Source organism: Sphingobacterium multivorum (assembly GCF_039511225.1).
GTDB lineage: Bacteria > Bacteroidota > Bacteroidia > Sphingobacteriales > Sphingobacteriaceae > Sphingobacterium.
Genome location: NZ_CP154261.1, coordinates 576,716 through 633,738, shown reverse-complemented (window position 1 = coordinate 633,738; position 57,023 = coordinate 576,716). Strand labels below are relative to the sequence as shown.

The following is a 57,023-nucleotide window of genomic DNA, read 5'->3' as shown; positions in this document are numbered from 1 at the left end:
AAAATATAGCAAAGATTGTCGTTACTGTGGGGGCCTTATATTGGGTATTCAGCAAGGTATCGCTAAAGGATCTGAAAGAAGCCATCATCAATTCCAATCCACTTTATCTATTCTTTGCTTTAGTTGCTTATAGCACCTCTATTTTTATTTCCTCCTCGCGTTTATTGACCTTTTTAAAGGCAATTGGTTTGGATGTTACTGAAAAATATAATTTAAAACTGTATCAACTTGGCCTATTTTACAACCTCATTTTACCAGGCGGTGTTGGCGGAGATGGTTATAAAATATTCTTCCTCAGAAAACGATTCAATATTAAAGGACGAAAATTATTTACGGCCTTATTTTTAGATAGATTAAGTGGATTATGGGCACTTTGCCTGATCATTGCAGCGCTAATTACTTATATGCCACAGCTGGGAATCCCAAACTATCTGACCATTATTCTATTTATAATAGGGAGCGTTCTCTACTACTTTATCGTAACCAAGTTCTTTAAAGAATACAAGGCTACATTTCTAAAAGCTCATTTAAAGGCAATCGGTGTGCAATCCATGCAAGTTATTGCAGCAATTCTTATCCTTTATGCGCTAGGATTTAGCGGCAAATTTTCTCCTTACCTATTTTTATTCCTTGCATCTTCTCTTGTTTCGATCATTCCGTTTTCAGTGGGTGGTTTAGGGATGCGTGAGCTTGTGATCATGTGGGGAGCGGGCATATTCCACGTCGACTCACACAATGCGGTTTTAATAACCTTGTTATTTTATATTATTTCCGCTCTCGTCGCGCTTTCAGGAATTTATTTTATCTTTCATCCGCAAGCAATTGGAGAGGACAAATTACCTTCCGCAGAAGAAGTTGAACAAAGTCAAAAACTAGAAGAATAAACATGGCAAATATTATTATTACAGGTGCAAGCAGTGGTGTTGGATTTGAAGCGGTGTTGGATTTGACCTCTAAAAAGGACAACAAAGTCATTGCTTTGGCTAGATCAGCAGACAAACTGAGAAAACTTCATGAAATTGCAGGTCAGCTCAACTATGATGGCGGCACCTTATACCCCGCTCAATTTGATATTGTCTACGATGACTATACTACACTTGTTCCCTTTATCCAATCAAAATTTGATAAGGTTGATATCTTGATAAACAATGCTGGAGCACTCATCAATAAGCCATTTATGGAAACTGATGGAAAGGATTTTGCTGAAATGCTACAAACCAATGTAATGGGACATGTAAATATGATACAAAACGTTGTTCCCATGATGCCATCAGGCTCACATATTGTCAATATTGGCAGTATGGGGGGATTTCAGGGATCATTGAAGTTTCCCGGACTTTCGGCATATTCAACCAGCAAAGCCGCATTAGCAGTGCTTACAGAATGCTTAGCGGAGGAGTTTAAGGAAAAAGGAATCAAAGTGAACTGTCTAGCCTTAGGTTCTGCTCAGACCGAAATGTTCGAGGCTGCTTTTCCGGGTGTTGAAGCGGGTACTTTAGCCTTTGAAATGGGACGCTATATTGCAGAGTTCGCTCAAAATGGACATCACTATTTCAATGGGAAAATACTTCCTGTAGCCAATACAACGCCTTAATTGGAAAGCCCTTCAAAAAAATATCCCTTGATCTAATATAGTCAGGTTGGTGTAATATAGTCAGGGCCATTTAATAGAACATTAAATGGCCCTGATCTTTTACCCCTATTTGATCCGGAAAGAAATACTAAAACTCCAGGCCTTCAGTTCATTAAATCAATTTGTCTTCAATTTAAGCCATTTTGTAAGGTCATCCATCAATTGTTCATTAAAACTCTCTGAGTTTTCAAAATATTCTTCAATTTTTCCAGTTTGCGCATGCTGAAAAAGGTGATTCAAATTGGGATAATCCTTAATGGTGACGTCAGTAGTCTTTAAGTGCAGGTGTTGGAGACAATAAATGTTTTCATTTGCAGGAACTTGGACGTCCTTTCCGCCAAATGAAGCAAAAACCGGTATTTTTAGCTGCTTCAGATAATAAGCCGGATCGATACGAAGAAACGTTCTAAACCAGGGGCTCATCATTGGACTGAGTTTAATTTTCATATCAGCAGTCAGGGGATTACCGTTATTTTGCTGAATAAGTTCTTTTTCCAACGATTCGGCCAATGCCTTTGGTGGCGCATCTTCCAATAGAATAGTATACAATCTTCGATTATTTGCTTTATTGGTCTGTAATGCTGCTTCAGATAATCCGCCCGCTTTTCCTAAAGCATAACTCTGTAAGATCAGTAAAGAATCTCCTTTGATCACAGGGCCAGACAAAAGTGCAGTATACTTTACCTTACTGTTCTCGGATGCCACTATTTCGGCAATTAGGGCTCCCTCACTATGCCCGATCATTCCGATTTTATCCACATCTACTATAGCTTTTTTGCTGAGAAAATCAACTGCAGCATTGGCATCAGAGGCAAAATCAATTGTTGTCGCTAAATTAACTTCTCCTTTAGAGCCGCCTACCCCTCGATCATCGTAACGTAATACAGCAAAACCGTTTTTGGTAAGATGATCTGCAAGCACCTTAAATGGCCTGTGACCAAACACTTCAGAATCCCTATTCTGCTGACCGCTACCGTTGACCAACACCAATGCGGGGAATGGTCCACCATTTTTAGGATAAGTCAGAGAGCCCGTAAGAACTGCATTGCCGGCACTATTTTTAAACGAAACTTCCTCTTCCGTATAGCTATAAGGAGGAAAAACATCCTGCTTACGAGAAAGTCCACTCTGTTCATTCTCGCTTCGTACTAAAATCATAGCAGATTCAAAGGGGCCTTGTTTCATCACCCCTTTCATAACATCTTTATCTCGATCCAAAAAGCCCGCATACAGAAGACCTATATTCTTAACATCCATCCAAATGGAATCGTGTTGAATACGTATTTGATTGATTGGAAATTTCTGCGCTGTTTGCATCGGACTCTCAAAGGTACCATTCCACTTCCCTGCACTATCTTTTTGAATATTGAATACCAGTAGCAGCTTCTGCCCTGAAACCTCAACCTCGCCCTTCCATGAGCCATCAAATGTCTGCGCATGGGTACATGAAAAATGAAAACAAATGATAAATAGGTATAAAATTTTTCTCATTGTCGTTTTTTACTAGAAATTAAACTGTATGCATAAATCCAATATAAAATATAATGCCACAAATACCATACTGATTCCAATCTTCTTATTATTAACGGCTACATTCATACCCTTAACCAATAAATAGAATTGATAGCATAGCAATAACAAACTGACCATTCCAAACATACCGAATAAAAGCAGCTGGTTTCTATCAACTCCAGCCAATGTATGATCACCGTTTTGCACTCCTTTTAATACTTGAGCCGTGAATTTATCCTGGTTTAACAATTTCCCTAAAAATAAGGCAAGATAGAGCGGAAATGGTATAATCAGAACGACATTCATGACATCGATGATTCTGGTCTTTCTGTTCAATAACATCCCAGTACCGTAAAGAAGTGTAAAAGGAGCCAAAACCATACAGGCATGAACGCCCAATACAGCCCATATCGAAATCACCCCATCCGGTTGATAGAAATGCATAAAACCATTGAACTGCTGGCCCGATAAATAAATAACATAGCTTGATAACAAAAATCCGATAACACCAGCAAAGAATAACTTCCACTCTGGGAATTCCGCAAATGGATTCTGAAAAATCTGTTTAACTTTCATTTTTTAAGAATTGAGATAAGTTCAGCTGTTCAATCGCAGCCGGATTTTGGGTTCCAATAACTAATATTTTACCAGTTTCCAATGTAAGTTGTAAACCCATATTACCACGAGCTGAAAAAGCCAGACCTCTCACCCCCCTCCGTAATCCCCATCCACCAAACTCACCGATCGGGTTATATTTTCGTACCTGAATAGCACGGATATCTGCCCAAAGCGTCCTTTTACGATAGAAATTAAATGGGAAAAAATAGACTTCAATTCCATCTTCACGAATAATAGTTTTTAATCGTAGTATGCCAAATAACCCCCACAATACCAAATTGATCCAAAATCCTGGTAATTGAAATAATGGAACAAAATCCAACTGCAAGATATCATGCCAGTGCACAGAAAAACTGGCTACACTGACCGTTAAAAGGATCAAACATAATAACCAGCTAAAAAAAGATTGGCTTTCGGTAAAAAGCGTATTATTTTTCATCATGACATCATTCTTTGTTCATCAATCATTCGATTTCCCTCGCCACTAAATATTTCTATTTCTGCCAACACTATTTTTATTCGTAAGAGCTTTCACTTTTTGAATCAGATCATCCAGGATATTACGAACTGTCGGATAGGATTTTCCCATTTGGTTTGCCATTTCCTTTAAACTTCCTGAGTGTATCAAAAAATTCAGAACAAATTCTTGCTCCTCAACAGTAAGTTGCATTAACACGGGTAATGAAAACTTTCCAACAACTTCGGTTTCACAGGAGTCACACACCAATTTAGCGACTTTTAACTTCGCTTCACAACAAGGGCAATCAACCGGTATTTTTTTCATTAAATAATAAATATATTAATATTATTAAAGATAACATTAATATTATTAAAACAAAACACTATAAAATCAATATTTTTAAAAAACCACTGCTTAATGATATATTTGTATCATTAAATAACATTTATGAAGAAGTTTTTAGGCTATTTCCTATCTATAATATTTTGGTTTTGTTTTGGTTTATCCTTGATTATCTTTCACCCTATACAGTGGTTATGTTTAAAGCTGGGTGGATATAATGCACACAAAAAGAGTGTGGATATATTAAATGCCTGTCTCGTTGCCTGCTATTACACATTATTTAATCGGGTGACGTTTATCGACAATAAAAATATTCCAACAGGGCAACCCATTGTCTTTGTAGCCAATCACCAAAGCACCTTTGATATTCCGCCAATGATCTATTTTTTACGCAGGTTTCATGGAAAATTTATTTCTAAAATTGAACTTGCCAGCGGTATACCTAGCATCTCCTTTAACTTAAAACATGGTGGTGCCGCAAATATAGATCGCAATGACCCCAAACAGTCTATTGCTGAGATATTGAAGCTTGCCAATAATATGAAAACCAAAAACTGGTCGGCGTTTATTTTTCCAGAGGGAACAAGATCGAAAACCGGAAAAATGAAGGCCTTTCATGTTGGCGGAATTGCCACATTACTAAAGAAGAATCCGAACGCACTCGTTGTTCCTATCGCCATCACAGGATCATATGAAATGGTACAATATGGGATGTATCCATTAACCCCATTTCTTCATATGACCTGGGAGGTTCTAAATCCTTTGGATACGGAGGGCAAGAATATTGAAGAGATCGTTAAATTAGCTGAGGAAGCTATAAAACTCAAGGTCGAAAAATTGCAGTAAGCTACTTGACCTGCCTTCCTTTCCAGTCATACTTCCCAACATTACCCAATATGCCGATATAAGCTAGATAAAGGATATGAGCCAGGCTTAATAAAGGAAGATACCATAAGAGTTCATTTCTGCTTGCGAACCTGGTTAAAGGTTGAATAAAAAGAAATTCGACAGTCATCTTCAATAACAACGCGAACAGTACTACCCAAGCAACAAATTTCACACCACAGAACGCAAGGACTGCAGCAACTAATATCAATAAGTTGAAAAACCAAATGGAAATCCCCAATGCGATGACACCTTTATTTTTATATTTGGTACTTTTTGAAGCCCAGCGTCTACGCTGACTAATGAATGATTTCAAATCTGGTTTTGCATCTGTATAAACAACGGCATCTTGTGATTTACAAAAGGTTATACGATCGGGATATTGTTCTGCTACCTTATGTAAAAAAAGTTCATCATCTCCAGATGCAAGCTCATCAATCCCTTTAAATCCACCCATTTGTTTAAAAATGTCCTTTCGATAGGCCAAATTCGCACCATTACAGGTCGTTGGTTTTTTATTACCAATACCTGCAGCACCCAAACCTATCAAATACAAAAATTCCAGGGTCTGCAGTCGTTCAAAAAAACTGTTTTCTTCCGAATACACCACTGGAGAAGATTGTAGATAGGCATCTTCTTTCTCAAATGTACTGATAACCGTCTTTAGCCAGTTCGACCCCATGCGGCAGTCTGCATCAGTGGTAATAATAATTTCGCCACGACAGCAGTCTATTGCCCTTGAAATTGCCAATTTCTTGTAGGAATTCAAACGGCCATTTTCGTTCAATTGAATCAGCTTGACACCTTTTTCTTCATATTCTTTCACAATCAAAGACGTACTATCGTCCGAATGGTCATCGATAATAATTAACTCCAGGAGTTCTCTAGGATAATTTTGCCCTAGTATCGATTCAATGGTGCGCCTAATATTTAACTCCTCATTCCGCGCTGCGATAATGACAGATACGGTCATTGTTGGCCTAACAGTATTGTTAGGCTCCGAAAGCAAGAACCAGCCTCTGCGCATCCATAAAACTAGAATTACGTATACGCAAGCAAAAATGATCAATAAATAGTTAAGAATTTGTATCACCGAAAAAATTTATCTTAAAAACAAAAATAGAACCAAATATAGCTGGAAGAATCAAATTGACGAACCAAATGCAGGAAACAATAGCCATTACAGCAATTTCCTGTGTGGTAATATAACTATATAGATTGCTTGCAACGAAACTTCTAACACTGAAATCAAAAATATCCAATGTAGGTAGCGCTGCCTGCACAAAAAACAGGATAAAAATCATCAGAACCATGGATAAAAGCGGTAACTCAGGTAGCGTTAGCTTCATCAAGATGATATACTGAGAAGTAAAAATGACAAATCGCGCCAAAGAATTTAAAAGAACAATACGGAGCTCGCGCATTGAATAATGTTCCAATACTTCAAAGAAAGGCTTAATCCGTTTCAAAAACTTAATTTTGCCGACCAATAAATCGATCCATTTTACATTGAAATATAAGATGACAAATCCTCCGGCATAAATAATTGCAAGTAGCCATACACCAAATTGTACGGTTAAAGGAGTTGAGAGAAATTTACAGATAAACCAAGCGATACTTAATGATCCCGCAACGCTTGTGAGCACCAATTGTGCAAACAATCCAACGCCCATCGCCACGGCTCCTTTTGCGCGATGTTGAGGCTGTAAAAAAAGAACACGTCCACCATACTCTCCAATCCTATTGGGAGTAAAAATAGCCCAGGTAAGTCCGCAAAAAACGGATTGGAAGGCCCGCCAAAATGAAATACGCTCCAGTTTAGAGGCAAGATACTGCCATTTAACGACTTCAAGCAACCAATTTACAAGCATTAACACCACGATCAGAACCAGGGTCCAAACAACAGAATGTTGTTCTAAACCTGCTACTAGGGTTTTAAACTTCTCAATATTACTTTTATCAGATACTTTCACGGCAATATACCAGGTCGCCAGAGCGAAAACCAATATCTTCAATAAAAGACTGATGTATTTTTTTTGTCTTCCTGTCAACTTTCGATAATTAGAGAGCAATGTTACTAAATTTTAGCCAAATGATTAAGTTTTGTCGAATGCAATCCGCGAATAAAACGCAAAATTTGTAATATTGTATATGCAGAAGGAAAAGGCGAAAGAAAGAATAATTTTAGGGATCGACCCCGGTACCGTTGTGCTCGGATATGGTATCATCAAAGAAGCCGGCAATAACATATCCTTGATCTCAATGGGGGTCATCAAAATGGGACATTTAGACGATCATGCCCTAAAACTACAACGTATTTTCAAAAAAACTTCGGCTTTAATGCAGGAATATAATCCCGACTGCGTAGCCCTTGAATCACCATTTTATGGCAAAAACATACAGGTCATGCTCAAATTAGGACGAGCGCAAGGTGTTGCGATGGCGGCGGCATTAGCACAAGATATTCCAATCTTCGAATATTCTCCAAGAAAGATAAAACAATCCGTTACAGGAAATGGAAATGCGACAAAGGAGCAGGTTTCCGCTATGCTAAAAAATCTATTAAAATTTGAGGAAACACCACAATTTTTAGATGCCACCGACGGATTGGCAATTGCTGTCTGCCACTCGTTTCAGAAAAACGCAGTATCAGGCAACAGTAAATCGTACACGGGATGGTCCGCCTTTATCAAAGACAACAAGGATCGAATCAAGTAATTACATTTGAACCTGACGAATCACATTCTTCACATTCAATTCCACAATATCCGTCATCGTTTTACACTTGAGATAAGAGTTGTTCTGATAAAATTCAGCATAGCCCTCACGTAACTGTTTGATATTCTCTTGGGTCGAGAGCACCTGCGTTTGCGAGGCATCCCTCAGATCAGCGATCCGATGTCTTTCGCTCCGAACTCTATGCACAATAGAGGAACGCTCCTCTTGTTGGTATTGCAGTACTGTTTTTTCATTGAGATGTTCCATCGCTAGTTTGACATAGGGAAGATTCTCCTTAAAAAATTGCGGCATATATACCTTCGGATTTCCCTCATAAAACTGCTGGTCAAAATCTATTGCCCGAATTCGAAACTGGAAATCATCAAAATCTGGTGTAATCTGCATAACGAAATTGTATGCCCGCATATCCCCCAACAACGTAATAATACATCGCTCATTAAACTTGACAAATTCCTTAGAAATCCGGGTCAGATTATAATCAGGCGAGAACATACGTGTTTTCGAAAAAGTGTCTCCCGGAATTCCAACAATATGTTCCTCAACCAAGGTATCATGGTCTACCATATAATTCACCTGGTTGGGCGACAATATTTCTTCCAACTCCAGTCCATATATTCTTGATGCATCGGCCTGCTTGATGTAAAAATAATCATACACATCATTTAAACGGTTCACGATACGAATACGAAAGGGTTTCGTATTGCCAAAGCCGCAGTACTCGACACGATCAATATATTTGTGCTGGACGATTCGCGTATTACCTGATGCTTTCAATTTAGCATAAATCACCTTCAACCCGTCATACAATTGGTCAATAAGATATTGCGGATACAGTGGAGTCTCCCAAAAAGTATCGTTGCCAAATTTATCCATAACAGGCACTGTCTCCGTAAAATTCAATAGATCCTTATATCCTATAGGCAACTTTTCGTCTCGCTGATACAGCTTAAGGTATTTATGAAGTCCTTCCCCTACTTCAAAAATCGGCTTCTTTTTCGAAATCTTTACATCTTGAACTTCTTCCATCGCTATTCCGTATTTGATTTTTCGTTTACTCAAACATCACACGGTTGGCTACATTTTTAACCTATCAACCGCTAAATACGAACTGATTAGATTGTTAATAGGCCAACTGCATTTCCTACTTCTAAAAAAGGCAATACTAAATTAATTTATCATAATCCTGATATCAAACATGAAAACAATCACTTAACCTATAATAAGATCACCATGAAACAATTATAATCACTTTCAATCAAAAACATATAACATTATCAATATGAATAAGTATTTTTTATTAAATTTACATCTATAAACCGAAAATTCTTAGTAATTTTGAAATAAATTTAATTATTTTAGCTATTGGTCCGATTTTGATGCAACGGCCAATTAATGAACACAAAAACCATTGTTAATGGAAAATCAATATGCAAACTATGATCTAGACAATTTGGATATCCAAATCTTGTCTATTCTAATGAACGATGCCTCTATTCCTTATACAGAAATAGCAAAAAAGCTAATTGTATCAGGTGGTACAATTCACGTTAGAATGAAGAAGATGGAAGAATTAGGTATCATTAGAGGGTCAAATCTAATTATCAATCCTCAAAAAGTCGGATTTGATATCACGGCCTTTTTGGGTATCTATCTTGAAAAAGGTTCACAATATGCAGATGCGGTAGATAAATTGAAAGAAATCAAAGAAGTGGTCGAATTACATTATTGTACTGGCCAATACAGTATTTTTGCAAAAATCATCTGTAGAGATACAGTTCACCTCAGAAAAGTATTGAATGAAGACATTCAATCCGTACCTGGGATTCAACGTACCGAGACGATCATCTCTCTCGAGGAGAGTATTAAACGTCAAATCAGCTTAGTCTAGTATAAAAAAGCTTCCATAAAAATGGAAGCTTTTTTTATACTATCTTTTCCAACATGGCGATATAGAGATCAATCCCTGCTCTAATTTCATCAATATAGATAAACTCATCCGCCATATGCGACCGCGCACTATCACCTGGCCCCAACTTCAGGGAAGGGACAGGAATAAGAGCCTGATCACTCATTGTCGGCGATCCATATACCTTACGCCCCAGTGCAACACCTGCTTTGACAATTGGATGCGTTTCAGGAATAGAAGAAGACTTCAGACGCGTCGATCTCGCTGTGACCTCTGATTTTACATGAGACTTGATAATATCCAACGTCTCTTCATTCGAATAAGCATCTGTGGTTCTGACATCGACAACAAAGTTACAAGTAGCCGGCACCACATTATGTTGCGATCCCGCCTGAATTACTGTCACCGACATCTTAATGGGACCTAAGGTTGACGAAGTCCTTTCAAATGTATAATTTTGAAACCATTCAATATCCTTGATCGCTTTGTAGATTGCATTATCGCCCTCATTACGTGCGGCATGTCCAGCCGTCCCTAATGCTGTACAATCCAACACCATCAGTCCCTTTTCTGCAATTGCCAAATCCAATAATGTAGGTTCACCCACAATTGCAAAATCAATTGAACCGATATCATCCAAAACAGATTCTACACCGTTCTTACCTGAGATCTCTTCTTCGGCACTAGCGACAAGACAGAAGTTATACTTCAAGTCCGTCTGCTGGTAAAAATACAAAAACGTGGCGATCAGTGAAACCAAACAGCCTCCAGCATCATTGCTCCCCAATCCGTACAATTTACCTTCCTCTACAGTCGCCGCCAAAGGATCTCTTGTATAACCTGTATTTGGTTTTACTGTATCGTGATGGGAGTTGAGTAATATCGTAGGTTTGGTGCTATCATAATGAGCATTATATACCCAGACATTATTACCTTTTCGATGTGTTTTGATGTCACGCTCCTGAAAGAAGCGATCAATTAAATCCGCTGTGAACTCTTCCTCTTTACTTAAAGACGACAGTCCAATTAATTGTTTTAAAAGGGCCAGAGCATCTTCAAATAAGCCCTGTTTATCCTTCATGGTATAGTCCTCCTGCTTTATCCGCAGACAGTTTAATTCCTTTTATAAAAGCAGAACTAAAACCATTATGTTCCATTTCGTTCAGTCCCGCTATTGTACAGCCCTTTGGTGATGTTACCTTATCAATCTCTCCTTCTGGATGAGCATTGGTATGCAATAACAAATCAGCAGCGCCTTTTGCAGTTTGAACCGCCATCTTTAATGCATCATGCGCATGAAACCCGATTTCAACCCCACCTTGTGAAGCAGCACGGATCGCACGTAGAAAGAATGCGATACCGCAAGCACACAATGCCGTCGCCGATGTCATTAGGTCCTCATTAATAACAACGACTGAACCAACAGTTTCAAACATTTTCTCAACCTCCTTCAAACTGTCGTCTGAAGCATTGTCGCTGGCGATACACGTCATTGATTGCGCTATTGCAATTGCCGTATTGGGCATTGCTCGTATCACTGTGGCATCTGCACCCAACTCTGCTTTTAAATCGGCACAAGAAACTCCCGACACAATAGAGACAAAAATCTGATTGGTCTTTTCAATTACAGGAGCCACTTCCACCAATACCTTTTTTAGTTGTTGAGGTAAGATTGCGAAAACAACAATATCAGCCCCCTTTACAGCGAGCTTATTATCATTACTTATTGAGAAGCCTTGGCGCGCCTCTTCGGCCAGTGCATTCAAATTTCTCCTCGTCAAGGTAATATCGGAAGCATGGGCAAATTCACTTTTTACAAGTCCTTTTGCCAAGGAAAGACCGATATTACCGCTTCCGATAATGGTGACCTTTTTCATAGCGATCGTTGGGTTTAGGTTAGATTTTTATTTTAATGTCAAGCAAGTGCCAAATTGTCCTTGTTGAAACAAATGCAAATTATTAGCATTTCCAATATAGACCTCTTGAACACCTTTATTTATAGCATTGAATGCATTTTGCAACTTAGGGATCATCCCGTCGTTCACTACGCCGGATTCCTTAAGATGTTCAAACTCTTCTGACTTAATCGTTGGGATTACCGAATTCTCATCTGTTACATCGCGTAAAACGCCGTTCTTCTCGAAACAATAAACCAAAGAAGTTTCATATAATGAAGCCAAAGACACCGCCAATGAAGAAGCTATTGTATCCGCGTTGGTATTGAGCAATTGTCCAAGGCCATTATGTGTAATAGCTGAAAACACAGGAACAAAACCCGCTTCCAAAAACTTTTTGATGGCCAAGGTATTTACAGAGTCATGTAACAAATCACCTACAAAACCATAATCGATGTCCTTTACAGGACGCTTTATCGCTTTAATGACATCCCCATCAGCTCCGGTTAATCCGACAGCATCACATTTCAAGTTTTGCAACTTAGCGACGATTGTCTTGTTTGTCAATCCGGCGTATACCATTGTTACAATGCGTAACATTTCCTCATTTGTCACACGGCGCCCTTCAACCATTTGGGCTTCAATGCCCAGTTCACTAGCCAAACGAGTTGCAATTTTACCCCCGCCATGTACAAGAATCTTTTTCCCCGATAATGCGGAGAACTTTTCTAAAAAAGAATCCAATTGGCGTTCATCATCAATAATATTCCCGCCAATTTTAATAATATTTAATACACTATTAGCCATTACGCAACTTTTCCCAATAAAAATAGTTTTTCAAAAATCAATAGGATTGTACTATACCAAATCCTCTAACATACGTTTCAAAACAACCTGAGCAGCCCATACACGGTTGCTGGCTTCTTTAATCACGAGTGAGTTTGGCCCATCCAAAATTTCAGAAGATAGTTCGAGATCTCTTCGTACTGGCAAACAGTGCATGACTTTGGCATCGTTTGTCAGCTTGAGCTTCTTGTTATCCATCATCCAATCTTCATCAACACCATATACTTCGCCATATTCCTGATAAGAAGACCAGTTTTTCACATAGACAAAATCAGCATCTTTTAAACTTTCCTCAAGATTATTGGATATGGTTGCACCAGCGGTAAATTCTTCACTTAATTCATATCCCATAGGCTGAGCTATCGTAAAATCCACCAATCCCTCCTCTTGTGCTTTGCACATCCATTCCGCAAAAGAATTAGGCACTGCCTGAGGTAATGCCTTCACATGCGGAGCCCAAGCCAATACCACCTTCGGCTTTTCAATTTTCTTGTACTCAGTGATGGTAATTATATCTGTCAAACTCTGCAATGGATGGCGTGTTGCACTCTCTAAGGAAACAACGGGAACACCACAGTACTTAATGAATTTGTTGAACAGGTCCTCACTATAATCTTCTTCACGATCCTTCAATTTTGGAAAAGAACGTAGTCCCAAAATATCACAATACTCGCCCATAACAGCAGCGGCTTCACGAATATGTTCAACAGTTGTCCCGTTCATCACAACACCATCCTGTGTTTCAAGAGCCCAACCATCTTTATCCATGTTCATAACCATCACATTCATGCCCAGATTCATCGCCGCTTTTTGTGTGCTCAAACGTGTACGTAAACTGGGATTCAAAAATACAAGTCCCAGCGTTTTGTGTTGACCAAGGTCCTGATTGTCATATGGTGCAGCTTTCAAATTTAACGCTTCTTGAACAACGTCCGCTACACTGGAAACATCCTTAACAGAGAAAAACTTTTTCATCTATATCTATTTATTCGAGTGCATCTTCAACGGCAATAAATAAGCGCGTCACACTCAGTATATATTTTAACTAATACAGCGCAATCAAATTTCCACAAGCTGAAACAGCCATTGGCCAATTTGACAGCCTTTAGGGGTTTACGCAACCGTTACGGCCTTTACATGCTCCTTTAATGCAGATAAAAACTGATCCGCATGCTCTTTCGTCATATTCAGGGCAGGTAATAAGCGAATCACAAATGGCTTAGCCTCTCCCGTAAAGATACGGTTCTTTAGTAAGAGATCTTTCTTCACATGCGCCAAAGATTCGGGCAGTTCTATACCGATCATTAATCCTCTACCCCTAACTTCAATAATTTCCTCTATTTGCTTCAACTCATTGATAAGATAGGTGCCGACTTGTGCAGCATTTTCCATAAGCTGATCTTGTTGGATGACCTCCAAAACAGCCAAAGCTGCCGCACATGCAAGATGATTCCCCCCGAAGGTAGTACCCAAACTGCCGTAGGTAGCTTTAAATTTGGGCGATATGCTGATTGCTCCGATTGGAAATCCATTGCCCATACCTTTTGCCATGGTATAAATATCAGCTTCAACACCGGAATAATCCTGGGCGTAGAACAAGCCCGTTCTGCCGTAGCCACATTGTACTTCGTCTGCAATGAAAACTGCATTATATTGATCACAAAGAGACCGAATCAAACGAAGAAAAGAAACTGAAGCCTCCCTAATACCGCCAACTCCCTGAATGCTCTCTACAATAACGGATGAAATTTCCTCACCATAAGATGCGAAAGCGCTGGTTAAAGCCTCTTCATCATTAAAAGGAAGAAAAACAATGTTTTCCGTCTCGTTTACAGGAGCCACGATACTCGGATTGTCTGTTGCGGCAACAGCTAATGATGTGCGTCCATGAAATGCTTTTGAAAATGCAATAACCTTCTTTCTTTTGTTATAAAAGGAAGCTAATTTCAATGCATTTTCATTCGCTTCTGCACCCGAATTACAAAGAAATAAATCATAATCAACCTTTCCCGACACTTCCCCCAACAATCGGGCAAGTTCACGCTGAATTGGAATTTCAACAGAATTAGAATAGAACCCAATGCGGTTCAATTGCTCTGTTATACGTTGTACATAATGTGGGTGCGTGTGTCCGATCGATATCACAGCATGACCACCATACAAGTCCAAGTAAGCATTTCCTTCGGCATCCCACACCGTTGATCCATTAGCTTTTACTATGTTAATGGGATTAATGGGATAAACATCAAATGGTTTCATCTTAATGAATTATAGATTGATAAACGAAATAGCTAGTAATAGAAAAAGCTATCAGATTTTAGCATTACAAATATATTAGTTATAACGGTAGGAATGGTCATAAAATAAAAAAAGTCCTCTTAAAAAGAGGACTTTTTTTATGCTAGATCAGAAGAGTACTATTCTCCGTCTACTTTTTCTTCACCTTCTACTTCAGCTTTAACTTCTGCAGGAGCTTCAGTTTCGGCAGCAGCAGCTTTCTTAGCACCACCACGACGACGAGTCGCTTTTTTCTCAGCAGCAGCAGCTTTTTTACCGTAGATTTCGTTGTAGTCAACTAGTTCGATGAAAGCCATTTCCGCGTTATCACCTAAACGGTTTTCCATTTTGATGATACGCGTGTAACCACCTGGACGGTTAGCTACTTTTTCAGAAATTTCGCGGAATAAGATAGAAACTGCGTCTTTATCTTTCAAATAAGCGAATACTGTACGACGAGAGTGTGTTGTGTCGTTTTTAGATTTAGTAATCAAAGGCTCAACATACGTACGTAACGCTTTAGCTTTAGCCAAAGTAGTTGTAATACGTTTGTGTAGGATTAATGATGTTGCCATGTTAGCCAACATTGCTTTTCTATGGCTATCCGTACGGCCTAAGTGATTTACTTTTTTTCCGTGTCTCATTTTGATTTTATTATACTAATCGTACCGTTTTTGTATAGTTCAAATAGGTGATGTTCACCTATTCAGACAGCCAAAAGGAATTACGACTAGTGGTCGCTTAATAAATTATTATTCTTCGTCTAATTTGTATTTCGCCAAGTTCATTCCAAATGATAAACCTTTCGATTTAACCAACTCTTGGATTTCACTTAACGATTTTTTACCGAAGTTTCTGAATTTCAACATATCAGCTACGTCGTAAGTTACTAACTCAGCCAATGTGCGAATATCTGCAGCTTTCAAACAGTTCAATGCACGAACTGAAAGATCAAGATCTACTAATTCTGTTTTCAGAATCTTACGCATATGTAAGATTTCTTCATCAACAACTTTAGTTTCTTCTTTCGTTTGAGACTCAAGAAGCATATTCTCATCAGAGAATAGAATAAAGTGTTGAATTAAGATCTTAGCAGCTTCTTTCAAAGCTTCTTCGGGGTGAATTGAGCCATCAGTAGAGATATCCAACAACAATTTCTCGTAGTCAGTCTTTTGCTCTACACGGTAATTCTCAATGGTATATTTAACATTCTTGATCGGAGTAAAGATCGAATCGATTGCGATAACACCTACTGGAGCATCCACAACTTTATTCTCATCAGCATTTACGTATCCACGACCTTTGGCAATACTCAATTCCAATTCAATTGTCACTGAATTATCCATGTTACAGATTACCATGTCTGGGTTTAAGACCGTAAAGTTATTAGAGAATTTTGTGATATCACCAGCTAAGAATTGTTCTTGACCATTGATTACTACAAATACCTTTTCGTTGTCGCCAATCTCACCTGTTTTTTTGAAACGAATTTGTTTCAAGTTCAAGATAATTTCAGTTACGTCTTCAACAACACCTTTGATCGTTGAAAATTCGTGCGAAACGCCAGAAAACCTTATCGACGTAATTGCATATCCTTCTAAAGAGGACAATAGAATACGGCGCAAAGCATTACCAATGGTTACACCAAAACCAGGCTCCAATGGACGAAATTCAAACGTACCATCAAAATCCGTAGATTTTTGCATGATAACTTTATCCGGTCTTTGAAATGCTAAAATTGCCATTTATTTTCTTTTAATGTTTTATTTGTAATAATAATTGTAATACAATAGAAGATGCATACCCCAAAAATTGGACTATGCATTCTTCTATTTTATTTATTATTTAGAGTATAACTCAACGATTAAGTTCTCTTTAATGTTTTCAGGAATGTCAGCTCTTTCTGGATAGCTTAAGAAAGTACCTGTCAATTCTTTCGCATTCCACTCTAACCAAGAAAATTTATTTACAGTACGACCTGCAACTGAATTTGTGATGGCTTCAAGTGTTTGAGAACGTTCACGAACTGCTACAACGTCACCTGGACGCAAGCTATATGATGGAATGTTAACAACTTCGCCGTTAACAGTAACGTGTTTGTGGGATACCAACTGACGAGCAGCGGCACGAGAAGTAGCGATACCTAAACGGTAAACTACGTTATCCAAGCGAGCTTCTAACAATTTCAAGAAGATCTCACCTGTAATACCTTGTTTAGAGGCAGCTTTAACAAATAAGTTTGAGAACTGACGCTCCAATACACCGTAAGTGTATTTTGCTTTTTGTTTTTCTAACAACTGAATAGCATATTCAGATTGTTTACCTCTGCGTTTAGAAGCTCCATGTTGTCCAGGAGGGTAATTTTTCTTTTCTAACGCTTTATCTGGGCCGAAGATCGGCTCTCTAAATTTACGGGCAATTTTGGACTTAGGTCCTGTATATCTAGCCATTTTCTTTTACAATTAAAGTATCTATCAGCCTATAGCCGATGAATCTTATCTTTAAATTAATTAAACTCTTCTGCGTTTTGGAGGACGACAACCGTTGTGAGGAAGTGGAGTGATATCTTTGATAGTAGTCACATCGATTCCTACTGTTTGCAATGTTCTGATTGCCGATTCACGACCAGCACCAGGTCCTTTAACAAACACTTCAACTTTACGTAAACCCAAATCGTGAGCAACTTTTCCACAGTCTTGTGCAGCCTGACCAGCAGCATATGGCGTGTTCTTTTTAGAACCACGGAAACCCATTTTACCAGCACTAGACCAAGAAATAGTTTGACCTTGATTATTCGTCAAAGTTACAATGATATTGTTAAACGTTGCGTTAATGTGAGCCTGACCTACAGGTTCGATAACAACGATACGCTTTTTTGCAGCTTTTTTAGTTTTAGCCATTTCTTATTTATTATTTAGTAGCTTTTTTCTTGTTTGCAACTGTCTTACGTTTACCTTTACGAGTACGTGAGTTGTTTTTAGTACGTTGACCACGAACTGGTAAGTGTTTACGGTGACGCAATCCACGGTAACAACCGATATCCATTAAACGTTTGATGTTTAATTGAATTTCAGAACGCAATGCACCTTCAACTTTCAATTCGTCGTTAATGATGGTACGAATTGCTGCCAATTGCTCATCATTCCACTCTTGTACCTTCACATCTTCGCTGATACCAGCTTTTTCCAAGATATATTCAGCTCTTGTACGACCGATACCAAAAATATAGGTAAGGCCGATCACACCTCTTTTGTTTTTAGGTAAATCAATACCTGCTATCCTTGCCATATAATATTAAGCTATTATTTTTTTAATGAATTAACCCTGACGTTGTTTAAACTTTGGGTTCTTTTTGTTGATTACAAAAACTTTACCTTTACGACGGATGATCTTACAGTCCGCGCTACGTTTTTTTATTGATGCTCTTACTTTCATGATATTTATTTTTTCAAAAGCTTGCGCTAATACAAGGACTTACGACTATTTATAGCGATAAGTAATCCTTCCTTTAGTCAAATCATACGGAGACATTTCCAATTTAACTTTATCACCAGGTAAAATTTTGATATAGTGCATGCGCATTTTACCAGAAATATGGGCAATGATTTCATGTCCATTTTCCAACTCTACCCTAAACATAGCATTAGAAAGTGCCTCTCTAATTATACCGTCTTGTTCTATTGAGGCTTGTTTAGCCATATATTCTCGATTAAATTTAATTTAAAAGCCTGCGAACAGGAGTGCAAAGATAAATAAAAATAATTGAAAACCAACTACTTTTTGTTCAAAACTTTCTCTACATGTTCGAATGTCAGCAACACATCTGGTTCTCCTTTTCGGATTGCAACCATCTGTTCGAAGTGCGCCGATAATTTCCCATCCACTGTACTTACTGTCCAACCATCATCCCAAAAACGAACACCCGCACGCCCTGCATTGATCATCGGTTCGATACAAATAACCAAACCTTCTTCCAATTTAGGACCAGCACCTCGTTTTCCATAATTGGGAACCTCAGGTTTTTCATGTAAGTGATAACCAACTCCGTGTCCAACCAGTTCACGAACAATTCCGAATCCGAATTTGCTCACATACTCCTGAACAGCTGAAGAAATATCCCCAACACGTTTACCAGCCACCGCCTGTTCAACACCTTTGTACAATGATTCCTTTGTTACATCCAATAACAACTGTGCTTCTTCAGATATTTCACCTACACCAAAGGTGTATGCTGAATCACTGATAAAACCATTCAGATTGACACCACCATCGACCGAAACAAGATCTCCATCTTTAATTTCATAATCACTTGGAAAGCCGTGTACAATTTGATCGTTGACAGATATACACAAAGAATATGGAAATCCTTGATAATTTAAGAACGCAGGCGTTCCGCCGTTATCATGAATATACTCATAAGCTAATTTATCAAGAGATATAGTCTTTACCCCAGGCTTAATCACTTTTGCGATTTCACCAAGCAATTGCGAAAGCACATCTGCTGACTTTCGCAATTGCTCTATATCTTCTGCTGACTTATAAAATACTTTAGACATCTAAAGAAATTAAATTGCCGAATGATCCATTCCCTCAACAGACGCGGCCGAACGACCTTTAATACGACCTGTTTTCATTAATCCGTCGTAATGACGCATCAATAAATGAGATTCGATCTGTTGCAAAGTATCCAACACCACACCTACTAAAATCAACAATGACGTACCACCGTAGAAGTGCGCAAATTGATTATTAATACCAAACAAACTTGCAATAGCAGGTAGAATAGCAATGATCGCTAAGAAAATTGCACCTGGAAATGTAATATTTGATATTACGCGGTCTATAAAATTACTAGTTTCCAATCCCGGTTTAATACCTGGTACAAAACCTCCGTTCTTCTTCATGTCGTCCGACATCTGTTGTGGGTTCACCATAATCGCTGTATAGAAAAACGTAAATGCGATAATTAACACCGCAAATGTGACGTTGTATGCTACAGAAGTATAGTTACTCAACGAAGTCAAAAATTCCGACTGAAGATTTGGGAAGAACTGACCTAAACTCATTGGCACAAACATGATTGCCTGTGCAAAAATGATAGGCATTACACCTGCAGCATTTACCTTTAACGGTATATACTGACGTACTCCACCGACTTGCTTGTTTCCAACGATTTTCTTCGCGTATTGTACAGGGATCTTACGAACACCTTGTACGATCAAGATCGTAAAGATCACAACAAAGAACAACGCTACAAATTCAAGCAACAATGGAATTGGACCACCACCACCTTTCGCCATTCTAGAAACCCATTCCGCAGTGATACCACTTGGCAATTGAGCGATAATACCAGTCATGATGATCAAAGAAATACCATTACCGATACCTTTATCCGTAATTTTCTCTCCTAACCACATCACAAATAAAGTACCGCCTGTCAAAACTATAGCAGTCAGAATAGTGAATAATGGGTCAGCTATTGTCTTAGCACTTGGCTCGATTTGAGTACGTACATAAGCAAAAGCTTGAAGCAAAGTAATCCCTAAAGTTAAATAGCGAGTAATTTGATTCATTTTTTGACGACCACTCTCCCCTTCCTTCTGCATCTTTTGGAAGTAAGGAACCGCGATGCCCAGCAATTGAACAACAATGGATGCCGAGATATATGGCATTACCCCTAAAGCAAAGATAGCCGAACGAGAGAATGATCCCCCCGCAAACATATCCAGTAAGCCCAATAAACCCTCTTTTTGACCAGAAGCCAAAGCATGAGGATTTACACCTGGTAATACCACGTGACATCCAATACGGTAAATCAAAAGAAAAAGTAAGGTATTTAGAATACGCGTACGTAAATCATCGATTTTCCAAATATTGGTTAAGGTTGTGATTAGTTTCTTCATTTATTAAATTTTAACGATAGAACCGCCTGCAGCTTCAATAGCTTTTTGAGCAGAAGCAGTAAACGCGTGCGCTGTTACTTCAACTTTAGCTTTCAACTCACCGCGACCCAAGATTTTAACTTTGTCATTTTTAGACACTAAACCATGAGCTTTCAATGCGTCGAAATCTACAGCTGTTAAATTGTATTTCTCGATCAACGCTTGTAAAGTATCTAAGTTTACACCATTATACTCAACACGGTTGATGTTTTTGAAACCAAATTTAGGCACACGACGTTGCAAAGGCATTTGACCACCTTCGAAACCGATTTTCGTAGAGTGACCTGAACGAGAACCAGCACCTTTGTGACCACGTGTTGAAGTACCACCACGACCAGAACCAGTACCACGGCCAATACGTTTGCTACTTTTTACTGCACCTTTTGCAGGTTTTAAATTACTTAAGTTCATTTTTAAACTAAATTGTGCTAGCCCTTCGCTCTCACTAAACAGGTACTAGCGATTAAAAAATAATGATTATTAATAACAAGTAATGGAAGAAGCCCAAAGACCTCTTCCATATGCTAATATTAAATAGTTTCGATAGCTACTAAATGGTTTACTTTACGTACCATTCCAATAATTGATGGAGTAGCTTCAACTTCTACTGAGTGGTTGATTCTTTTCAAACCCAATGCCTCAATAGTTTTCTTTTGGCGCTCGCTTCTGTCGATAACGCTCTTTATCTGGGTGATTTTGATTTTTGCCATGATAATTAACCGTTAAATACTTTATTTAAATCGACACCGCGGTGTTGTGCTACTGTATATGCATCACGCATGTTTGCTAAAGCTGTTACAGTTGCTTTGACCACGTTGTGTGGGTTAGACGAACCTAATGACTTAGCCAATACGTCTTTGATACCAGCAGACTCCAATACTGCACGCATTGCACCACCGGCTAAAACTCCTGTACCTGCAATTGCTGGTTTAACCAAAACTGAACCACCAGAATATTTACCATATTGCTCGTGCGGAACAGTACCTTTGATAATAGGAACTTTTACCAAATTTTTCTTTGCGTCATCGATACCTTTCGTGATTGCTTCAGTTACCTCTTTAGCTTTACCTAAACCGTAACCAACGATACCGTTTTCATCACCTACTACAACAATTGCAGAGAAGCTGAAAGTACGACCACCTTTAGTAACTTTAGCTACACGTTGGATACTTACTAAGCGATCTTTTAATTCAATTTCGCTTGATTTTACTCTTTTTATATTGCTTAATGCCATTTCTTTCTATGATTAAAAGTCTAAACCGCCTTCGCGAGCACCTTCAGCCAAAGATTTGATACGGCCATGGTATAAGTACCCATTACGGTCAAAAACTACTTTATTAATACCTGCTGCTAATGCTTTTTCAGCCACCAATTTACCTACAGCTTTAGATTGATCAACCTTGTTACCAGATGCAACAAACTCTTTTGACAAACTAGATGCAGCAACTAATGTTTTACCTGCATTGTCATCAATGATTTGCGCATAGATACCTTTGTTACTTCTAAAAACCGATAAACGTGGACGTTCAGACGTTCCAGCAAGGTTTTTTCTGATTCCTTTTTTGATTCTCTCTCTACGAGATGCTTTTTGTCCTGCCATGATTATTATTTTTTAGCTGATTTACCTGCTTTTCTTCTCAATACTTCACCTGCAAACTTGACACCTTTTCCTTTGTAAGGTTCTGGTTTACGGAAGCCACGGATTTTAGCCGCTACCTGACCGATCAATTGTTTGTCAGCACACTCTAAAGTGATTGTAGGGTTTTTACCTTTGTCAGCAGTAGTTGATACTTTAACCTCGTTTGGCAATACAAAAACAATCTGGTGAGAGAAACCTAAAGTTAACTCTAATACATTACCAGTACTTGAAGCACGGTAACCTACACCGACTAACTCTTGCGTAGTTTTGTAACCTTCAGTCACACCGTAAACCATGTTAGCCAACAGGGAACGGTATAGACCGTGTAATGCTTTGTGTTTCTTTTGATCAGTTGGACGTGTTACAACGATATTACCCTCTTCTTGAGCAATCGTGATGTCACGGTCAACTTGTTGTGTTAATTCGCCTTTAGGACCTTTTACTGAAACTAAGTTTTTGTCCGAAATAGTAACAGTTACCCCAGCAGGGATAGCGATAGGCGCTTTTCCAATTCTTGACATTTCTTTGTGCTTTTACCTAGATTAATAAACGTAACATAAAACTTCACCACCAACATTTTGAAGTCTAGCTTCCTTATCTGTCATTACACCTTTCGATGTTGACAAGATAGCAATACCTAAACCGTTCAAAACACGAGGCATAGTATCAACGCTTGCATACTTTCTTAAACCAGGTTTACTCACACGTGTCAACGTACGAATAGCCGGAATTTTGCTAATTGGATTATATTTCAATGCGATTTTGATCGTACCCTGTACGCCATTCTCATCGAATTTGTAATTAGCAATGTAACCTTTGTCAAAAAGAACTTTAGTGATCTCTTTTTTTAGGTTCGATGCAGGAATTTCAACAACCCTGTGGTTGGCCTTGATGGCATTCCTTACTCGTGTAAGGTAATCCGCAATTGGATCTGTAGTCATTATATATGAAAATTTGTGACAGCGGTTTCCCTCCCAACCATTGGTATGGGACCTTCTATCTGTTAAACAATTTTAAAATGCAAAAACCCCGGCAATCCTCAGTTGAATTGCCCGGGCAAAATTAAGTATTTTTTTTTAATTACCAAGAAGCTTTTTTCACCCCTGGGATTTTGCCATCTAAAGCCATCTCACGGAATGTTACACGAGAGATACCGAATTGACGCATATATCCTTTAGGACGGCCAGTCAATTTACAACGATTGTGTAAACGTACTGGAGAAGCATTTTTAGGCAATTTATCTAATGCAACGTAATCGCCAGCAGCTTTTAATTCTGCACGTTTTGCCGCATATTTAGCTACCAATTTAGCGCGTTTTACTTCGCGTGCTTTTAATCCTTCTTTAGCCATTGTTATTAGTATTTTGATTTTTAAATGGTAAACCGAATTGTTTCAACAATTCTAAAGCCTCAACATCATTTTGAGCAGAAGTCACGAAAGTGATGTCCATACCTTGGATCTTGTTGATTTTATCAATGTTGATCTCAGGGAAAATGATTTGCTCAGTGATACCTAAGTTATAGTTACCACGTCCGTCAAAGCCTTTATCGTTGATACCGCGGAAGTCACGAATACGTGGAAGCGATACTGCTACCAAACGATCCAAGAATTCAAACATATTGTTGTCACGCAAAGTAACACGTGCCCCTACAGGCATACCTTTACGTAATTTAAAGTTTGAAATATCTTTTTTCGATTTTGTAGCAACGGCTTGTTGACCTGTGATTAAAGTCAACTCAGCGATAGCGTTATCGATTAATTTTTTGTCAGCTGTTGCAGCTCCTACGCCTTGTGAAACAACGATTTTCTCAAGTTTAGGAACCTGCATAATACTTTTATACTGAAATTTTTCTTGAAGTGCTTTACGGATTTCCTCCGCATATTTCACTTTTAATCTTGGTACGTAAGTCATTATTTAATTTCCTCCCCTGATTTTTTAGCGTAACGAACTAATTTACCATCTGCATTTAACTTACGACCTACACGTGTAGTTGCACCTGTTTTAGGATCGATAACAGCTAAATTAGAGATGTGAATACCAGCTTCTTTCTCAATGATACCACCATTAGGATTAGCTGCACTTGGTTTAGTGTGTTTTTTTACGATGTTAGCGCCCTCAACGATAGCTCTATTTTTATCCACTAAAACAGTTAATACTTTTCCTTGAACACCTTTAGAGTTACCAGCGATAACTTTCACTAAATCACCTTTTTTAATTTTGATTTTGTGCGTAGTTGTTTTTGTTTTCTGTGCCATAATTATAAAACCTCCGGTGCTAATGATACAATTTTCATGAACTGTTTCTCACGCAACTCTCTAGCAACAGGGCCAAAGATACGTGTACCACGTGGTTCATCATTATTATTTAATAATACAGCTGCGTTATCATCGAAGCGGATGTATGAACCATCTTTACGACGGATTTCCTTTTTCGTTCTAACAACTACTGCTTTAGAAACGGAACCTTTTTTCACGTTTCCTGAAGGCATAGCGCTTTTCACCGATACAACAATCTTATCTCCGATTGATGCATAACGCTTACGCGTACCGCCCAATACACGGATTACTAAAACTTGTTTAGCACCGCTATTGTCAGCTACATTAAGTCTTGATTCTTGTTGTACCATGTTATTTAGCTCTTTCTATAATTTCTACTAATCTCCAGTTTTTTGTTTTACTCAGCGGACGAGTTTCCATAATTAATACCGTATCGCCGATACCGCAGGTATTAGTTTCGTCATGAGCTTTAAATTTAGTAGTTTTTTTAACGAACTTACCATAGATCGGGTGTTTCACTTTACGTTCCACTGATACCACGATAGACTTGTCCATCTTGTTGCTAACTACTAAGCCGATTCTTGTTTTTCTTAAATTTCTTTCCATTTCGACTTTAAATTTTACGCCTCAGAGGCTGTTTCATTTTTAGCTGCAGCTTTGCGTGCACTGATCTCTGTACTGATACGAGCGATAGTTTTGCGTGCTGCTTTGATCACGTTAGGGTTCTCAATAGCTGAAACAGCATGTGCAAATTTCAATTTTGTAAGGGCTGTTTTCTCTTCTACAAGACGAGCTTTTAAGTCCTCATTAGATAATTCTAAAATTTCTGAATTTTTCATGTTTTTTCAGTTGTTATTTGGGTTATCATCGCTTTATATATAGCGTTAGGGGTAACGGCCCTAACGCTTAAATGATGACATTACCAAGATTTTTATGCTTCAACGTAGTCTCTACGAATCACAAACTTAGTTTGAACCGGAAGTTTTTGAGCTGCAAGGCGTAAAGCTTCTTTGGCAATTTCCAAAGGCACACCTTCTGCTTCAAATAACATACGGCCTGGGCGTACTACTGCTACCCAGTATTCTGGAGCACCCTTACCTTTACCCATACGTACCTCTGCAGGTTTTTTCGTAACAGGTTTGTCAGGGAAAATACGAATCCAAACTTGACCTTCACGTTTCATATAACGTGTAACCGCAATACGAGCTGCCTCGATTTGACGACTAGTGATCCATGCTTGCTCCATTGTTTTGATACCGAAAGAACCGAAAGCTAACTCCGCTCCACGAGAAGCGTTACCTTTCATGCGGCCTTTCTGCATCTTTCTGAACTTCGTTCTTTTTGGCTGTAACATGTTCGTATACTTTTTAAATCTGCTTTTTCAGCAGGTTTTTGTTGTAATCTAAATAACTATTAATCTTTTTTCGGACCACGGTTGCTTCCACCACGGTTGTTTCCACCACGGTTGTTTCCACCGCGACCACCTTTGTTGTTACGGTTGTCACGACGTTCGCCACCACCTTCGTGGTTGCCACGTGATTTTACACCAGATGCTTGACCAATGTTTGGAGATAAGTCACGTTTACCGTAAACCTCACCTTTACAGATCCAAACTTTGATACCAATTTTACCGTATGTAGTCAATGCTTCAGCTAAAGCGTAGTCGATATCAGCACGCAATGTGTGTAAAGGAGTTCTTCCTTCTTTGTATTGTTCAGTACGCGCCATTTCAGCACCACCTAAACGACCAGAACACATGATTTTGATACCTTCTGCACCCATACGCATCGTAGAAGCGATTGAAGTTTTCATTGCACGACGGAATGAAATACGCGCCTCTAATTGTTTAGCGACACCTTCAGCTACTAACTTAGCATCTAACTCAGGGCGTTTGATCTCGAAAATGTTGATTTGAACATCCTTTTTAGTCAGTTTTTTCAACTCTTCTTTGATCTTGTCAACTTCTTGACCACCTTTACCGATAACGATACCTGGACGAGCAGTGTGAATTGTAACAGTGATACGTTTTAAAGTTCTTTCGATAACAACTTTAGCTACACCACCTTTTGCAATACGAACAGAAAGATATTTTCTGATTTTTTCGTCTTCAACTAATTTATCGGAATAGTTTTTACCTCCGAACCAGTTAGAATCCCAACCTTTGATGATTCCTAATCTGCTACCTATTGGATTTGCTTTTTGTCCCATTTCTCAATAAATTAGTTTTGTTCAACGTTTAATTTGCTATCAACTACCAACGTAACGTGATTTGAACGTTTACGAACTCTGTATCCGCGACCTTGAGGAGCCGGACGCAATCTTTTCAATTGACGACCACCACCTACTGATACTTCTTTTACATATAGTTCGCTTTCTTCCACTGATTTACCTTCGTTTTTGGCTTCCCAGTTTTTGATTGCAGATAATAATAATTTTTCTACACGAGCAGCAGCTTCTTTACTTGAGTGTTTCAAAATGTAAATTGCATTTTCAACACGTTGACCGCGAATTAAGTCTACCACCAAACGCATCTTACGAGGCGAAGTCGGGCAGTTCAATAATTTGGCATCCGAAGCTCCTCCTTGTTGAGCTTTCTCTTGCTCTTTACGTTGTCTAATTAAGACAGACTTTTTAAGTTTTTTTGTTGCTTCCATTACCTATTATTTTTTCTTTTCTGCGTGGCCTCTGAATGTACGCGTAGGCGCGAATTCACCAAGCTTGTGACCTACCATATTCTCTGTTACATAAACAGGGATAAATTTATTCCCGTTGTGCACTGCGAAGGTATGGCCAACAAAATCAGGTGAAATCATTGATCTACGAGACCATGTTTTGATAACTGACTTTTTGTTAGTTTCATTCATAGAAAGAACTTTTCTTTCTAAGTTGTGATCGATATAAGGACCTTTTTTAATTGAACGAGCCATTATTTTTTCCTTCTCTCAATGATGTAACGATTCGATGTTTTCTTCTTGTAACGTGTTTTGAAGCCTTTAGCTAATACACCTGTACGTGAGCGTGGGTGACCTCCTGAAGTACGGCCTTCACCACCACCCATAGGGTGATCTACTGGGTTCATCGCAACACCACGAACTCTTGGACGACGACCTAACCAACGTTTGCGACCTGCTTTACCTAACACTTGGTTAGATCTTTCATGGTTCGATACTGAACCAATTGTAGCAACACAAGTCAATAAGATCATACGTGTTTCGCTCGAAGGCAATTTGATGATGGCATATTTACCATCACGAGCAGACAATTGAGCATAAGTACCAGCCGAACGAGCAATTGAACCACCTTGACCAGGATTTAATTCAATGTTGTGGATGATAGAACCCAATGGAATGTTTGCTAATGGTAATGTATTACCAACTTCTGGGGCAACTTTATCACCTGCAATTACAGTTTGACCAACTACTAAACCAGCTGGAGCAAGGATGTAACGTTTTTCACCATCTGCGTAATGCAACAAGGCAATACGAGCAGTACGATTTGGATCGTACTCGATAGTAGCTACTTTTGCAGGGATATCTTTTTTATCGCGTTTGAAATCAATTAATCGGTATACTTTTTTATGTCCCCCACCGAGATAACGCATAGTCATTTTACCGGAGTTATTACGACCGCCTGATTTCTTGTTGATTTTTACTACTAACGATTTTTCAGGAACGTTTGTAGTAACATCAGAGTAGTCAGCGCCTACTCTAAAACGAGTACCAGGGGTTACCGGTTTGAATCTTTTAACTGCCATTTTGTATTATATAGTACTGTAAAAGTCAATAGTTTCGCCGTCTTTAATCGTAATGACAGCCTTTTTATACTTAGGAGCTCTACCAGATACGAAACCTGCTTTTGTGTAACGGCTTTTTGCTTTACCAGCTACTACTGCAGTGTTTACAGCAAGAACTGTAACACCAAACATAGCCTCAACAGCTGCTTTAATCTGGATTTTGTTTGCTCTGTGATCTACTTTGAAAGCGTAACGGTTTAATTTTTCCGTTAACAAAGAAGCTTTCTCAGTCAAGATAGGTTTTTTAATAATTTCCATATTACTTAGCTAATGCTTCCTCCAAAGTTTTAACAGAATCTGTAGTCAACAATAATTTTGTTGCGTTCAATACATCATATGTATTTAAATCAGCTGCAACAATAACTTTTGCTTTTTTCAAGTTTCTGCTTGATTTATAAACAATCTCATCGTAAGCTGGCAATACCAACAATGTTTTCTCATCAGCTACGTTCAACGCATTTATTAAAGCAACATAGTTTTTAGTTTTGATAGCATCGAATTTTACTTCATCCAATACCACAATGTTATTATCTTTTGCTTTGTAAGATAACGCTGATTTACGTGCTACTTGTTTCAATTTTTTGTTCAATTTGAACGAGTAGTCACGAGGTTGAGGACCGAATACACGACCACCACCATTAAACAATGGAGATTTGATAGAACCCGCACGAGCACCACCAGTACCTTTTTGTTTGTGTAATTTACGAGTAGAACCCGCGATTTCGTTACGTTGTTTAGATTTGTGAGTTCCTTGGCGTTGGTTCGCTAAGTATTGTTTCACATCCAAATAGATCGCATGATCGTTAGGCTCTAACCCAAATACCGACTCAGGAAGTTGCACCTTGGCACCTGTTTCTTTACCTGATAAATTTAAAACTTTAACTTCCATCTCTACTATTTGTCTACGATTACATAAGAACCTTTAGCTCCTGGAATGGAACCACTAACAACGATAAGGTTTTGCTCAGCGTAAACTTTCAACACCTGTAAGTTTTGAACTTTAACTCTGTCACCACCTGTACGACCAGCCATGCGCATACCTTTGAATACGCGTGAAGGCCATGATGAAGCACCTAATGAACCTGGAGCACGTAATCTGTTGTGCTGACCGTGAGTCGCACCACCTACACCACCAAATCCATGACGTTTCATTACACCTTGGAAACCTTTACCTTTTGAAGTACCAACTACATCTACGTACTCACCTTCTTCAAAAAGAGTAACGTCAACTACGTCACCAAGTTGTTTTGCATCTGGGAAAGTTTTAAACTCTACCAACTTACGCTTAGGCGTTGTGTTTGCTTTCGCAAAGTGCCCTTTCAAAGGAGCTGTCGTGTTTTTCTCCTTAGCTTCGTCGAAACCAAGTTGAATTGCCGAGTAGCCATCCTTTTCTTCCGTACGTATCTGCGTAACCACGCACGGCCCGGCCTGAATCACTGTACAAGGAATATTTTTCCCATCAGCGTTAAACAGGCTCGTCATTCCTACTTTTTTTCCAATAATACCTGACATGTTGTAAATTAATTAATTAAAAGTCCTTCGAAGCAGTAGGGCTTCGCTCAAGACATACTATTCCCATTAAGGGACTGCAAAGTTACAAACATTTTTATAACTGTCAAATAATTAGTGAATTATTTTTTTTTATTTTCTACTTCTTTTTAAAACCACTCCCCTATTTTTACGATTTGCCCTTTCAACATTCCTTACATCGAACAATGCCACCAAAAAAATAAAATTAGCACCCAAATCAATACTGCCATACAGCTGTCATAAGTCGCGTTAATTTTGAACTGTCATACAACACAGCAGGTGATGTATCGCTTACTAAAACTTTAAATACGAAAATCATGAAAACAGAAATCATTTCGAAGAACGAGCTACTTCAACATTGGCTAGGCCATAGAAACCTAACAAGACAGACTATTGAAAAATTTCCAGAAGAAGGATTGTTCAATTACAAGGTAGAAGGCATGCGCACTTTTGCAGATATGATTAAGGAGCTACTGGGTATTGCTGTTCCAGGTCTCCAGGAAATTGTCAATAACAAAAGCGGCGAACTCAACGAGAATCTCAGCTATTCGACCAAAGCACAATTACTGCAGGCCTGGGATGAAGCTACTCCTCAGATCAGTGAACTGTTCAATCAAATTCCAGAAGAACGCTTTGCCGAAGAGTTCAATTTATTTGGACAATACAAATCCCCCATTATCCATAGCATATTTTATTTTATTGACAACGAGATCCACCATCGTGGTCAGGCCTTTGTCTATTTACGCTTACTGGGTATCCAACCACCATTTTTTTGGGAAAGGGGTTAATAATGATACAGACAACGGAAGTTTTATCCTGACATGGATCAAAAACTTTTTAGTACAATTTACAGTTTAACTTGTTCGGCATCCTCCCTTTCCGCCGAACAAGTTTTTCCTTTACCATAGTAAAGAATCCTGATTCCTTCATGTACAGCTAAACTTGCTTGAAAGCAGCCGAAAGCAAACGTCTTACAACATCTTTTAGCGATTCGGGTTCAATTATGCGACCTTTATCCGCAAACATGAGATACCAGCGCGCAAACCCATTCTCCATATTTATGCAGTCAAAATGCATTTCCACATAGTTATCGGTAACAATTTCTTCTTGGAAACCAAAATAGTGACGATCCCACTCCATATACCTAGCCATTTCTTTATCCACTTGCACCACCACTTTGGTTGTCGGCACTTCATGTCGCTTACTCAGAAAGAAAGACAGTTCGGGATGCTCTTTTCCAAAATCTTCAGCAAGTATTCTAATATTGTTTATTCTATCCAAGCGGAATTGCCTATAATCTTGTCGCAATCTACAAAAAGCAAGTACATACCAAAACTTGCTCTCCACAAAAATACCCACAGCTTCGATTTCACGCCTTTCTGGAGTTTTATCGGAAGGTTTGGAATAATAGATTTCAACACATTTCTTTGCTGCGATGCTTTCGATCAGAATATTGGTGCCATGGGTTAGCTTCTCATTGAATTGATGCCGCCCACCGCGCACCAGAAAGTTATCCCCAACTAAGGCTACCTGTTCTTTTTCGTTGCCCCGTAATATAGCTTTCATTTTCAGCAATGCCGTGGTAAAATGATGAGCAAGATTCCGGTCTGTATATTTTTCAACTAATTTCTCTGCTGCGACAAAACTCAATGCCTCTTCCCTTGTAAATTGCAAAGGTGGCATCTTATATCCCTCCACCAAAGAATAACCGCTTCCCGCTTCACCATAAATAGGTACCCCTGCCTGCATCAGAGAACGAATATCTCTATAAATGGTACGCTGACTTACTTCATATCGTTCTGCCAACGCTGCAGCTGTCACAACAGGTTTAGCTTGCAGATGCATATAAATAGCAAGTATACGGTCAAATCTCTTCTGGATATCGGTCATAGGGATAAAGGTACGAGTTATTCCATATTTAACGGTATCAAAATCTCCACCAATGCGGCTAACGACAATAAGATTAAAAAGTTCTTTTTCATAACGGGTAGGCTTAATTGGAACGGTAATGGTAATCAAAGGACCTGTTTACATTGTTTAGGTGGTCAAGGATGGCCTGCAGGCGCTGCATACCGTCGTAGTTATAATACTCGATAATCCCACGGGCATCCATCTTACTCGTCATACCAACCAAGGGCTTATAGGTATAGGTCGTCACCATGGCCTTAGCAAGTCTAGAATCACTACGAAGCTTATCCGATGCTGCTTTGATCAGGGTCTCCATGCTAGCCTCAGTCTGACTGCCGTTCAGGTTATCGATCGCCGCTTGAGTGAGTACTGTAGCCACTTCTGTGTAAGTTGCATTCTTGATTTCGGCAATTGGATAAAGACCATTATAGCCCCAAAGATAGGTTACCGTTGGATTTTCCTGTTTTTTTATTTCTTGCAGATTTCCATATTTATCGTAGGATGGGAAAACTATACGTTCACTAACTTCAGTGGGTTTCAATATTTCAGTCTTTTCAATAAATACGTTTTGAGAAAGAGTTCCATATTGTTTATGAAAGGAAACACTCTCTTCCAACAATTTCTCTGTACTGCCATTAACTTCGTATTTTTTCGTACGAACGGGTTTTGCCACTACGTTATTTGCCACCATCCAAAGCCGTGCACTTTCATTCGCACCGTTAAACGTCGTTTCTCCAGGATATATGAATTTATATCGTGTTGTTCTACCCGTACTTAAACTTTGGTCACTTTGAATTAAATCACCTAAATCGTTATAAAAATTCGTCGTTGAAGACTGAGTGTTACCTACTGGAGAGTACGTTGTCTTTACAGTATTTAACAAATTACATTTTAAACGTGTAAAAGTATAAGGATAATAACCAGGATATTCGATCGTACCTGTAAATGCCCCTCCATAAGTTCCGTCATCATCAATTCTTTTCAAATTATAAAATACTTGATCTCCTGGAGTCAGATCATAGTCATTGGAAGTTTTTTGGAGAGAATCTAATTTGTTATTTTTCAATAAGTAAACTGTTTCTTGTCGAATTTTCCCGTTTTGCAATACAAAGGATTGCGCCGGAGGATAAGGATGTGTAAAAGAGTTTTCATCTGGTAAATTGATATAATCGTACTTCACAAGTGTTGTGTCGTTATTGCTTATCATCATTTCATATACCCGATCGTAACCAACTACCGAAGAACTTTGAGATGTTGTCTGTGTACTTGGCGAAGCAGATATTTCTACATAATAATTTAAACCTATCTGATTGTTCTGAATATGAGAGACATGATCTATTACGTTGTTAAAGTTGCTTCCACTAAAAAGTTTTCCCGAAGATTTCTGTCCGAACCGGTCATAAGAATAATAGTATTTTTTGACAAATGCAATGGTACCAATAGCAGGATAGTCTTTAGTCTCACGAATTCTAAGCCCCCCTAATTTATTTGTTGTCAAACTTCTTTTAGTATACCAGGACAATCCGCACACAAAGTTCATATAATTGGGAGGATTTTGGTTAAACTCCGCCTTTATCTCGTAATCACCATTAGGGAAATAGGCATTGCTAAAACTATCATAAAATAAACGAGAGATATTGGTATTGGTAGCGGAAATCCCACGAATCCGTAACGAAGCCCCCATGGTACCTGCAGGTACCCCTAAATCCGTTACATCGGCGGATAAAAATGCTCCTCCGTTTGGATTATTGTTTAAGAAAGGATCAAAGCTATTATTTATCGTAAAATTTGCAACAAATGACTTCTGATTGGGGAAAACTGGCTCGGGATCCTGCCACATTTCTTCGGCCGAAAGAAACAATTGTTGTTTATCATAACTCGAGGGAACCTTCATATCAGCTGTTTCATTATTCTCATAAGAATACTCAGCACTGCCCCCAGTCGGATATTGTACTTTTTTAAGAATACCAAATTGGGAATATTGTTCATTGACCAAACGATTTGAACCATCTATGTGCAATTTGCTGGTCTGTCCAGGTACCGTTACCATACTCGGGCCTATTAAATTAGTATTTGTAATTGCACCATTATAATATCCCCACCAGTCCTGTGCATAAGATATCCGAGAAGGAGGCATAGATACTACATCATAACTAAAGCGGTATTTTTGATTAAAACTGCCATTTGATCCACTTAGGTTTACACTATCTAAAAACATCCATTTGTTTGAGCGATATGTTGTTGTTCCCGAACCTGCTTTATACGAGTATTGAAAATCAGTTTGCGAAATTACGTTATCTTTAGAATCTGAAATGATCACTTTGTTCAAACTATATCCCCCTGCCAAATCCTCTCTTTCCGCTATATTCTTAATAAATTTGATCTTTCCACCGTCATAGGTTATAACAGAGGGCATATATGACTTGACTAAACTCGTTAAAAAAGAAAAATTATCGTTTAAGCTACCATTATAATTGGGCCCAAATTGTATGTATTTTAAGTTAGGTCCTATACGATAACTTAATTGATTTTCTAGCGTGTAATCAATTTGAATGCTACTAGTTTTAGTTGAATTTTCAATCTTGCTAGGTAACCAGGAGTTCACTGTCGATTTACCTGGAACGGTTCCATTCAATTGGGAAGTTTCTCCTACTGAAAAAGTATATACAATTCCTGAATCATCAGTTACAGTAAATGAATTTGTATTCCGATCGTAGACAATTTTTATATCGGTTATTTCTTCCGTCAGAAATCTGTTTGAAATTTGGTCATAAAAAAATCTTCCAGAAAAATTACTCACAGATAGATAAAACACATCTGCTTCAGTATCTACAGGATTGGTCGCTGATGAGATTTTAAAATCATTATACAGAGTAGAACCTTCGAAATTATTGACATAGTATTCCATCGCACGTCCTTGGTATCCTTCAATATACCCTCCAGGTTCCTCGTCAGGTAAACCCCGGATCTGTCTGCTGATCATTGGCAATCCCGAAAGATTCCATCCAAGACCAACCCATGATGCGATATCTTCTACTTTGTTTCCGCCAGAATTATATCCCAAAGATAGATTAAGCGACAATCCTTTGGATTCAATATGCCAAATTGGTACGCTCAAATTTATCTGACCAGTATATCCGTTTACAGAAGACTGGTTATAACTTAAAAGGGAAGCAGCATTTGGGCTTAAAAAAGTAGGTTCATGGACTTTATTTTGGGCAAGAGCTTGCCTAGAGAAACAGCCGAAAACCAGGAGAAGGGCAAGAGAACCGAAATATCGTAAAATTCGCATTTTAAAAATATAATAAGGTTAGTTAAATCCGTAGATCATATTCAACAAGTTAATGTGGCCTAAAGAATTTGAAACAAAAATATTGAAATTATCGTTAAGCAACAACAGTATTTATCCAAATATTAAATCCGTTCTATAAGATCAGCTTTCATTAAACACATAAAAAGTCATAGATGTTTAAGCGGTTAATAACGAATACTACTGAGTTTTATAGCACTGATATTTCACCTAACTTTTTATGCCGAAGCCGAGCTATTGAAGTTGCATAAAAAATGTTACTCTCCTCCAACAATAATCTGATCATCTCTCCTTTAGCTTTTGAAGCAAATGTAGTACGAAAATAAAGCTGTATTGCCGTAATGATCCTTAATCCCGAGACCCGTACCATTTAAGCATTTTTGCAATTCCAACTAGGTAATTTTGTGCACAATGTTGTAATGGTAGCTATCATAAATTATCGCGTATATTCACATCAAATAGCATTTACTCATTCACACTGGGACATCATTCAAAAAAATTGCTTAACATCGTAATTCTCTATTGTATTTGCTAACTGCCTTGGACTAACACCTGCATTATTTTTACTATCTTGATTGGCTCCGTGTTCCAGTAATAATCTGATCATATCCCCTTTACCTTGTGAAGCAAATGCTGCCCGAAATAAAGCAGTATTTCCATAATTATCATTCATCTCAAGATCTGCACCATTTTCAATAAGTATTTTTGCAATTTCAGTTTGATAATTTTGCGCACAATGATGTAACGGAGTCCAACCTAAATTATCCTGTACGTTCACTTCAAATCCTTTCTTAATAAAGAAACTTACCAAAGCAGGGTTATCATCAAGCACAGCATGGAATAATATTGTCCTTCCTTCGTTATCTTTTTTTCTAACGTCCAGCCCAGATTTAAATAATTTTTCAATGTCAGTAAATCGGTTTTGATATATTAGGCTTATAACCTCATCAAATTCGCCCGCATCCATATTTATTCAATATCTTTAAAAACTAATTCCCGAATATTATTATAAGTTTCTAGATAAAAGCCATCGGAAAAAGATTCATAGTAACGGTAATAGTCCTCATCCAACTTTTTGATATTTTTTTTTCAAATCCTGACCCTTGATGAAAGAAATCTTCCACATTATTAAATCTTGCTAACAAATCTGGTCTAATAATCCAACCATTGTCATCAAGAAGAAATGTGACTACATATTTCATCCATCCAAATGTTGTCTTTTTAATAAAACATGCTTTTGATTTTATCAATTTAAATCCCGAATCCACAATTTTTGCTTCAACACCGCGAAGCAGTTCATTTCTTAAAAACTCTCTCTTTGTCATTTTTTTAAATCTAATGGCTGTTTACAAGATATAGCCAATGATTAAGCCTCGGGTTTATTTAAAATATATTCAACATAATTTTGATGCTTTTCATATCCGTTATTTAAAGGATTGTCTAAATCGATCATCGCATCTAAAGCAGAATCATAAATTTGCCATTTATGCTCTTTCGCTAACTCAATCATTATCTGCATAGCTTTCTCTCCATTTAGGCTCAGCATGAAATTGCTGTTTGGTTCAGACGCGAAATAATCTATCGAAAAATCGTCTCCACTAATTTCCCGATGATCACCATCCACTTTAATTTCTCTGAATGAATTGTCAAGAATCTGATTAAAATCTGTCACTTCGAGTTTATTTTCATCCAGAATCGAAAGATCTCTTATATCCTGTCTTGATTTAAAAAGTACTATGTCCCAGCTCATTTAATATTAATTCTTTTCTAACAACATCTAAAAGTTAACTTTTGAGCCATTAATTAATAGCTCACCTGGCTTCCAATATTCCTTAAACAATCTAATTAATTTTATCCTATTTTGTTCATCTTCATAAAAATCACATTTCTCAGGCAGACCTAAAACACAGCTGTTCACATGATGAGGCCTATCACCATAAACTCCAACCTGAAAGCTAATATCTGCAGGTCCAATATTTCCCGTCCAATAGGAAATTCTTGCACCTAGATTGTGAAATAGTTTATCCCAATTTCTATTAATTTCATTATTAAAAAAAAGAGGTTCCAAAATTATTTCATTTTTCATTGCATCTTTTTTACTCCGGCCCTTCTTATACCAATGGCTAAACAAGGTGCTGTTATGTTCTTTAAGTAGAATTAAAAATCCATAAACAAGTTCAGAACATTATTCTACTTCCATTTTATTTGACTTCCAAAAAGCACTAATTGATTCCAAAATATATAAATAATTGATTCCATCTCTAATTTCCACTATAGGATAATATTCTAACGACATTGTTGTGAGTAGCTTCATACCGTTCGTTCTCTGCCTCTGAATATGAATAATCATAAATATATGGAGCAAACTTTTTGTTAAAAACACCCCGTTTAACATCTTTCAAATCAATTAGAACTCGAGGAGAATCACTAGAATCTGTAATGATAATGGATTTATCATCAACTAAAATATCTTTAAACATTTTATCAAACAACACCTCGTCGGGTTCGGTTCTCATGGCAATTCCCTCAACTAGCTTTTCTTTCGTTGAGATCTGGCTTACCATAGTTATAAGCTGGAAATAGCTACTCGTGAACTCACAACGTAATACAATTTCCAAATCAATGTCTTTAAAACGTTTCTTTTTATGTATCCACTCATTTTTATACTCCCCCTCTTTAAAATCATATAGCAATTTCAAAAGTATTTCGAGAGGTACAATAGTGAATTCTGACGCCTTAATAAATCCTTGTTGTAGTAGATCTAAATAATAGGCAAAATTGTTATTTTGAACAGAATCCTTATACTTTTGATCATCGAACGGTAAATATGTTGCTAATACATCTCCATATTTTATTTTGTACTTTTTATCTCGCTATGCATCGGTAATAAAGCAACCGAAATCATATTATATTGACGATTTGTATTCACTTTAAATTCTCGTATACGACGGGACAGGAAATTACAAATAAAACGTGTGCGAAGTTGAAATTGGTAGCGCAATGCATTATCCAAGTCAATATACGTATCATAATCCAAGCCGATTGTTATATTTCTTAAATTCATTATTAACAGAAATGGCTATTTAGAAATTCAGCTTATCACTATTGGCCTTAATTAATCGACTTCTCCTCTGTGACAAACACATTAACCATCAAATAATCAAAAGGAATATATATAATTTAACTATTTTCAATTCTTTACTCTTTAAATTTTAAGCATCCCTATTTGAGTTCCCTTTTTAATTTCAAAAATTCCCCTCTATATGTTTCCACCGCATCGTAAAGCTCCTCATCATAGATTTCAAGCAATTCGTCGAATTTAGGGTTCTGGTTTAATTTAGCTGCTATTATCGCAATGTTAGCCCTCAGCGGATACATTACGTTATGAATTGAAAGTTCTCGCGGATATTTATTCAATAATTCATCAACCCTATGAACAGAGCTATTTTGATCAAAATACGGTAGTATTGTTCCTTTTAAATATTTAGGAATAATTTCTACTAGCTTACTTATATCATCTTCATCTTCTACTAGCCAATCTCGGATCTCCTCTTCCGAATCGTCTATTTCTATACCATGATCAATATATTTTACAATCTCAAATAAATGGTTCCCTAATGTTAAATACGGCCTATCCTTTATTTGAGATACCGCTCTATAGATCTTTTCAATTTGATGTTCTTTGATTCTAATTTCAGGTTCAATAGTAATAAATTGGCTTTTTTTATAAAAGAATAGATCAACTATCTGTGTACAATCATTAACATTTCTTTTAAATTCGGATTGGCTTTTATTTAAAACAAAATCAAATTCTTTAAAACTATCATGAATTCGCGACAGCAATTCATTTGAAACATCCTCTATATTCATTTTGATGGATTCTGACATTTGAAATAAGTGAGTATGACCTAGTGCTAACCTAATATTTTTTCAACTCATCACTCAAATCTCGAGCAAATTCTATCAAGTTAACAATAAAACCTGCTTTTGAATCGACTGTAAAAACATTAATTAAGTATTTATTTTCCTCAATAAAATCTATAACCTCATTCTCAAATTGATCTAAAGTTATCTCCTTTACCTGATAATTATCCCATTCCCCAACAATTGATAATAGTGCATATTCTCTAAAAGGCCATAATGAAAAGACGTAATTTCCTTTTACCTCGGAAAGCGCATATTCGTTATTGCCATTAACTAAAGTATACATCCTCTCAGTATCAGCCACTCTTTTCAGAAAGTATTTATATCTATCAAATGGAGTCAATTTAACCACTGATTCTATTTCTTTTTCTGATAATATGATACCCATAACATTAAAAAGCTACATCTAAATTAAGAAACAACCTATTTATTTTAGCATTCACTGTGAAACATCATTCAAAAAATTGCTGGACATTATAATTCGCAATTGTGTTTGCAAGTTGCAGTGGGCTCACACCTGCATTATTTTTACTATCTCGATTGGCTCCGTGTTCCAGTAACAATCTGATCATATCTCCTTTACCTTGTGAAGCAAATGTAGCCCGAAATAAAGCCGTATTCCCGTAATTATCCTTAATATCGACTTCTGCACCATTTTCAATAAGTATTTTTGCAATTTCAGTTTGATAATTTTGCGCACAATGATGTAACGGCGTCCAGCCTAAATTATCTTGTACATTGACATCAAATCCTTTACTACAAAAGAATTTTACCAAAGCAGGGTTATCGTCAAGTACAGCGTAATATAAAGCTGTTCTACCATCACTATCAACTTGCTTAATATTAAAACCATCTCTTAATAAGCCGTCCATTTTGCTTTGGTCGTTTTTATAAATTAGATCGACCAAGTTTTGAAATATTTGATCGTTAGTTTTTTTTGCTGTCATCTTTTTTTTCATATTTATGGCTTCTATTATTTGATCGATCCTCATATTGGTATAAATTTGGATCATTTTCTGCTTCAATTACCTCTTTTCTGGTACTACCTTTAGCTTGATGCATTTTCTTTCTTGTCTTCCATTCCTGGCCAGGCTTATGTCCCAAATCAGTTTTTTGGGGATCTAACACTTGACCAGTATTGGGATCTAGCATTTCACCTTTCGCATTCTTAGGTTGATTCTCTGCAACTTTAGCTAGAGTTGCCTTTCTTGGTTTTACACGATTGGCTGTAGCATCCATGATTTTTTCTTCAGCCCTAGCTACTTTGCTCGCATCTTTGACGACTTCTGCCACCTTATTTATGCTTCTTGCCTCAGACAAGAATACCATCCCAAGCAATCTATTACCAGCACTTAATTTTTGCCCAGAAACTAAATCTCTTCCAGTAAAAACCTCAATAAAGCCTTTCGCATCACCAATGAAAGGCATAACATCTATAAGGAAGGCCGCATCCTGTTTTTTCTCTGTTTCTGTCTGGGTCGATCTCTGAGCACTAGCAGTAATTGCCTTCATGGCATTACCATTATAACTATAGCTCATACCTGCGAATTCCAACCCCTCCAATTCAACCCCATTAATCACACGGTTTTCAGAGAAAGCATATGGGCTATTATGCGTATAATCTGTAGCCAGCGGGTCAATGCTGGTGAATCTTCCTATCGCAGGATCATGCATGCGCCATTTGAACTGTGACCAATTCAGTCCATATTCATCCTGAAATTCCTGCTTTTGGAAAAGATACTTATTTCTGTCTCCCGAAGTAAAGGAATTGAAAGTCAACCCAAATGGATAATAGCTATCTTCCTGGATGATCCGTGCTTTTGATGTGCTTGGATCCTTGTCAAATGCTAATCGAACATTATCTTGATGATCTTTGACCTGATATTCATAGGAATAAAGTCCAGTACTTGGCGAACGCAAGATCCTACCCTCCGCAGTCTGAATAAAATTAATCTGATCTCCAATATAATGTATACCATTAATATAGTTAGTAATGTTTGAACCTGCGGTCTTGTTAAGCTTTATACCCGAGGCATCATACTGATAAATAATGTTATTTCCTCCGATCGTAACTTGCTCAGGTAAGTTTAAGTAGTTATAGGATACAGCTGTAATTCCTTTGTTAATATCTGTCTTAAGATTTCCATTAACATCGTAGGTGAATTCATCACTTGCCGTAGGTGTTGGTTCTTTAAAACCGTACGATCTATTTCCGGTTGATTTTTCATCCACCTTAAGCAATTTATTTCCAGCATACGTATATGTTAGATCATCCATAACGCCGAATGCAGTTGCACTGATCGTACCGTTGCGTTTGAGCTGCAAAATATTACCCATCTTATCGTAAGCAATATCTCCCTCTGTAAATCTATTATTTTCTGGGTCAGCGGTCCAGTTTGTCCCGAAAGCTCTGAAATCTGCTGCAAGAAGACGGTATGCATTATCGTATTTAAATGCATAACCACGCAATTTATTGGTACGGCTTGAATTCCAAATCACCTCTGAAATATTACCATTATACTGACCAGGATAAACCTTTAATTGCCGATCGTCATCTGTATATTTTATATCGAGGCCAAATAAGTCATTCTCTGTCGCATTCAAGGAAGTCCCATTGATTGAAGTGAGCCAGCCGCGAATATTATGTAGGTAATCTAACTTTTGTAAAAAATTTCCGCCTCCATTCTCTGAATGCAGCTTTTTGGTAATTAATGTTCCTACCTCATTATATGCATTGGATAACAACAACACCTCAGGTTGGCTATTCACCTGATGATAAGTATTGATCAAGCGCCCTTGATGATCATACTCATTTCGTTCTTTAATAATTGTAGTCGTACTTCCCTTTGTATGCGTCCTTTTAGATTCAGCTAACTCTCCAGGAAAATTATAAGTATTTTCAACAATATCGTTTCCTCCATGTTGATGCTGTGCGTTAGTCCTCGTTACCCGGCCATAATCATCATAATATTCCACACTCCACAAATAACTTGTCGTACCAAGTATCTTGGTTTTTGTGGCTGTCCGTAGACTTTTTATCATTTTAGAATAGGAAGAAGCCAAAGTCTTCCACTCTGCAGGGCAATCGGATGGCAGATCATAATTGTCATAATATACATAGCTATATACTTCTGCTCCATTTCCAGATGGAAATGAAGTATTGGCATATCCAGATGGATTTGTATTCAGCGGACTTTCCCATAAAACGGTATATCCATCAACCAAGGCTTGTACATCTGTTCTTAAAGTCAGTGTGGTGGTATATTTTCCAGACATAACGACTCTCGAAAAGGCATCATACTTCGTAAAAGTCCATTCCTTTGGGCTTTTAGCGCGCTGGATGCCATCTTGCGTCAAGACCACCTGATCGTTTTTATTATAGACGAGGTATTCAACATCTTTTCCTGGAACTTTTTTCTCCACCATCCTACGCCTTCCGTCAAACCGATATTGATAGCAAAAGTCATTTAATTGAGTGGCAGTAGGGAGCGTAGCTCCGTCAGGATCGAACACGCCTATTCTTCCCGGAGTCAGTACATACGTCAAATCCCCAAAGTCATCAAAAACAAAATAGGTCGAAAGCATTTCAATGCCCCCATCATTCTTTTTGTTAAAGACTCTTTTTAATACCGTCCTACCCTCCTTATCTACATACTCTTCCTTTGTTCCTGCACGACCGTCAGAAGCTATCCAATTTTCATCTTTGGTAACATAGACATATAATTGTCCTGCACCGTAAGCGCCATTTATAGTAAGGCTAGGAACTCCATCTGTAGAAAGTGAAACACCATACAAGTTTACCCGTTTTGTATTTGCAACATCTGTAAATGCTGTTGTATTATTGGTACTATACTCTTTCTTAATTGTATGGCCAGACCCTGTAATGTTTGTATTTTGAGGCTGCCAAAATGCACCGGGAGCTCCCTGTTCCAACTCCCTGTTTAAAGGGGAATTTTCAAATACCGTTAAAGAAAAAGGATGGGGACTCCCCGCTACACCAGAAGGAGGTGTATTGTAGAAAGCTGCCTGAGCAATATAAACTGAAGCTTTAAATGCCCCAGGTGTTTCCGCAGATGAATAGGGCAGATACTTTTTTGATTCTCGCCCAAACCCATCATATTCCTGCGGCTCAACAATATCCTTAAAAGTAGGACTAGCCTTAGTTGTCACAGTCTGAATCTGCCTTCCAAGACCATCAAAATAAGCTACTTCCTGAATAAAATCGTTTGTTGTTGGATTAGTAGGGATAGTTGTATAAGCTTTCCGAAAAGTATTGGTAACTATATAATTCTGATTTGCACTCAAGGAAGCATTTAAGGGCTGTGAAGGAATACCTGTAATATATATTCGGACATTTTGTCCCGTAGGGATATGAAACCCGGGCTTTAAGATAATACTTCCTGTAGCCGAAATTTCACTTTGGTTACTATAGCTAGTGAAAGTCAAATCTTGTGCAAACAATTGGCTAACTGAAAACAAATACAGCAATAAGAAAGAAATCAGTTTAGATATACTTTTCATAATTCTAATAGCATGGCGTTAATAATTTATTGTAAAAATACTTTTTAATCAATTAATTATCAATAGAAGACCAAAATATTATTTACTAAAAAAGAGCAAAAAATTTATTTGAAATTGATAAATACCTAGAAAGAATATATTATTCAACAGTAAATTACTTTTTGCATCTGTATCAGCGAATATTTTGCATTTTATTTTTCGCTTGTATAATTATCAAATTAACTATCTTAGAACATATGGAAACTTTGGTCGTTTACCCCTATCAGGATATAACTACACCCAACCTTCCTCGGGAAATCTGGATGGATATTAAGAAATTTGAGGGATACTATCAGGTGTCTAATTTAGGCAGGGTACGTTCATTAGACAGAACTGTGCCCCATAGTCGTTGTGGAACCCAATTTGTAAAAGGAAGAATATTGAAACAGAGCGTAAAGAAGCATTACAATGCATCTATGGACGACCATGTTAACATATTGCATGTTACCTTGGCAAATGAATCCGAGTCGCATTACCTCATCGTGCGCAGACTCGTTTTTTTTACATTCAAGGGATTGGACCTTCAGGATCATGACGATATAATAATAAGTCCAATTGACAATGATGGCCTGAATTGCCGTTTGAATAATCTGGAGATGTTAACCCGAAGTGAAAAACGATATCGTACATTAGAACAAAACAGAATTGACCCCGCTAGGATCAACAAAATGCCCGAAATTGTTAGACCCAATTTTGCTATTTGGAAACCGGTAAACAGATGCGATAACAATGGCAAGGTCCTCCAGACATTTCCTTCCATTGCTAGTGCGAAAAAGGATCCTGGTCGTTATAATGGAACATATATCTCGAGGGCTATTAGAAGTGGAGAGCCCTATAGAGGTTTTGTATGGAAACTCGCGTCTAGATCAGTGCTTGATGAACTGAGTACACAATATCCAAAGAGGAAAAAGATTAGACAAAAAAATATACGGCTCCTATAAGCCAAAACCGTGGGCTATATATTTCGTAAGTTCCTGAATTGAGACTATTATAGCCATAACCTCTTCCCTATTATCTTTACAAATATCTCTTGAGATAGTAAAACTTTAATATCTAACAAAAGCTCACGAAATATCAACCTTACCCAACTTTTAAAATGATCGCTACTTCTCTTCCTTTAATTTCTTGACCTCGGCAGCGAGATCGAGTACAGCCTTGCTGAGATCAGCGATAGATTGCGTTTTGATCCGATCTTCCTCAATAAATTTTTCTAAAAGAGCGACCAATTTTTCTGAACCGTCATAATTAAATGTAGGCTGAGAGTTTGGGCCTATTGGATTATCATTGAAGGTCGAATTACTATTATTCTGTATATGGTAAAATTACATTTTCATCCTTAAAAGACTTTACGAAAATCAGATGTTACTCCTAATGCTGTCGCCAGTTCATCCAACAGTGGCTCATCCAGAGCGACCATATTTTCAAAGTCCGAAATACGCTGCTGTGAATACCTATTACGGCAGAGCTGACCAAAAGCCTCCTGCTTTATCCCCTGTATCTCACGGATACGTTTGATATTGTGACCGATATGCATGATGTCTTTTTTTTCTTTAGAGGCACATACCAAAATCCGGTCTACATAGCAAACAGCATAACAAACATTGCGCAACTATAAAAAAGATATGCCTATCCCCTTCTCGGGTGATTAGGTAAAACTAAGCAATGATGAAAAAGGCCGCGATTTTAAACTTAAATTATTCAAAATACCCTTTCGCACATATCTAGGGAGGGACAGATCGGATAAACGGGTGCTGCTACAACATACATTGGTAGGCCAGATTAAAATCTGTACGAGTTCGATCAAGATCGTGAAAGGCAAAATTTTCTTATTCCTAGCACTAGATCTACCGAAAAAACAGCATGAGTTGAAAGAACATATCATCGCTGAGGCCTCGTTATCTGTCGAATACCCAATTACCGTCAATATTGACCGCGACAATTATCAGATCGGTAACAAGGAAGAATTTCTTTATAGACTGATGGCTATTCAAAGTGCGCGGCATCGTTTGCAAAAAGCCACGACATTTAATAAAGGTGGACATGGCCGTAAGAAAAAGCTAAAAAGCCTAGAGCATTTCAACGAGAAGGAAAAACGATATGTCGACAGCCATCTTCATCTATATAGTCGCCGTCTCATTGATATCTGTGTTAAATCTGAGGCAGGCACCCTACTTCTGGTCAACCAATCCAATAAAGAAGAAGTTGTCAAAGAGGATGAGTTCCTGCTGCGTAATTAGAGCTACTATGTTTTGATCGAAAAAATCAAATACAAGGCCAACATCGCTGGCATAAGTATTATCGTTGAATAATAATCTCAAAATGGCAAAGCTTTAAATTATAAAGCCTTGTCACTAATTTTATCTTTGAGTATAACACTTTTCTAATCCACCTCATGGATTCCGTCGAAACAACTATATAACCCCACAATAAATAGAATTCGAAAAGTCCCCTTCGAGTGTATCCCATATGCCGACATAAACATGGTAATCACCTATTTTCTTGCTTATTCCCTCCAATTGTAATGAACAGGAGCCCTGATTTATATTGGCAATGGAGGTTCTCAAATGCGACTCGGTATCGAGACCTATGAGTCCCAGATTGATTTTATATATACTGCTTTTATATTGATCATCTACAGTCCAGCTAAGATCAATCCGATCGCCATCCAGGCTTACTTGACAGTTGGATAACGTAGTGAGCGGACCCGAAAACAGCACGAGCTTTTCAAGATTAACGAATGGCTTGTTCTCGTCATCCAATTCAAGAGTCTCTTTAAAAATGTGGCGCTGTGCCAATTGGAAAGCCCCTACACGACTTTCTTTTTTCGCTAGATATTGATAGCCAAATTCAAGAATTCTTTTATTCCATGCAGCAAACTTACCAGCAACTTTCTGTTTTTCCCTATTTAACAGTTCTGCCTCACTGGGCGGAGACGTTCGTTTTCTTTTGCCGCCACGTATGATATTTTGGCCATTCAATAGATAAGCACTCACCGAACCAAATTTCCCAACAATAGGGCCGTTCGGACCATTTTTTAAAATTGCCATAAAGCTTCTCTCCTTCTGTTTATAATTGACGATAGCTAACTGACCACTAAGTTAATATCAAGTTAACTATTAAAAACGGGGTAACACTATTATTACAAGGATATAACAGGGGGTTAACAGGGGTAATACCCCTGTTAACCCCCTGTTAACCCCTAGTTATTCCCCTGTTATTCCCCTGCTAATATAAGAGCCGATGTTAACCAATTATTAACTTACGTAGTCGTAGAAATTAGCCTAGAGAAACGATCTAATACAGCGCAACCCTGATAAACAAAACCTTCATGACTTCGCAAACACCAACAGCAATGAAAACAAACTGAAGGTTTTTCTGGCCAATAAGATCAGACACTTAAAAAAAAGTGAAGTACAGACGCACTTCACTTTTTCCACACGATGTTAACAACTTTGTTGAAAACCCAAGAATCCGCTCGTTATGGTTTGATTACCTTTTCTCCACGGAGCAATCGGTCATACCGCACCAAGGCCTCTACATAATAGTAATCGGCATAGGTTAAAGGCACATCTACCTCTGTTTTATGTGGAATTGAACCCACACTATGCTTCAAGATATATCCACCTGCTTCTTTATAATCTGCTTTGTAGGGTTTAGCAGAAAGCGACCGCAGCATTTGTTCAGCTTTAGAAATGTACAGCTGGCTTTCGCTACCTGTTGTGTATTGTGCCAATTCCAGCAAAGCCGAAGCTGTCACCGAAGCTGTCGACACATCGCGAAGGTCTTTTTGGCTATAATATTTACTGTCCGGTGTAAGCTTGTTTTGGTCCATATCCCAATAGGGAATTAGATCTTTTGGAAGGTTGGGATGATTCAGATAAAACTGCGCAATATGCCGCGCTTGCTCCAGATATTTCTTGTCGCCGGTCTCGCGGTACATCATCGTATAGCCATAAAGCCCCCACGACTGTCCCCTAGCCCATGCAGACTCGTCAAAAGCACCTTGGGCAGTCTTTCTCGAAATAATACGTCCATCTTTTGGATTGTAATCCACGACATGATAGGAACTATAATCTTTTCGATAGTGATTGACCATTGTTGTATTTGCATGCGTTATAGCGATATCACGATAGCGCTTATCACCTGTCATCTTGGAAACTTCCGTCAAAAACTCCAGGTTCATCATATTGTCGATGATTACCGGATAGGTCCAAGGCTGCCCATCCCAGTTTTTTCCACCGTCCCATGAACGGATAGTTTTGGGTGCTTCGTGGAAACGTGTTGCCAACGACGCTGCTCCAGTACTTAAAATCTCCTTGTAAGCAGCCGAATCTCCCGTCAAGCGTAATGCATTACCAAAGCTGCAGTACAACATAAAGCCCAAATCATGTGTTCCCTTGTTGTTCTTTTCCTTTTCGAGTTCTTTTAATTTGCTTTTTGCTTCCGTCAAAAGTTTTTCGTCCTTGGTATACTCGTATAAGTATAACACTGTACCGGGATAAAATCCCGAACACCACCAACTTGACCCCCAATTCACATATTTACCATCTTTATACGTCGTCGGCATATCCGATTCATTGATCGATGCGGAAAGATAGGCGATTTGTTTATGTGCATCTTCCAAATTGGTACGGACAAATTCTTTGTCAAGTCCCAGTTTCACTGCTCTTAGGTTTCGCTGACTAGAACAGGAAATTCCCTGCATTCCTAGCCCGATCATTAAAGCTCCCGTAATATAGTGCTGTATCTTCATTTTATCCAATCCTTAATCTCTGCTTTTTATTCTTTTTCGTTTAATAACTTACATAATAATCTTTGGGAAATTGCTCGGCATTCCAGCATTTTTGGGAGGTCCATGGTTGTGGAGCGCAGGTCCAGAACTCATCGTTTGCTGGTAGTCCCAATGGCAAAAACGACAAGGAGGCCACATACATAGACCCTGCATTTGTATAGTAATCTGCAAGATTGGATTGTTTATCACCCACCACGCCCATACGCAGCCATCCAGATGGCGCAAAGGTTTTGTCAATATAAATATGTCGAAGTATAGTGGTCAACGCAGCCCTGACCTGACCCTTCGAGATATCTTCGGGCAACTTATTTTCTAGAGCTACTGTTGCTAGTGGCTGAAAAGCGGCATTCTTATAGGTTGAGGAACGGCCAACAACGACATAATGACCTTCCGGCGAAATCATGCGCTCTAAATGGTGCGCATAGCGCTGCATCCGTTTGTATGCCCGTTCATACATCTCTTTGTATTTTCCACCTGCTGGGATATTATGACGCAGCGACTCAACCTGCATACAATGGATCACATACCCGTTGTAGTGATCAAAACTAAAATGGGCGCCATCACTATACCAACCGTCTCCTACATACCATTCCTGATCAAATTTATTGACCGCGTAATCGATCTTTTCCCGTGCACATTCCTCCCCTATGCTGTAAAGAAATGTTTCTGTCATTGCAGCAAACAACAACCAATTACTTTCATTCGGCTTAATCCTGCGCAGTAGTTTAAACTCTTCAATGACTCTTTGCTTAGTGGTTTGGTCCAAAGGTTGCCATAAAGCTTGGGGGGCCCTCAAAAAGGCCAGTGCAAGATGCGCTGCGTCCACGAGTGTTTGAGACGAAGGACCTCGCCAGGTAAAATAATCCGGTGATTTAGGATCTACACCATACTGTATACCGAGTAATGCTTGATCGCGTAATTTTTTTCGCAATTTTCCTTCCTCAGTAACGTCATCCGGCAGTGCCAACCAAGGTGCCATTCCCGCCAACAAGCGACCAAAAGCTTCTAGGTATCCGACTCCAGGATCCCTACTATCAAAAGTCGGACTTACCTCCATCGGCATATTTTTACGCCATTGTTGCTTGCTGATATTACTTAATATTGGAGCAGCCATCTTATGTAAGACAGATACCCAATAGGCGCGATCGTTTTCGTTAACGCTTGTCTTATTGTCCAAACTGCTTGCCTCTGCTTCTATTGGTAGAGACGCAGTCAATGCGCCAACTCCAGCTCCGCCTAACAATTTTAATAGGAATCTTCTCTTCATTCGATAATGGTTTATAAATTAATGTGAGCTTGATAATGCTGCACAAAAACATTAAAAATCTTTAATTTAACCTAAAAAAACAAACCTAAATAAATCAATCGCTCTAGCAAACGATTGCATGAGCGATTGATAACAACTTTTTTACGTGAAATAAAAAATTACACTTATTTTTTAATCATCCCAGCCACTATTTTGTGTCAGACCAGTATTCTGTTCTCTTTCAATTTGAGGAATAGGCCAAGTATATAATTGATCTCCTCGCCAATCATAGCCTGAAATAACTCCTCCCCATACCTCTTTAATACCATTTCCAGTATAAAAAGATGTTTCTTTCAACGTTTTCCAGCGCAACTCGTCAAAATAAATAACACCTTCACACATCAATTCGCGTCTGCGTTCTTCACGGATTTCCTTCCTGAGATCCTGTTCACCTAACCCTAAAGCTAACTCGCCAACCCCTGCACGCTTTCTTACTTCATTTACTTTTAGCACAGCCTCACCAGGTTTCTTTGATTCATTTAGTGCCTCTGCCCATAACAAAAGGATATCCGCATAACGTATGACAATGTAATCATATGCTCCAGCTTCTCTGTTTGGGATACCCGGATTGGCTCCTTCGTAGACAAACTTACGGGGGTAGTAATAAAAATTAGGTACAATGTCTGTGCGTAAATCAAATACTCCTCCGAATTCCTGTCTATAAGGCCACCTCGAGGTAAACGTTTGATCTGTAGCTCCATTTGCTCCAATAAAAGTTGAATATGGCAGAATTACATTACTAGCTAACCTCGGATCACGATCTGTATATGCCTTCAAAATGCGTTGCTCGTTGCCTGTTGGTAAATACAATGACATATCGAGCCCTTTTTTCTCCATATTTGTAATTTCCGTTGCAGTCAAATTATTCCGCAAGAAAAATACCTCTCTTTTTTTAGGAGCCATTGAATTATACCCAGGTATGTAGTCATCCCAGTTAAATTTAGCACCATCTTTTCTTTGATATCTATCTACCGCATCTGGATGCACGAGATAAGTATTCCAATTTGATCCAAAAGCAGACCTCGAGCCAAATCTAAATTGATAGTCAGAACCATATCCGGCAAGGGCAATATTCTGAATACTAAATATAATCTCGGGACTTTGTTCATTACTCCCTTTAAAAAGATCGGAATAACTGTTGAATAAAGTATGACCTAAATTTTTGACCTGTTCAAAATCGGCAATCGCTTTAGCCCATTCTTGGGTATACATATAGACTTTACCGCGCAAAGCATAAGCTGCCGACTTAGATATCTTACCAAAATTTGAATTCCCTTTTTCATAGCGTCCAGGCAACTGTGGCTCATTGATACAATCTGTAAGGTCTTTGATAACAAGGCTCCAAACTTCTTGTTCTGAGCTCCTTGGTTTATCAACTTTATTCCACTCAATTGGCTCTGTATATATAGGAACTCCTTTATAAAGCTGATTTAAACGATAATAATAAAACGCTCGTAAGAATTTCACCTCAGCAAGCAATCTTGCTTTTTTCTCTGCACCAACAGGCGAAACGTTAGTGATCCCGTAGATCGCATTGTTACTCCGGTGAACACCTTCATAAAGACTTTGCCAAGTGGAGGAGAAAATACCCGAAGAACTGGTTGCTGTTGCGTTCATCAAAGTTGAATTATCACGACCTTGAAGTGTAACATAGGAATCATAAACATATAGCGTCTGACCAAGACGCAAGGCTTGGTACACTCCATTAACCCCTTGGTCGGTAAGGTTCTCGGTTAACCACATATTATTTGTTAACACTTGCGTTTTAGGAACTGTATCCAATAAATCCTTCTGGCAAGAAGAAAGCAAAGCTGTTGTACCAAGAGTAATTACCAACATTAGTTTCTTACTCCACAAATTATATTTTCTTTTATTATTTTCCATGATGTATCTATTTTAGAATCCAATATTCAAACCAAATGCAAATTGCTTCATTGTTGGATACTTAGCGCCTGCGCCAACTTCGGGATCCAAACCTGGGAAATCTGTAAACATCAATAGATTTTCACCAGTGAAAAACACTCTTAAACTGCGCACTTTGAACTTTTCTGTCAAACTCTTCTTAAATGTATAGCCAACTTGAAGATTTCTAAGCTTCAGAAAATTTGCGTTGTACAACCAATAGTCGCTTGCCTGATTATTTATATTTTCGGCATTTGTTCCGTATTTTAACCTAGGGAAATAACCATTTTGATTGGTACGTGGATCATCTGGTACAGCGGGATTATAGAAATAGTGATTGTCATATATCCTTGTTGTGACTTGATTGCCTAATATCAACACATTGTTGTTATAACCAATATCTGACCAATAATATTGCCCGCCTGCTTCTCCAGCCCAGATCATAGACATATCAAAACCCTTATAGGAGAAACCTAAATTAAAACCATAGATATATTTTGGACTTGTTGAGGTTCCGGTAAAATATTGGTCGGCAGTGTTACCATAAACACCATCTCCATTTAAATCTGCATAAATTAGGTCCCCATAGTACATCTTTGTCGTACCGTAACTATCTCCTATTTGCTGAGATGAATTCAAGAACGAATACCCGCCGGCTTTCATTGCTTTTACCCATTCATAGTCCTTATCGGTACGGATCATTCCTGTAGTAGGTCCCCCATTGATGTTTACTGATCCATCGGCATTGAAATAGCTACCATCGCCTTTATAAACTTGACGTAGGTAGAATTCGTCAAGGCGATAACCTTCTAACCTCCGATTGACTCCCCCTGTGGATACATCCCCCAAATTAGTCTGCCAAACCATTTTACCGGATCCATCATCCACCATCCCTTGTACCAGCTTACCTTCAAATTTGGTGACCTCATTTTTATTGTATGCAAAATTTCCACCAATATTATAGTGAAAATCACCAATTTTGTCTCTCCAATTTAGATTAAACTCAATACCTCTATTACGCATTGAAGCTTGATTGAAAAATGGTGGACTTGCTGTTCCCGCAGTAAGAGGCATCTTCGCCGTACGAATAATATTGGAGGTTTTACGATCGTAAACATTCATCTCGATGAACGCCCGGCGATTTAATGTCGCGAATTCTAGCCCCAACTCTTTATTCTCAGAATCTTCCCACTGTAATAAATCATTACCAAAACGTGATAGTCTTAATCCATTAGCCTGAGCTCCATTAAATGAATAACCCACCGAGCCATATACACCTTGCCAACCATAGACATTCAGATCATCTCCACCATCATTCCCTAATTTACCCCATGATCCGCGAATTTTAATATCCTGCACATAAGGATTCACGGCTTCCATAAATGGCTCCTTGGACAATACGTACCCGACAGAAACAGAAGGGAACGTACCATACTTTTTACCAAGGCCAAATTTTGAGGCTCCGTCACGGCGTAAGCTGAACTCCGCTAAATATTTTGCGTCATAATCATAACTTACACGACCAAAAAAAGAACGCATTGAATTGTCTGATTCAAATCCACCAATACTATTCATTTCAGTGCCAGTACCAATATTGGTTATCGTAGCATCTATCAAACCTTTTGTAGATGCATTAAACCCAGAATCGTTATAATAAAATTCATTATGACCAACTAATGCACTAATCGAATGCTTATCAATTACAGTATTATAACGTAAAACATTATCAAACGATTTTCTATAAATTTTCCTATAAGATTGTCCCGTGGTCATTTGAGCGAGATTGATAGGCGATGTTACAAGAGTCATTGTAGAAAAATCCCAGCGATCAGAAGGGGTTGACCAACTTTTTACTTCATCAAAACGACTCTGGTAATTAAACTTAGTCTCAAAGGTTAACCCTTTCAAAAGTTTAATATTAGCGAATAAAGTTGAGTTCAATTGAGTGCGTTCATTACTCCCTTTATTATCGTAGAGATACAACATCAAGTTGTTCAATTGAGAAGATTCCCCAGAGCTAAGCACTGCACCTCCGAATTTCCCATCATACATGGGGTATATCCCTGGAGTGGTTTGTCTCAAAAAATTATAAAGATTCTCATCCGAAGCCATTGAGCGTTCCTCTTTAACGACAAATGTCTGGGTGCCGACTGTCAAGAAATTAGTAATATCAGTCTCGAGATTCACCCTCCCTTCGTAACGTTTCATACCAGTATTATGCATAATACCAGGATTATCTTGAATTCTTCCGGACAGATTATATCGAATTTTTTCGCTTCCTCCTAGGACCCCGATATTATGATTTTTAAGCCAACCATTATCGTAGATCCAATCGCCCCAATTGGTATTTGGAAAGGCTACATAGTTTGGAATCCCAGCTGCTGTCATTCCATTTGGGTCTGCATTAGCAGCAGTCCATGCATCAATTGCACTCTGTGTATAGGGACTTTTATCACCGATATTTTCCGCAGCTTCTTGAAATAACTTCATATGTTTCAAATAATCACTTTGAAAAACTGGCTTCACACTCGGCGTAGTTCTAGAAAATAAACCAGAATAAGTTATCTGAGGAGCCTGTCCAGATCTCCCTTTTTTTGTTGTTATTAGAATAACTCCATTTGCTGCACGAGCCCCATATATCGCTGCTGAGGAAGCATCCTTTAATACTGATATATTTTCAATGTCCTCCGGATTTACAGCGTCCATAGTTCCTTGGATACCATCTATGATAACGAGTGCATCATTATTGTTCATCGTACCTGTTCCTCGGACACGTATTGTTGCACCATCACTACCAGGCTTGCCATTACCAACCTTAACTTGAACGCCTGCCGCTAGACCTGAAAGAGCGGAAGAAACATTAGTAACCGCCCTACTTTCGAGTTGTTTTGAATCAATTGTAGCAACCGAACCGAGCAATTTAGCCTTCTTTTGTTGTCCATACCCCACAACAACAACCTCGTCAATAACCGAACTCGTTCCATCCATAGTCACATTGACAACATTCCGCCCATTGACACTAACTTCTTGGTTTTGATAGCCGATATAGGAAATGACAATTGTCGCACTAGAACTCACGGACAATGAATAGGTACCAGTAGCGTTTGTAGAAGTAGAAGCACTTCCACCCTTTTCTCGAATCGTTACACCCGCTAAAGGTGCACCTTGACTGTCTGTAATCCGCCCCGTAATCGAAATTTTCTGCTGTGCCATACTCGCACCCACAGTAAACATCATCATAGCAGACAGTCCAACTTTGTAAAACTTTGCCATACTTTAGGAAAATTAGTTTTCTAATAAAAATTGGTTGTTTAATAAGCCAAAGATGGGTCTATACGCAAATTAAGGGGGGTGAAATTCATAAATATTTGGGGGTAAAATCTTAAATTTGATCCAAATACCCTATAACCATGAACATACTGCCTATTTTATTGCGACAATTTTTGCTGTTGATATCCATCATTTCTCTTTGTCATGCCCAGGATCTTAAGTTTGAAACGCTAAGCCAGGAGAACGTATTGGATAAACAGGCGGTATTAACAATTGCACAGGATAAACAGGGTAAACTTTGGTTCGGCGGTGGCGCCAACCTATTTGTATATGACTCCCAGAATATCACCAATATTTTGGTACAGGATACCGTCTTTAAAAAGGTAGATTATATTAATAAGATTGGCATCAACGCAAAAAATCATCTTTTCATCGCTACGGCAACCCAACTATTCATCTTCGACATCAACAAACGTAAAGCTGTATTTAAACAAGGAAAACCTTTTCAGGAAAAAATTGTCATCACCGACATCCAATTTTTATCAAACCAGATATTTCTATGCACTGACAAGGGGCTTTATCAGGCCATCCCGACTGCTGGAACCTACAATCTCAAAAAAATTCTTGACCGCCCCCGGGTGCAATCGATCATCCAAACCAGCCCCAATACCTATACAATAGCAAGTTACAAGGGCATCGAGTCTTTTTCATGGCAAAATAATCAGATGTCCCATATCCAAAATCTGATGTTTCCTCCGCTTCCATTAAAGGAGCGTATTTTCAGTGCTCTTTATCTCCATAAAGGTATCTTGTGGGTTGGCACAAAATTGCATGGAATATTCCAATACAACTTCATTGATAAAAAATGGAATAACTTAACAGAATCAAACAGCAACCTACTCAGCAATAACATCAGAAAAATAGTCCCAACCAAACAAGGAGACCTCTTGATCGGTACACTAAAAGGACTCTCCATCTTTAACGGCTCGTCACATTTCCTAAACTATAAACACAATACCTCCGTCAAAAACTCATTGAGTCAAAATTCCATCTATGATATCTTCATAGATCGACAACAGATCACTTGGATAGGAACCTATTTTGGAGGAATCAATGCCATCTACCCCGATCTCATCCCCATACAGCATTACTCAACACGTTCGCGTACTGCTCTCAGCCTCAGTAGCGATATCACCGGCAGTTTCGCCGAGTCAGAAAATGCGTTTTGGATCGGAACAGAAGAAGAAGGAATCAACAAAATTGACAAAATATCTGGAGTAACTTCACCTTTATCAAACTTAACCCAGTCAAACCTGATCAAGGACCTCTATGTTCGCGATAATAAAATCTACGCGGCGCAATATGGCGGTGGCTATTCCATTATCGATGCGCAATCTGGAAATGCACAGCATTTTTACCTCGAAAAAGAACTCCTAAATCTCAAAAACAACATCTACAGCATTTACGTCGATCCGACACACCGTATTTACCTTGGAACCAACAAAGGGCTCTATATTGTGGAGCCTGGAAAACCTGCAACGTATCATGCTGCATTAAAAACAGGTACAATTGATGATATCCAGGCCGATCATAAACAGCAGACCTATTTTCTTAGAGGCGGGACACTTTTTCGCAAAAAACCGAATGAATCAGACATACAGCCAATTAAACAGCTCGATACATTAGCCCTGGGTGGATTTTATGTGCATCCGAATGGGGACATCTGGCTGACGTCAAAAGAAGACCTCTATCATCTT

General features: G+C 38.3%; 69 protein-coding genes (2 of these 69 running past the window's edge). 9 read left to right on the top strand and 60 right to left on the bottom strand.

Annotation, left to right across the window (positions count from 1 at the left end; translation table 11 throughout):
• Positions 1–884, top strand: the 3' portion of a protein-coding gene (locus AAH582_RS02575; RefSeq protein ID WP_343321149.1) for a lysylphosphatidylglycerol synthase transmembrane domain-containing protein. The gene continues 31 nt to the left of window position 1, outside the view; only the last 884 of its 915 coding nucleotides appear in the window; the start codon falls outside the window, past its left edge; its stop codon occupies positions 882–884.
• 2 nt (positions 885–886) lie between these two features.
• Positions 887–1,594, top strand: a complete 708-nt coding sequence (locus AAH582_RS02570; protein WP_070570367.1) for an SDR family NAD(P)-dependent oxidoreductase — start codon at positions 887–889, stop codon at positions 1,592–1,594.
• A gap of 156 nt (positions 1,595–1,750) precedes the next feature.
• Here the strand turns inward: AAH582_RS02570 and AAH582_RS02565 are convergent, their stop codons facing one another.
• The 4 genes from AAH582_RS02565 to AAH582_RS02550 are packed head-to-tail and all read right to left on the bottom strand — an operon-like array spanning position 1,751 to position 4,547.
• A complete protein-coding gene (locus AAH582_RS02565) occupies positions 1,751–3,124 on the bottom strand; it encodes an alpha/beta hydrolase family protein (protein ID WP_343321148.1) in 1,374 nt (457 codons plus the stop codon).
• Between the two features lie 12 nt (positions 3,125–3,136).
• Positions 3,137–3,721: a hypothetical protein gene (locus AAH582_RS02560; protein WP_343321147.1), complete on the bottom strand. Its 585-nt coding sequence runs from the start codon at positions 3,719–3,721 to the stop codon at positions 3,137–3,139.
• Positions 3,711–4,205, bottom strand: coding sequence for a hypothetical protein (locus AAH582_RS02555; protein ID WP_343321146.1), 495 nt, complete (start codon positions 4,203–4,205; stop codon positions 3,711–3,713). The genes AAH582_RS02560 and AAH582_RS02555 overlap by 11 nt, the downstream gene beginning before the upstream one ends.
• Before the next feature lie 42 nt (positions 4,206–4,247).
• A complete protein-coding gene (locus AAH582_RS02550) occupies positions 4,248–4,547 on the bottom strand; it encodes a DUF2089 family protein (protein ID WP_046674900.1) in 300 nt (99 codons plus the stop codon).
• A 123-nt stretch (positions 4,548–4,670) separates the two neighbouring features.
• On the opposite strand from AAH582_RS02550, the gene AAH582_RS02545 reads away from it, so the two are divergent.
• Positions 4,671–5,411 (top strand): lysophospholipid acyltransferase family protein, encoded by a 741-nt coding sequence (locus AAH582_RS02545; protein WP_046674899.1) that lies wholly within the window; start codon positions 4,671–4,673, stop codon positions 5,409–5,411.
• A 1-nt stretch (position 5,412) separates the two neighbouring features.
• Here AAH582_RS02545 and AAH582_RS02540 read toward each other — a convergent pair whose 3' ends face one another.
• Both AAH582_RS02540 and AAH582_RS02535 read right to left on the bottom strand, forming a co-directional pair.
• On the bottom strand, positions 5,413–6,477 hold the full coding sequence (locus AAH582_RS02540) for a glycosyltransferase family 2 protein (protein WP_343321145.1): 1,065 nt from the start codon (positions 6,475–6,477) through the stop codon (positions 5,413–5,415).
• 49 nt (positions 6,478–6,526) lie between these two features.
• Positions 6,527–7,501: a lysylphosphatidylglycerol synthase domain-containing protein gene (locus AAH582_RS02535; RefSeq protein ID WP_112373914.1), complete on the bottom strand. Its 975-nt coding sequence runs from the start codon at positions 7,499–7,501 to the stop codon at positions 6,527–6,529.
• Positions 7,502–7,601: 100 nt separating this feature from the next.
• Here AAH582_RS02535 and ruvC point away from each other — a divergent pair, with 100 nt between their 5' ends.
• Positions 7,602–8,168, top strand: a complete 567-nt coding sequence (ruvC, locus tag AAH582_RS02530; RefSeq protein WP_343321144.1) for a crossover junction endodeoxyribonuclease RuvC — start codon at positions 7,602–7,604, stop codon at positions 8,166–8,168.
• Here ruvC and AAH582_RS02525 read toward each other — a convergent pair whose 3' ends face one another.
• Complete coding sequence (locus AAH582_RS02525; RefSeq protein WP_046674895.1) at positions 8,169–9,215, bottom strand: hypothetical protein; 1,047 nt, start codon at positions 9,213–9,215, stop codon at positions 8,169–8,171.
• A 388-nt stretch (positions 9,216–9,603) separates the two neighbouring features.
• On the opposite strand from AAH582_RS02525, the gene AAH582_RS02520 reads away from it, so the two are divergent.
• On the top strand, positions 9,604–10,077 hold the full coding sequence (locus AAH582_RS02520; RefSeq protein WP_046674894.1) for an Lrp/AsnC ligand binding domain-containing protein: 474 nt from the start codon (positions 9,604–9,606) through the stop codon (positions 10,075–10,077).
• A gap of 34 nt (positions 10,078–10,111) precedes the next feature.
• Here the strand turns inward: AAH582_RS02520 and AAH582_RS02515 are convergent, their stop codons facing one another.
• The 34 genes from AAH582_RS02515 to rplC all read right to left on the bottom strand — a co-directional run bounded on the left by AAH582_RS02515 (position 10,112) and on the right by rplC (position 30,276).
• Complete coding sequence (locus tag AAH582_RS02515; RefSeq protein WP_046674893.1) at positions 10,112–11,176, bottom strand: M20 family metallo-hydrolase; 1,065 nt, start codon at positions 11,174–11,176, stop codon at positions 10,112–10,114.
• Positions 11,166–11,972, bottom strand: coding sequence for a pyrroline-5-carboxylate reductase (gene proC, locus AAH582_RS02510; RefSeq protein ID WP_343321143.1), 807 nt, complete (start codon positions 11,970–11,972; stop codon positions 11,166–11,168). The genes AAH582_RS02515 and proC overlap by 11 nt, the downstream gene beginning before the upstream one ends.
• A 27-nt stretch (positions 11,973–11,999) precedes the next feature.
• On the bottom strand, positions 12,000–12,797 hold the full coding sequence (argB, locus tag AAH582_RS02505; RefSeq protein ID WP_046674891.1) for an acetylglutamate kinase: 798 nt from the start codon (positions 12,795–12,797) through the stop codon (positions 12,000–12,002).
• 51 nt (positions 12,798–12,848) lie between these two features.
• Positions 12,849–13,811 (bottom strand): acetylornithine carbamoyltransferase, encoded by a 963-nt coding sequence (locus AAH582_RS02500; protein ID WP_046674890.1) that lies wholly within the window; start codon positions 13,809–13,811, stop codon positions 12,849–12,851.
• A 138-nt stretch (positions 13,812–13,949) separates the two neighbouring features.
• Positions 13,950–15,095: an aspartate aminotransferase family protein gene (locus tag AAH582_RS02495; protein WP_343321142.1), complete on the bottom strand. Its 1,146-nt coding sequence runs from the start codon at positions 15,093–15,095 to the stop codon at positions 13,950–13,952.
• A 158-nt stretch (positions 15,096–15,253) separates the two neighbouring features.
• Complete coding sequence (gene rplQ / locus AAH582_RS02490) at positions 15,254–15,757, bottom strand: 50S ribosomal protein L17 (protein WP_046674888.1); 504 nt, start codon at positions 15,755–15,757, stop codon at positions 15,254–15,256.
• Positions 15,758–15,865: 108 nt separating this feature from the next.
• Positions 15,866–16,858, bottom strand: coding sequence for a DNA-directed RNA polymerase subunit alpha (locus AAH582_RS02485; protein ID WP_046674887.1), 993 nt, complete (start codon positions 16,856–16,858; stop codon positions 15,866–15,868).
• 96 nt (positions 16,859–16,954) lie between these two features.
• The gene (gene rpsD / locus AAH582_RS02480; RefSeq protein WP_046674886.1) at positions 16,955–17,563 is read right to left on the bottom strand and encodes a 30S ribosomal protein S4; all 609 of its coding nucleotides are present in this window, start codon (positions 17,561–17,563) and stop codon (positions 16,955–16,957) included.
• A 60-nt stretch (positions 17,564–17,623) separates the two neighbouring features.
• Positions 17,624–18,013 (bottom strand): 30S ribosomal protein S11, encoded by a 390-nt coding sequence (gene rpsK / locus AAH582_RS02475; protein WP_046674885.1) that lies wholly within the window; start codon positions 18,011–18,013, stop codon positions 17,624–17,626.
• 10 nt (positions 18,014–18,023) lie between these two features.
• A complete protein-coding gene (rpsM, locus tag AAH582_RS02470) occupies positions 18,024–18,401 on the bottom strand; it encodes a 30S ribosomal protein S13 (RefSeq protein WP_046674884.1) in 378 nt (125 codons plus the stop codon).
• 30 nt (positions 18,402–18,431) lie between these two features.
• Positions 18,432–18,548 carry a type B 50S ribosomal protein L36 gene (ykgO, locus tag AAH582_RS02465; RefSeq protein ID WP_013665024.1) on the bottom strand — a complete coding sequence of 39 codons (117 nt, stop codon included), beginning with the start codon at positions 18,546–18,548 and terminating at the stop codon, positions 18,432–18,434.
• A gap of 45 nt (positions 18,549–18,593) precedes the next feature.
• Positions 18,594–18,812 (bottom strand): translation initiation factor IF-1, encoded by a 219-nt coding sequence (gene infA / locus AAH582_RS02460; RefSeq protein WP_002997456.1) that lies wholly within the window; start codon positions 18,810–18,812, stop codon positions 18,594–18,596.
• A 74-nt stretch (positions 18,813–18,886) separates the two neighbouring features.
• Positions 18,887–19,669 (bottom strand): type I methionyl aminopeptidase, encoded by a 783-nt coding sequence (gene map, locus AAH582_RS02455; protein ID WP_046674883.1) that lies wholly within the window; start codon positions 19,667–19,669, stop codon positions 18,887–18,889.
• Between the two features lie 9 nt (positions 19,670–19,678).
• Positions 19,679–21,016 (bottom strand): preprotein translocase subunit SecY, encoded by a 1,338-nt coding sequence (gene secY / locus AAH582_RS02450; RefSeq protein ID WP_046674882.1) that lies wholly within the window; start codon positions 21,014–21,016, stop codon positions 19,679–19,681.
• 3 nt (positions 21,017–21,019) lie between these two features.
• A complete protein-coding gene (gene rplO / locus AAH582_RS02445) occupies positions 21,020–21,466 on the bottom strand; it encodes a 50S ribosomal protein L15 (RefSeq protein ID WP_046674881.1) in 447 nt (148 codons plus the stop codon).
• Positions 21,467–21,585: 119 nt separating this feature from the next.
• Positions 21,586–21,765 (bottom strand): 50S ribosomal protein L30, encoded by a 180-nt coding sequence (gene rpmD, locus AAH582_RS02440; RefSeq protein ID WP_046674880.1) that lies wholly within the window; start codon positions 21,763–21,765, stop codon positions 21,586–21,588.
• Positions 21,766–21,770: 5 nt separating this feature from the next.
• Positions 21,771–22,289, bottom strand: a complete 519-nt coding sequence (gene rpsE, locus AAH582_RS02435; protein ID WP_046674879.1) for a 30S ribosomal protein S5 — start codon at positions 22,287–22,289, stop codon at positions 21,771–21,773.
• A gap of 12 nt (positions 22,290–22,301) precedes the next feature.
• Positions 22,302–22,655, bottom strand: a complete 354-nt coding sequence (rplR, locus tag AAH582_RS02430; protein WP_046674878.1) for a 50S ribosomal protein L18 — start codon at positions 22,653–22,655, stop codon at positions 22,302–22,304.
• A gap of 5 nt (positions 22,656–22,660) precedes the next feature.
• Entirely contained in the window at positions 22,661–23,215 is a 555-nt protein-coding gene (gene rplF, locus AAH582_RS02425) for a 50S ribosomal protein L6 (protein ID WP_046674877.1), read from the bottom strand.
• A gap of 21 nt (positions 23,216–23,236) precedes the next feature.
• Positions 23,237–23,635 (bottom strand): 30S ribosomal protein S8, encoded by a 399-nt coding sequence (gene rpsH / locus AAH582_RS02420; protein WP_046674876.1) that lies wholly within the window; start codon positions 23,633–23,635, stop codon positions 23,237–23,239.
• A 139-nt stretch (positions 23,636–23,774) separates the two neighbouring features.
• Positions 23,775–24,044 (bottom strand): 30S ribosomal protein S14, encoded by a 270-nt coding sequence (gene rpsN, locus AAH582_RS02415; protein WP_028071569.1) that lies wholly within the window; start codon positions 24,042–24,044, stop codon positions 23,775–23,777.
• Positions 24,037–24,606 (bottom strand): 50S ribosomal protein L5, encoded by a 570-nt coding sequence (rplE, locus tag AAH582_RS02410; RefSeq protein WP_046674875.1) that lies wholly within the window; start codon positions 24,604–24,606, stop codon positions 24,037–24,039. Before rplE ends, rpsN begins: the two co-directional genes overlap by 8 nt.
• The gene (gene rplX, locus AAH582_RS02405; protein WP_070570406.1) at positions 24,606–24,950 is read right to left on the bottom strand and encodes a 50S ribosomal protein L24; all 345 of its coding nucleotides are present in this window, start codon (positions 24,948–24,950) and stop codon (positions 24,606–24,608) included. Before rplX ends, rplE begins: the two co-directional genes overlap by 1 nt.
• 2 nt (positions 24,951–24,952) lie before the next feature.
• On the bottom strand, positions 24,953–25,321 hold the full coding sequence (gene rplN, locus AAH582_RS02400) for a 50S ribosomal protein L14 (RefSeq protein ID WP_046674873.1): 369 nt from the start codon (positions 25,319–25,321) through the stop codon (positions 24,953–24,955).
• Between the two features lies 1 nt (position 25,322).
• Positions 25,323–25,577: a 30S ribosomal protein S17 gene (gene rpsQ, locus AAH582_RS02395; protein WP_046674872.1), complete on the bottom strand. Its 255-nt coding sequence runs from the start codon at positions 25,575–25,577 to the stop codon at positions 25,323–25,325.
• A 14-nt stretch (positions 25,578–25,591) separates the two neighbouring features.
• The gene (rpmC, locus tag AAH582_RS02390) at positions 25,592–25,810 is read right to left on the bottom strand and encodes a 50S ribosomal protein L29 (RefSeq protein WP_046674871.1); all 219 of its coding nucleotides are present in this window, start codon (positions 25,808–25,810) and stop codon (positions 25,592–25,594) included.
• Between the two features lie 92 nt (positions 25,811–25,902).
• A complete protein-coding gene (gene rplP, locus AAH582_RS02385) occupies positions 25,903–26,325 on the bottom strand; it encodes a 50S ribosomal protein L16 (protein WP_046674870.1) in 423 nt (140 codons plus the stop codon).
• 59 nt (positions 26,326–26,384) lie between these two features.
• The gene (gene rpsC / locus AAH582_RS02380) at positions 26,385–27,179 is read right to left on the bottom strand and encodes a 30S ribosomal protein S3 (RefSeq protein WP_046674869.1); all 795 of its coding nucleotides are present in this window, start codon (positions 27,177–27,179) and stop codon (positions 26,385–26,387) included.
• 11 nt (positions 27,180–27,190) lie between these two features.
• Positions 27,191–27,625, bottom strand: coding sequence for a 50S ribosomal protein L22 (gene rplV / locus AAH582_RS02375; RefSeq protein ID WP_046674868.1), 435 nt, complete (start codon positions 27,623–27,625; stop codon positions 27,191–27,193).
• A gap of 6 nt (positions 27,626–27,631) precedes the next feature.
• The gene (gene rpsS / locus AAH582_RS02370) at positions 27,632–27,898 is read right to left on the bottom strand and encodes a 30S ribosomal protein S19 (protein ID WP_002997495.1); all 267 of its coding nucleotides are present in this window, start codon (positions 27,896–27,898) and stop codon (positions 27,632–27,634) included.
• Positions 27,898–28,725 carry a 50S ribosomal protein L2 gene (gene rplB, locus AAH582_RS02365; protein WP_046674867.1) on the bottom strand — a complete coding sequence of 276 codons (828 nt, stop codon included), beginning with the start codon at positions 28,723–28,725 and terminating at the stop codon, positions 27,898–27,900. The genes rpsS and rplB overlap by 1 nt, the downstream gene beginning before the upstream one ends.
• 6 nt (positions 28,726–28,731) lie before the next feature.
• Complete coding sequence (gene rplW, locus AAH582_RS02360; protein ID WP_046674866.1) at positions 28,732–29,022, bottom strand: 50S ribosomal protein L23; 291 nt, start codon at positions 29,020–29,022, stop codon at positions 28,732–28,734.
• A gap of 1 nt (position 29,023) precedes the next feature.
• Positions 29,024–29,653 (bottom strand): 50S ribosomal protein L4, encoded by a 630-nt coding sequence (rplD, locus tag AAH582_RS02355; protein WP_046674865.1) that lies wholly within the window; start codon positions 29,651–29,653, stop codon positions 29,024–29,026.
• 5 nt (positions 29,654–29,658) lie between these two features.
• The gene (gene rplC / locus AAH582_RS02350; RefSeq protein WP_046674864.1) at positions 29,659–30,276 is read right to left on the bottom strand and encodes a 50S ribosomal protein L3; all 618 of its coding nucleotides are present in this window, start codon (positions 30,274–30,276) and stop codon (positions 29,659–29,661) included.
• 335 nt (positions 30,277–30,611) lie between these two features.
• On the opposite strand from rplC, the gene AAH582_RS02345 reads away from it, so the two are divergent.
• Positions 30,612–31,082 (top strand): DinB family protein, encoded by a 471-nt coding sequence (locus tag AAH582_RS02345; RefSeq protein WP_313155069.1) that lies wholly within the window; start codon positions 30,612–30,614, stop codon positions 31,080–31,082.
• Positions 31,083–31,230: 148 nt separating this feature from the next.
• Here the strand turns inward: AAH582_RS02345 and AAH582_RS02340 are convergent, their stop codons facing one another.
• From AAH582_RS02340 to AAH582_RS02285, 12 genes are all read right to left on the bottom strand, one after another.
• Complete coding sequence (locus AAH582_RS02340) at positions 31,231–32,313, bottom strand: helix-turn-helix transcriptional regulator (protein WP_343321141.1); 1,083 nt, start codon at positions 32,311–32,313, stop codon at positions 31,231–31,233.
• Complete coding sequence (locus AAH582_RS02335) at positions 32,288–35,494, bottom strand: hypothetical protein (RefSeq protein WP_343321140.1); 3,207 nt, start codon at positions 35,492–35,494, stop codon at positions 32,288–32,290. Before AAH582_RS02335 ends, AAH582_RS02340 begins: the two co-directional genes overlap by 26 nt.
• Before the next feature lie 508 nt (positions 35,495–36,002).
• Positions 36,003–36,479, bottom strand: coding sequence for an ankyrin repeat domain-containing protein (locus AAH582_RS02330; RefSeq protein WP_343321139.1), 477 nt, complete (start codon positions 36,477–36,479; stop codon positions 36,003–36,005).
• A gap of 49 nt (positions 36,480–36,528) precedes the next feature.
• On the bottom strand, positions 36,529–36,837 hold the full coding sequence (locus AAH582_RS02325) for a hypothetical protein (protein ID WP_343321138.1): 309 nt from the start codon (positions 36,835–36,837) through the stop codon (positions 36,529–36,531).
• A gap of 41 nt (positions 36,838–36,878) precedes the next feature.
• Entirely contained in the window at positions 36,879–37,262 is a 384-nt protein-coding gene (locus AAH582_RS02320; protein ID WP_343321137.1) for a hypothetical protein, read from the bottom strand.
• Between the two features lie 27 nt (positions 37,263–37,289).
• On the bottom strand, positions 37,290–37,598 hold the full coding sequence (locus tag AAH582_RS02315) for a hypothetical protein (protein ID WP_343321136.1): 309 nt from the start codon (positions 37,596–37,598) through the stop codon (positions 37,290–37,292).
• 175 nt (positions 37,599–37,773) lie between these two features.
• On the bottom strand, positions 37,774–38,211 hold the full coding sequence (locus tag AAH582_RS02310; RefSeq protein WP_343321135.1) for a hypothetical protein: 438 nt from the start codon (positions 38,209–38,211) through the stop codon (positions 37,774–37,776).
• A 152-nt stretch (positions 38,212–38,363) separates the two neighbouring features.
• A complete protein-coding gene (locus tag AAH582_RS02305) occupies positions 38,364–38,576 on the bottom strand; it encodes a hypothetical protein (RefSeq protein WP_343321134.1) in 213 nt (70 codons plus the stop codon).
• Positions 38,577–38,734: 158 nt separating this feature from the next.
• Complete coding sequence (locus AAH582_RS02300) at positions 38,735–39,382, bottom strand: hypothetical protein (protein ID WP_343321133.1); 648 nt, start codon at positions 39,380–39,382, stop codon at positions 38,735–38,737.
• Between the two features lie 49 nt (positions 39,383–39,431).
• Complete coding sequence (locus tag AAH582_RS02295; RefSeq protein WP_343321132.1) at positions 39,432–39,824, bottom strand: DUF2750 domain-containing protein; 393 nt, start codon at positions 39,822–39,824, stop codon at positions 39,432–39,434.
• 64 nt (positions 39,825–39,888) lie between these two features.
• The gene (locus tag AAH582_RS02290; protein ID WP_343321131.1) at positions 39,889–40,395 is read right to left on the bottom strand and encodes an ankyrin repeat domain-containing protein; all 507 of its coding nucleotides are present in this window, start codon (positions 40,393–40,395) and stop codon (positions 39,889–39,891) included.
• On the bottom strand, positions 40,364–43,957 hold the full coding sequence (locus tag AAH582_RS02285) for a DUF6443 domain-containing protein (protein WP_343321130.1): 3,594 nt from the start codon (positions 43,955–43,957) through the stop codon (positions 40,364–40,366). The genes AAH582_RS02290 and AAH582_RS02285 overlap by 32 nt, the downstream gene beginning before the upstream one ends.
• Before the next feature lie 236 nt (positions 43,958–44,193).
• Between AAH582_RS02285 and AAH582_RS02280 the strand changes: the two genes are divergently transcribed.
• The gene (locus AAH582_RS02280; RefSeq protein ID WP_343321129.1) at positions 44,194–44,937 is read left to right on the top strand and encodes an NUMOD4 domain-containing protein; all 744 of its coding nucleotides are present in this window, start codon (positions 44,194–44,196) and stop codon (positions 44,935–44,937) included.
• A 162-nt stretch (positions 44,938–45,099) separates the two neighbouring features.
• Here the strand turns inward: AAH582_RS02280 and AAH582_RS02275 are convergent, their stop codons facing one another.
• Both AAH582_RS02275 and AAH582_RS02270 read right to left on the bottom strand, forming a co-directional pair.
• On the bottom strand, positions 45,100–45,222 hold the full coding sequence (locus AAH582_RS02275) for a hypothetical protein (RefSeq protein ID WP_343321128.1): 123 nt from the start codon (positions 45,220–45,222) through the stop codon (positions 45,100–45,102).
• Positions 45,223–45,332: 110 nt separating this feature from the next.
• Complete coding sequence (locus AAH582_RS02270; protein ID WP_343321127.1) at positions 45,333–45,530, bottom strand: helix-turn-helix domain-containing protein; 198 nt, start codon at positions 45,528–45,530, stop codon at positions 45,333–45,335.
• Between the two features lie 274 nt (positions 45,531–45,804).
• Between AAH582_RS02270 and AAH582_RS02265 the strand changes: the two genes are divergently transcribed.
• Entirely contained in the window at positions 45,805–46,233 is a 429-nt protein-coding gene (locus AAH582_RS02265) for a hypothetical protein (RefSeq protein ID WP_343321126.1), read from the top strand.
• A gap of 174 nt (positions 46,234–46,407) precedes the next feature.
• On the opposite strand, the gene AAH582_RS02260 is transcribed toward AAH582_RS02265, so the two are convergent.
• The 5 genes from AAH582_RS02260 to AAH582_RS02240 form a co-directional block, all read right to left on the bottom strand.
• Positions 46,408–47,043 (bottom strand): hypothetical protein, encoded by a 636-nt coding sequence (locus AAH582_RS02260; protein ID WP_343321125.1) that lies wholly within the window; start codon positions 47,041–47,043, stop codon positions 46,408–46,410.
• A 431-nt stretch (positions 47,044–47,474) separates the two neighbouring features.
• Positions 47,475–48,749, bottom strand: a complete 1,275-nt coding sequence (locus AAH582_RS02255) for a glycoside hydrolase family 88 protein (RefSeq protein ID WP_343321124.1) — start codon at positions 48,747–48,749, stop codon at positions 47,475–47,477.
• 40 nt (positions 48,750–48,789) lie between these two features.
• Complete coding sequence (locus AAH582_RS02250) at positions 48,790–50,055, bottom strand: DUF2264 domain-containing protein (protein ID WP_343321123.1); 1,266 nt, start codon at positions 50,053–50,055, stop codon at positions 48,790–48,792.
• A gap of 171 nt (positions 50,056–50,226) precedes the next feature.
• Positions 50,227–51,978, bottom strand: coding sequence for a RagB/SusD family nutrient uptake outer membrane protein (locus AAH582_RS02245; protein ID WP_333576923.1), 1,752 nt, complete (start codon positions 51,976–51,978; stop codon positions 50,227–50,229).
• Between the two features lie 12 nt (positions 51,979–51,990).
• On the bottom strand, positions 51,991–55,269 hold the full coding sequence (locus AAH582_RS02240; RefSeq protein ID WP_333576922.1) for a SusC/RagA family TonB-linked outer membrane protein: 3,279 nt from the start codon (positions 55,267–55,269) through the stop codon (positions 51,991–51,993).
• Between the two features lie 137 nt (positions 55,270–55,406).
• Between AAH582_RS02240 and AAH582_RS02235 the strand changes: the two genes are divergently transcribed.
• Positions 55,407–57,023, top strand: partial view of a hybrid sensor histidine kinase/response regulator transcription factor gene (locus AAH582_RS02235; RefSeq protein WP_343321122.1) — the beginning only. 2,265 nt of this gene lie beyond the right edge of the window; only the first 1,617 of its 3,882 coding nucleotides appear in the window; it begins with the start codon at positions 55,407–55,409; its stop codon lies off the right edge, out of view.

Coding starts and splice junctions, on each gene's coding strand:
- rplX (WP_070570406.1), bottom strand. CDS start 24,950: ATGGCACAGAAAACAAAAACAACTACGCACAAAATCAAAATTAAAAAA.
- rplP (WP_046674870.1), bottom strand. CDS start 26,325: ATGTTACAGCCAAAAAGAACGAAGTTCAGAAAGATGCAGAAAGGCCGC.
- AAH582_RS02495 (WP_343321142.1), bottom strand. CDS start 15,095: ATGAAACCATTTGATGTTTATCCCATTAATCCCATTAACATAGTAAAA.
- AAH582_RS02540 (WP_343321145.1), bottom strand. CDS start 6,477: ATGCGCAGAGGCTGGTTCTTGCTTTCGGAGCCTAACAATACTGTTAGG.
- AAH582_RS02290 (WP_343321131.1), bottom strand. CDS start 40,395: ATGAAAAAAAAGATGACAGCAAAAAAAACTAACGATCAAATATTTCAA.
- AAH582_RS02545 (WP_046674899.1), top strand. CDS start 4,671: ATGAAGAAGTTTTTAGGCTATTTCCTATCTATAATATTTTGGTTTTGT.
- AAH582_RS02345 (WP_313155069.1), top strand. CDS start 30,612: ATGAAAACAGAAATCATTTCGAAGAACGAGCTACTTCAACATTGGCTA.
- AAH582_RS02315 (WP_343321136.1), bottom strand. CDS start 37,598: ATGAAAAATGAAATAATTTTGGAACCTCTTTTTTTTAATAATGAAATT.
- AAH582_RS02520 (WP_046674894.1), top strand. CDS start 9,604: ATGGAAAATCAATATGCAAACTATGATCTAGACAATTTGGATATCCAA.
- rplD (WP_046674865.1), bottom strand. CDS start 29,653: ATGGAAGTTAAAGTTTTAAATTTATCAGGTAAAGAAACAGGTGCCAAG.
- rplQ (WP_046674888.1), bottom strand. CDS start 15,757: ATGAGACACGGAAAAAAAGTAAATCACTTAGGCCGTACGGATAGCCAT.
- rplB (WP_046674867.1), bottom strand. CDS start 28,725: ATGGCAGTTAAAAGATTCAAACCGGTAACCCCTGGTACTCGTTTTAGA.
- AAH582_RS02250 (WP_343321123.1), bottom strand. CDS start 50,055: ATGAAGAGAAGATTCCTATTAAAATTGTTAGGCGGAGCTGGAGTTGGC.
- AAH582_RS02560 (WP_343321147.1), bottom strand. CDS start 3,721: ATGAAAGTTAAACAGATTTTTCAGAATCCATTTGCGGAATTCCCAGAG.
- AAH582_RS02515 (WP_046674893.1), bottom strand. CDS start 11,176: ATGAAGGATAAACAGGGCTTATTTGAAGATGCTCTGGCCCTTTTAAAA.
- secY (WP_046674882.1), bottom strand. CDS start 21,016: ATGAAGAAACTAATCACAACCTTAACCAATATTTGGAAAATCGATGAT.
- rplR (WP_046674878.1), bottom strand. CDS start 22,655: ATGGCAGGACAAAAAGCATCTCGTAGAGAGAGAATCAAAAAAGGAATC.
- rplV (WP_046674868.1), bottom strand. CDS start 27,625: ATGGAAGCAACAAAAAAACTTAAAAAGTCTGTCTTAATTAGACAACGT.
- rpmD (WP_046674880.1), bottom strand. CDS start 21,765: ATGGCAAAAATCAAAATCACCCAGATAAAGAGCGTTATCGACAGAAGC.
- rplO (WP_046674881.1), bottom strand. CDS start 21,466: ATGAACTTAAGTAATTTAAAACCTGCAAAAGGTGCAGTAAAAAGTAGC.
- AAH582_RS02295 (WP_343321132.1), bottom strand. CDS start 39,824: ATGGGTATCATATTATCAGAAAAAGAAATAGAATCAGTGGTTAAATTG.
- rplN (WP_046674873.1), bottom strand. CDS start 25,321: ATGGTACAACAAGAATCAAGACTTAATGTAGCTGACAATAGCGGTGCT.
- proC (WP_343321143.1), bottom strand. CDS start 11,972: ATGAAAAAGGTCACCATTATCGGAAGCGGTAATATCGGTCTTTCCTTG.
- AAH582_RS02285 (WP_343321130.1), bottom strand. CDS start 43,957: ATGAAAAGTATATCTAAACTGATTTCTTTCTTATTGCTGTATTTGTTT.
- AAH582_RS02565 (WP_343321148.1), bottom strand. CDS start 3,124: ATGAGAAAAATTTTATACCTATTTATCATTTGTTTTCATTTTTCATGT.
- rpsN (WP_028071569.1), bottom strand. CDS start 24,044: ATGGCTAAAGAAGGATTAAAAGCACGCGAAGTAAAACGCGCTAAATTG.
- AAH582_RS02280 (WP_343321129.1), top strand. CDS start 44,194: ATGGAAACTTTGGTCGTTTACCCCTATCAGGATATAACTACACCCAAC.
- AAH582_RS02335 (WP_343321140.1), bottom strand. CDS start 35,494: ATGCGAATTTTACGATATTTCGGTTCTCTTGCCCTTCTCCTGGTTTTC.
- AAH582_RS02500 (WP_046674890.1), bottom strand. CDS start 13,811: ATGAAAAAGTTTTTCTCTGTTAAGGATGTTTCCAGTGTAGCGGACGTT.
- rplF (WP_046674877.1), bottom strand. CDS start 23,215: ATGTCAAGAATTGGAAAAGCGCCTATCGCTATCCCTGCTGGGGTAACT.
- AAH582_RS02305 (WP_343321134.1), bottom strand. CDS start 38,576: ATGAATTTAAGAAATATAACAATCGGCTTGGATTATGATACGTATATT.
- AAH582_RS02320 (WP_343321137.1), bottom strand. CDS start 37,262: ATGAGCTGGGACATAGTACTTTTTAAATCAAGACAGGATATAAGAGAT.
- rpsK (WP_046674885.1), bottom strand. CDS start 18,013: ATGGCTAAAACTAAAAAAGCTGCAAAAAAGCGTATCGTTGTTATCGAA.
- rplE (WP_046674875.1), bottom strand. CDS start 24,606: ATGACTTACGTACCAAGATTAAAAGTGAAATATGCGGAGGAAATCCGT.
- AAH582_RS02240 (WP_333576922.1), bottom strand. CDS start 55,269: ATGGCAAAGTTTTACAAAGTTGGACTGTCTGCTATGATGATGTTTACT.
- rpmC (WP_046674871.1), bottom strand. CDS start 25,810: ATGAAAAATTCAGAAATTTTAGAATTATCTAATGAGGACTTAAAAGCT.
- rpsE (WP_046674879.1), bottom strand. CDS start 22,289: ATGGCATTAAGCAATATAAAAAGAGTAAAATCAAGCGAAATTGAATTA.
- AAH582_RS02330 (WP_343321139.1), bottom strand. CDS start 36,479: ATGGATGCGGGCGAATTTGATGAGGTTATAAGCCTAATATATCAAAAC.
- rpsQ (WP_046674872.1), bottom strand. CDS start 25,577: ATGGAAAGAAATTTAAGAAAAACAAGAATCGGCTTAGTAGTTAGCAAC.
- ruvC (WP_343321144.1), top strand. CDS start 7,602: ATGCAGAAGGAAAAGGCGAAAGAAAGAATAATTTTAGGGATCGACCCC.
- AAH582_RS02525 (WP_046674895.1), bottom strand. CDS start 9,215: ATGGAAGAAGTTCAAGATGTAAAGATTTCGAAAAAGAAGCCGATTTTT.
- map (WP_046674883.1), bottom strand. CDS start 19,669: ATGTCTAAAGTATTTTATAAGTCAGCAGAAGATATAGAGCAATTGCGA.
- AAH582_RS02255 (WP_343321124.1), bottom strand. CDS start 48,749: ATGAAGATACAGCACTATATTACGGGAGCTTTAATGATCGGGCTAGGA.
- rpsH (WP_046674876.1), bottom strand. CDS start 23,635: ATGACTACAGATCCAATTGCGGATTACCTTACACGAGTAAGGAATGCC.
- ykgO (WP_013665024.1), bottom strand. CDS start 18,548: ATGAAAGTAAGAGCATCAATAAAAAAACGTAGCGCGGACTGTAAGATC.
- AAH582_RS02245 (WP_333576923.1), bottom strand. CDS start 51,978: ATGGAAAATAATAAAAGAAAATATAATTTGTGGAGTAAGAAACTAATG.
- AAH582_RS02485 (WP_046674887.1), bottom strand. CDS start 16,858: ATGGCAATTTTAGCATTTCAAAGACCGGATAAAGTTATCATGCAAAAA.
- rplC (WP_046674864.1), bottom strand. CDS start 30,276: ATGTCAGGTATTATTGGAAAAAAAGTAGGAATGACGAGCCTGTTTAAC.
- AAH582_RS02550 (WP_046674900.1), bottom strand. CDS start 4,547: ATGAAAAAAATACCGGTTGATTGCCCTTGTTGTGAAGCGAAGTTAAAA.
- AAH582_RS02570 (WP_070570367.1), top strand. CDS start 887: ATGGCAAATATTATTATTACAGGTGCAAGCAGTGGTGTTGGATTTGAA.
- AAH582_RS02325 (WP_343321138.1), bottom strand. CDS start 36,837: ATGACAAAGAGAGAGTTTTTAAGAAATGAACTGCTTCGCGGTGTTGAA.
- rpsM (WP_046674884.1), bottom strand. CDS start 18,401: ATGGCAAGGATAGCAGGTATTGATTTACCTAAAAACAAAAGAGGTGTG.
- rpsC (WP_046674869.1), bottom strand. CDS start 27,179: ATGGGACAAAAAGCAAATCCAATAGGTAGCAGATTAGGAATCATCAAA.
- rplW (WP_046674866.1), bottom strand. CDS start 29,022: ATGGAAATTATTAAAAAACCTATCTTGACTGAGAAAGCTTCTTTGTTA.
- AAH582_RS02270 (WP_343321127.1), bottom strand. CDS start 45,530: ATGCATATCGGTCACAATATCAAACGTATCCGTGAGATACAGGGGATA.
- AAH582_RS02260 (WP_343321125.1), bottom strand. CDS start 47,043: ATGGCAATTTTAAAAAATGGTCCGAACGGCCCTATTGTTGGGAAATTT.
- infA (WP_002997456.1), bottom strand. CDS start 18,812: ATGGCTAAACAAGCCTCAATAGAACAAGACGGTATAATTAGAGAGGCA.
- AAH582_RS02555 (WP_343321146.1), bottom strand. CDS start 4,205: ATGATGAAAAATAATACGCTTTTTACCGAAAGCCAATCTTTTTTTAGC.
- rpsS (WP_002997495.1), bottom strand. CDS start 27,898: ATGGCTCGTTCAATTAAAAAAGGTCCTTATATCGATCACAACTTAGAA.
- rpsD (WP_046674886.1), bottom strand. CDS start 17,563: ATGGCTAGATATACAGGACCTAAGTCCAAAATTGCCCGTAAATTTAGA.
- AAH582_RS02300 (WP_343321133.1), bottom strand. CDS start 39,382: ATGAATATAGAGGATGTTTCAAATGAATTGCTGTCGCGAATTCATGAT.
- argB (WP_046674891.1), bottom strand. CDS start 12,797: ATGGCTAATAGTGTATTAAATATTATTAAAATTGGCGGGAATATTATT.